The organism is Sinomicrobium oceani, from assembly GCF_900119185.1.
Taxonomy (GTDB): Bacteria; Bacteroidota; Bacteroidia; order Flavobacteriales; family Flavobacteriaceae; genus Sinomicrobium; species Sinomicrobium oceani.
Genome location: NZ_FPJE01000009.1, coordinates 115,343 through 173,013 on the forward strand (window position 1 = coordinate 115,343; position 57,671 = coordinate 173,013).

The window sequence follows — 57,671 nt, forward strand, 5'->3', positions numbered from 1 at the left end:
CCAATAATTCGTACCGGGTTATAGATGAAGAATTTTTCCGCTGGAACCTGGAAGGGTTCGTAACCTATAACGATTCTTTCGATAAGCATAACCTTTCCGCGACCTTGGGATTGAGCCGTGAAAATTACGGAGGAAGGGAAAAAATGGAAGCCCTTGCCTATGACGTTTATGAAGAAAAGAGATTGCGGAGCCTCGGGAGAAGAACTTCCGCCTTTTTTGATAATACGGTAGAGCAGGAGTTCAACCAGTCTACAAACCTACAGTCTTATTTTGCCCGGGTAGAATACGATTTCGATAAAAAATATTTTGTCAGGGCCGTATTGCGACGTGACGGGACCAGTGATTTTATTACCGGAGACAACTACTTTGAGAATTTCCCGGCTGTGAGTTTGGGATGGACTATCTCCAAAGAGAGTTTCCTGGAAAAAGTTTCATTTCTCAACCATTTGAAACTGTTTGCGGGTTGGGGAAAACTGGGGAATGCCAATGTGCCTATCAATATACAGCAGATAAAGACCAATGCGGGCAGCGGAAATCAGAATTATGTGTTCGGGCCTACCCAGAGCCTGATTTTCGGGTCGTCTTTCGGTAGCCCGGTAGTGCCATTGCGGTGGGAAGTTACCGAAGAGTGGGAAGCCGGTTTCGACTTTGAGCTTTTTGACAGAAGGTTAACAGGTACCCTGGACTATTATAACCGTAAGAATACCAATACGATCGTTCTGGTTAAAAATATACTGAACTCCGCTGCGGAGGATGATTTCCGGGCCCATGCCGCGGAAGTTACCAATACCGGTTTTGAAGCATTACTGAGCTGGCGTGATAATATCAGTGATGATTTCAGTTATAACCTGAGTGTAAATTTCTCTACCAATAAAAACAGGGTACAGAACGTGCCTACGGGATATGACGGAGCTACCGGTGGAAGCCTGAGCAACGGGCAGATCACCAAGAGACTGAAGGATGGTGAACCGCTGTTTGCCTGGTGGATGTATGAAGCTGATGGAATATGGCAGAACCAGGAAGAAATCGATAATAATCCTTCCGTAGGCGGAGCTGCACCCGGACACCTGAGATATAAAGATCAGAACGGCGATGGTGTTATCGACGATCGGGACAAGAAGTATTTCGGTTCGTATATACCTACCTTCAACTATGGTGTGAATATCGGGATACAGTACAAAAAATTCGACCTCAGTATTGACGGATTCGGTCTCGGCGGGAATAAAGTTTACAACGGACTGGCCAACACGAGGCTCGGGGGAGAGAATGTTACAGCAGAAACTTTTAAAAACCGGTGGACCGGGGAAGGATCGACCAATTCACATCCGGGAGCTTATCGCGATGCTTTGCCATCTTCGTACTGGCTGGAAGACGGTGACTTTTTCCGGATCAATAACATTACCGTAGGCTATGCTTTCGAAGACCTGTCGTTCTTTAATCGTGTGCGTTTTTATGTCACCGCCCAGAACCCCTTTATGTTTACACGGTATTCCGGGTTTACCCCCGAACTCAACCGCAGTGGCGACAACGAATACGGAAACCCTGTAGGGACTACAGGTATGGAACTCTCAGCGTATCCTACGACGCGAACATTCATCTTCGGCGTTAATTTACAGTTGTAATAAACCAAATAAGAAACACATTATGAATCTGAGATATAAATATTGGTATGGTCTTTACGTTCTGGCTCTGGTAGGTTTGGCCGGTTGTGATGACTTTGTGAAAGAAGTAGAGATCGTAGATCCTACGGCAGAAGAAAGCGGAGAGATATTTGAGCCGGTACAGTTTGTTACCGGGGTTTACGGCAGGCATACGGATTTTGCCTTTGCATTTTCGTACCTGGGAATTACGGAGATTATTTCGGATAATGCCGATAAGGGAAGTTCTCCTACGGATACCGGAACGGACAAACACCTCCTGGACGGCCTGGAGCACAATGCTTCTACGCCTTCTATACGGGCCATGTGGACACAGTGGTACAAAACGATAGGTAGAGCCAGTCTGGCCATAGAATATACCGAAGAATACGAGATGACCAATGAAAGTCTCAGGGCGAGGCTTATCGGAGAGTGCAAATTTTTGAGAGCCCTGAATTATTTCTGGCTGGTCCGTTCTTTCGGTGAGGTTACCTTACAGCATGTAGACCTTGTGGAAAGAGCCCCCGTCTCTGAAGTTTACGCTTTTATAGAGCAGGACCTGAAAGAAGCTATAGAGGTACTGCCTCTGAAAAGCGAATACGCATCTTCCGATTTGGGAAGGGCAACCCAGGGAGCCGCACAGTCCCTGCTGGCCAAAGTATACCTGTACCAGGAAAAATGGCAGGAAGCAGCCGACATGGCACAGGAGGTTATCAATTCCGGTGAATACGGCTTAGAAGAAGATTACGCCACGTTGTGGAGAGCTTCCACGGAAAACGGGAGAGAATCCGTTTTCGAGATCCAGGCCAGGGGAGATATCATCGCTCACGGTGTTCAGCAATACTCTCAGACCCAGGGGGCTTCCGGACCCAATGGCTGGGGTTGGGGCTTTAACACGCCTTCCGAGGATCTGCTCAATGCGTTCAATGAAGAAGGTGATACGATCAGGAGAGACGCTACCATTATATTCCGTGGCGAAACCCTTTGGGATGGCAGACAGGTAGATCCGGCCGTACAGAATGCCATGTACAACGAGAAAGCATATTCCAGTGCCAATGCAGGGAATAACGATACCGACAAAAATATCAGGGTGATCCGGTTTGCCGAAGTACTCCTTATCCGTGCCGAAGCACTCAATGAACTCGGGCGGTCTTCGGAAGCCATTATTCCGCTCAACGATGTTCGAGACCGTGTAAATCTCGGAGCTGTTTCTACGACGGACCAGGGCGAGCTGAGAATGTTGATATGGAAAGAACGAAGGCTGGAACTGGCCATGGAACACGATCGCTGGTTTGACATTATCCGTACCGGACAGGCCGGAGACGTAATGAGAGCCCATGGAAAACCTTTTATAGACGGAAAACACGAGTTGTTTCCCATTCCTAATGACCAGCGTATCCAGACACCGGATATGACCCAGAACCCTCAGTGGTAATTATCGTTTCAAGGAACATTAGGATTATGCGGTTCTGAATCCCGGACTGCTATAGCTGAATTTTTTTAAATCTAAACCATACATAGTATTGATCATGCGAAATTTAATTTTTGTTTTTTCCGTAATGCTTCTCTGGAGCTGTAACCCAAAGAAAACATCATCAGACAAATCGTCTGCTACTTCGGAAGTGGCGGGAAAAGGCAAAGAAGGGCACATTGAAGAAAATGAACTGAAAGATGAGGAAATACTAAACCTGGTACAAAGGCAGACCTTCGATTATTTCTGGGATGGTGCGGAGCCCAATTCAGGGATGGCCCCGGAACGAATTCATATCGATGGGGACTACCCGCAGAACGATGAGGATGTCGTTACCATCGGAGGTTCTGGCTTCGGGCTGATGGCGATCCTTGTCGGTGTGGAAAGAGGGTTCATTACCCGCGAACAGGCTCTGGAACGCTATGAGAAAATCATCGGGTTCCTGGAAAAGGCAGATCGTTTTCACGGGGTATGGCCGCACTGGTTGTACGGTAAAACCGGTAAAGTAAAACCCTTCAGTGCGGAAGATGACGGGGGAGACCTCGTAGAAACCGCCTTTATGGTACAGGGGATGCTCACCGTAGCCGAATATTTCAAAGACGGATCGGAAAGAGAAAAAGAACTGGTTGGCCGCATAGAAAAACTATGGCATGAAGTGGAGTGGGACTGGTACACCAAGGGAGGAGAAGATGTCCTCTATTGGCACTGGTCTCCCGAACACGGCTGGAAAATGAACTTCCCTGTGGGAGGATATAACGAATGTCTGATTATGTATGTCCTTGCGGCAGCATCTCCGACACATCCGATAAAACCGGAAGCTTATCATCATGGATGGGCCAGAGACGGAGCCATCAGCACCGATAAAGCGTATTACGGACTCAAAACTGTTCTCGATCATTATGAGCATGACGACGCGCCTGTGGGACCTTTGTTCTGGGCTCATTATTCGTATCTCGGACTGAATCCCAAAGGGCTGTCCGATAGATACGGTGATTACTGGGAGCTCAATAAAAATCACGCTCTTATCAATTATAAGTATGCTGTGGATAACCCGGAAAACCACAAGGGATATGGTCCGGAAAGCTGGGGACTCACATCGAGTTATTCCATTAACGGTTATGCGGGCCACCGTCCCGGAAATGACCGTGGGGTAATTTCGCCTACCGCTGCCCTTTCTTCGTTTCCCTACACCCCGGATGAGAGTATGCAGATGCTGAGATATCTGTATCAGGATGCGGATAGTCTGGTCGGGAAATACGGTCCCTACGATGCGTATAGCCAGGAAGAAAACTGGTACGTACAGCGTTACCTCGCCATAGACCAGGGACCGATCCCGGTAATGATCGAAAATTATCGCAGTGGCTTGCTCTGGAACTTGTTTATGGAAAATAAGGATGTACGGAAAGGCCTGATAAAATTAGGGTTCAGCGCTCCCGGAATATCGGATAAGAAGTAATGTGGAACATAATTCCTCCCGGATTTGCAGGATACTATTTTCGCGTATCCTGCAGATCCGGTCTGTCCGGATTATTTTGCTAAATTGAAAACAAAAAACATGAGACATCCCCGAATTATTTTAGCGCTGCTGGTTTTTACCTGTACCATGGCTTTTGCACAGACAGGAGAAGAATATCTGGAAAAAGAATTTGTGAGTCAGGGCGATACCCTGAAGTACAGGATCCTCTATCCGGATGATTATACGTCCGATCGGGAATATCCCGTAGTGTTATTTCTGCACGGAGCGGGAGAACGAGGTCATGACAATCGCTCGCAACTCACCCACGGAAGTGCTCTTTTTCTGAAAGACAGTATCCGTGCACAATTTCCGGCTATCGTTATTTTTCCGCAATGTCCCAAAGCGGACTATTGGGCCAATGCCAAAGTAAAAAGAGGAAGAACCCCTTTAAAGATAAAATTCAGGTACGGGCGTAAGCCTACCAGGCCTCTCGGGCTGGTCATGGCTTTAATGGACAGTATGGTACAGACACCTTCCGTAAAACAGGAACAGGTGTATGTAATGGGGCTTTCCATGGGAGGTATGGGAACGTTTGAGCTCCTGTACAGAAAGCCGGATATGTTTGCGGCAGCAATTCCTATTTGCGGCGGCGGGAAAGCAGCATCGGTAAAAAACTATGCAGTAAAACTGCCCCTGTGGATATTTCATGGTGCCAAGGATAATGTGGTAGACCCTTTACTTTCGGTGCATATGGTGGAGAGGTTGTTGAAAGAAGGGGCAAACCCGAAATTTACCTTGTATGAAAATGCCAATCACAACAGTTGGGATCCCGCTTTTGCCGAACCCGACCTCTTGCCCTGGTTGTTTTCGAAGACGAAGAAAAACTAAGAAAAAATGATTGCTATAACCAGAAAAGCCGGTGTGTTGTCTCTTTTGCTACCGGTTTTAATCTCTTGTACCGATACCCCGGTGCGGGAGGAAAAAGAAAAAGATTCTTTTACAGCCCAGGTAGATTCTGTCCTGGGGCTTATGACCCTTGAAGAGAAGATCGGACAAACCGTACTTTTTACCAGCGGATGGGATGTTACCGGGCCTTCCATGGATGATAACTACCGGGAATATATAGAAAATGGCAGCGTCGGGGCAGTGTTTAATGCCTTTACGACAACATATAACCGGGAATTGCAGCAGGTTGCCGTGGAACATACGCGCCTCGGTATTCCGTTGCTTTTTGGTTATGATGTTATTCACGGACACCGGACGATATTTCCTATTCCGCTTGGAGAATCGGCAAGCTGGGATCTCGGGCTCATGGAAAAAACGGCCCGGATAGCCGCAGTAGAGGCTTCGGCAGAGGGGATAAACTGGACTTTTGCACCTATGGTAGACGTTGCCAGAGATGCCCGTTGGGGACGTATTGCAGAAGGAGCCGGGGAAGACACCTACCTCGGCTCGCTGATAGCTAAAGCAAGAGTGAAAGGGTTTCAGGGCGATGACCTTGCGGCAAACAATACCATACTGGCTTGTGCCAAGCACTATGCTGCTTATGGGGCAGCCCTCGCAGGAAGAGATTACAACACCGTGGATATGTCCGAAAACGAATTCCGGACGACATATCTACCTCCTTTCAAAGCCGCTCATGATGTGGGAGTGGCCACGTTTATGAATTCCTTTAACGATCTCAACGGTGTGCCCGCCACCGGAAACTCTTTTTTACTCCGGGATATCCTGAAAGGCGACTGGGATTTTGACGGTTTTGTCGTCACCGATTATACCTCTATAAACGAAATGGTTCCTCACGGTTATGCCCGCGACGAAAAGCATGCCGGAGAAATAGCCATGAATGCCGGGGTGGATATGGATATGCAGGGTGGTATTTATATGAAATACCTGAAACAATCCATACAAGAAGGAAAAGTAAGTGAAAAAGACCTTAACGATGCCGTACGGAGAATACTGGATATGAAATTTCGTCTGGGTCTTTTTGAAGATCCCTATCGTTATATGGATAAAACCCGCGAGAAGGAAGAGGTCCTCAGTGAAGAGCACCTGGAGGTTGCCCGGGATGCCGCACGGAAATCCATGGTACTGCTGAAAAACGACAAGGAGGTACTGCCCCTGAAACAGGGAGCCAGGATAGCGCTTGTCGGCCCCTTGGTTAAGGACGAAAAAAATATTATAGGAAACTGGGCTGCTGCCGGAGATCGTGAAGGTACGGCAGTAAGCGTATTCGAAGCTTTCGAAGAGCGCCTCGGAAAAGATAATGTGCTTTATGCCGAAGGGTGTAAGGTGCTCGGAGAAGATACTTCCGGTTTTAAAGATGCCATTGCCGTAGCCCGAAAAGCCGATGTGGTGGTTATGGTGGTAGGTGAGCTGGAAGGTATGACAGGGGAAGCCGCAAGCAGAACAGATATCAATATTCCGGGGAAGCAGAAAGAACTCATAAAAGCAGTTAAGGAGACCGGGAAGCCTGTTATCCTGGTGCTGATGAACGGAAGACCTCTTACACTGGAATGGGAGAACAAGACCGCCGACGCGATACTGGAGGCCTGGTGGCCCGGGACTATGGGCGGGTATGCCGTTGCCGATGTGCTTTACGGAGATTATAACCCTGCCGGGAAACTCACCGTGAGCTTTCCGAGAGCTGTAGGACAGCTGCCCTTGTACTACAATCACAAAAACACCGGAAGACCGATACAACCGGAGGATCCCGATCAGAAATACGTATCGCGATATCTCTATACGCCTAACACCCCTTTATATCCTTTCGGATACGGACTCAGCTACACTTCGTTTGCCTACGAAGTAAGCACGGACAAACAAACGCTTGTTCCCGGAGAGACACTGACGATTACTGCAAAAGTAACGAACACCGGTGAGCGGGACGGAGAAGAGATCGTGCAGTTGTATGTACATGATAAAGTGGCTTCCGTTACACCGCCGGTCAAGGCGCTGAAAGGATTCGAAAAGATATTTCTGAAGAAGGGAGAAACAAAGTCTGTGAAATTCGAACTCACTGCAGAAGACCTTAAGTTTTTCAATCCTGAGCTGGAATGGATATACGAACCCGGAATGTTCGAACTCTTTGTAGGAGGACATTCCGATATGCCGTTTACGCATACTTTCGAATTGAAAACCGAATAGGAAACACCTGGACATGCGGATACCGAGAGCTTTGAGGTAGCTTCAGGGATATAAAAAAACACCCCGTTCATTCGAACGGGGTGTTTTTATTAACAATTGAAAATATATAACACTTGATTAAGATCTGTTTTTAGACTCTTTTCTTTCGGGTCTTGGTAACAAAGCTTTTCTGGATACCTTCGGTTTTTTTGTCCTTGGGTCCAGACCGATGTATTTTACATCGATAACATCACCTACATTAACCACATCGGTTACATTATTGGTGCGATCCCATGCCAGCTCGGAAATGTGCAGCAGGGACTCTTTACCGGGAACAAATTCGATAACGGCACCGAAATCGAGAACCTTGATAACCTTTACCGTATAGGTGTCTCCCTCTACAGGCTCAAACGTATAAGCATCTACGGCAGCTATAGCCTTGTCTATACCTTCCTGATCCACACCGAGGATCTCTACGATACCGAGGTTTCCTTCTTCCTCGATAACGATAGTGGTCTGTGTGCTTTCCTGTAATGCCTGAATGTTTTTACCACCTGGTCCTATAACCGCACCGATATATTCTTTCGGAATAGTCATTTTAATGATCTTCGGAGCATGAGCTTTTACGCTTTCGGCAGGGGCCGGGATTGTTTCCGTAAGTTTGTTCAGGATATGCAGACGTCCTTCGCGGGCCTGGTCAAGAGCTTTTTCGAGAATCTCATAAGAGAGCCCCTTGATCTTGATGTCCATCTGGCATGCGGTAATACCGTCGGCAGTTCCGGTTACTTTAAAGTCCATATCACCGAGGTGGTCTTCATCGCCGAGAATATCCGAAAGCACGGCGTATTTCTCTCCTTCGGAGATCAGTCCCATGGCGATACCCGAAACCGGTTTTTTTAGTTGTACACCGGCATCCATAAGTGCCATAGTACCCGAACAAACGGTTGCCATAGAAGAAGAACCGTTAGATTCCAGTACTTCAGAGACAACTCTTACAGTGTAAGGACAATCCGAAGGGATCATATTTTTAAGGGCACGTTGTGCCAGGTTTCCGTGTCCTACTTCTCTTCGGGACGTACCGCGTATCGGTCTTGCTTCTCCGGTAGAGAAAGGAGGGAAGTTGTAATGCAGATAGAATTTTTCTTCACCCTGATCGGTAGGGAGGTCTATAACATTGGCCTCTCTTGATGTTCCCAGGGTTACTGTAGCCAGAGCCTGTGTTTCTCCCCTGGTAAATATCGATGATCCGTGTGTGGAAGGCAGGTAATTCACTTCACACCAGATAGGGCGGATGTCTGTGGTTTTTCTGCCATCCAGGCGGATGTTCTCGTCAAGGATGAGGTTTCTTACCGCTTCTTTCTGTGCTTTACCGAAGTATTTCCCGATAAGGGGGGCACTTTCCAGAAGTTCTTCTTCTGTGAAGAGTTCGGCACAACGTTCTTTCAGTTCCGAAAACTGTTGAGTACGTTCTTGTTTTGATGTATTAGCTTTGGCTATGGCATAGCACTGCTCATAGGCAAATTCATGTATTTTGGCTGCGATAGCCTCGTCTTCAGGCTCTCCTGCATATTCGCGAATGGCTTTTTTACCGACTTTTTCAGCCAGTCTGAACTGGGCTTCGCACTGTAATTTAATGGCTTCGTGGGCAACTTTGATCGCTTCTGCCATTTCCTTTTCGGAAACTTCATGCATTTCTCCTTCTACCATCGCAACAGAGTCTACAGAAGCACCTACCATAAGGTCGATGTCAGCAGCAGCCAGTTGGGTTTTGCTCGGGTTGATGATAAATTCACCGTCTATCCGTGCTACCCGTACTTCGGATATCGGATATTCGAAAGGAATATCTGAAATAGCGATACAGGCAGAGGCAGCAAGCCCTGCAAGGGCATCGGGCATAACGTTGTTGTCGTGAGACATCAACTGTATCATGACCTGAGTCTCTGCATGATAATCTTTAGGGAATAACGGACGTAAAACACGGTCTACCAATCGCATGGTAAGGACCTCGCTGTCGCTCGGACGCGCTTCACGTTTAAAGAATCCGCCGGGGAATCTTCCGGCAGCGGCAAACTTTTCGCGGTAATCCACGGTTAAAGGTAAAAAATCCACATCGGGCTTCGCTTCACGTGCAGAAACCACGGTAGCGAGCAGCATTGCATCTCCCATGCGAACAACAACAGACCCGTCGGCTTGTTTAGCCAGCTTTCCTGTTTCTATGGAGATGGTCCTGCCATCGCCCAAATCAATAATCTCTTTTTTTACTTCAGGAATCATAGTTCTTCTTAAAATTAATTTATACAAAGGGTTCCGTCCGGCAGACGGGGTTGTTGTGTTGTTGTAGTTAACCCAATGAAAATTACTTCGCCCTGAGAAAATATTCCGGCCTAAACCGGGTATGAATAAAACAAAAAAGAGGCACTAAGGCCTCTTTCGGAATTATTTTCTAAGTCCTAATTCTTTCACGATAGCACGATATCTCTCGATATCTTTTTTCTTGAGGTAGTCGAGAAGGCTTCTTCTTTTACCTACCAGGCTAACCAGCGCTCTTTCGGTGTTGAAATCTTTACGGTTTCTTTTCAGGTGCTCCGTAAGGTGTGAAATCCTGAATGTAAACAGGGCTATTTGACCTTCGGCAGATCCTGTGTTTTTCCCGGAACCTCCGTGCTTTTTAAAAATGTCTTCTTTGACTTCTTTGTTCAAATACATGCCAATATTGTTTAAATGATTCTTATGTATGGTAATAGCTCGTCTATTACGGGCGCAAATATAGGGGAAATAGTTGTAATAATCTTTTTTTGTAAAAGATATTTTGAGGAGCGTTCCGGAACCTGATAGCTCACCCGTACCGTAGTCGGTGTTTTCAGATGATGTCGTAGTAGTGATCCGCGGCGACCGGTACAGGGTATGCGTTATGATGATGTGATAAGAACTATGTACATTAGAGGGTACGGGAAAGGACAGCGGGGAGTGGGTTAAAGCTGATCTTTGAGTGCCTCTACCAATTTGTCCACGGCTTTCCTGTCTGTGAGGATGATGATTGCCCCGCCGTTGATGTCGAGATCCCTGAATTGAAGATGTGTCGTATTTTCCTGTTTGTCTTCCAGCAGAGCCTGTATTTCCACGTTCAGGATTTTGGCAATGATCAGGAGTTTGGAAAGTTTTATTTCGTGGAGATCACTTTCCCAGTTACAATACGTGCCGTGGGAGACGCCTATAGACTCCTCCATCTCTTTCTGGGTAATGCCCCGAGCCTCCCGTAATGCTTTGATTCTTGCTCCGATCTTCATAGGGTGTTTTTATCAAAAATACGAAAATGTCAGAAAAAATTCAAAAAATGTCAGGTTTTTGTGTGTAGTTTTTAATATAAAATGACAATTTTTGGAAAGAATATTATTGAGATATTGAAAATATACGGGGTACACATGGTACTTTGACAACAAATAACCGGTCCCATTACTGAAATACCAAAACTTAACCTGAAGACTTTTGACAAACCTGTTATACCGAACCGACTTCTGAAATGAAAAAATAAATGCTGTAGTCCCGTTAAAGACGCTTTCTTGATAACGGGGTACAAGACCTGTATTTCTTCAATCCGCGTTCGCGAACAAAAACCCTTTGAAGGGTCTTCCCGGTCATTAATGTAAAGTGTATATCGTAATATCCGAAACGTTGTCTTTTCGGAACTGTTGTGCGGATATATTTATGACAAAATACAAAAATACCATTTTCGCGAAAGGTGGACATATTCCCGGGTGTCCGTAAAAGTCCGGGACGATTTTTAACCCTTAATCTTGTTCAATATGAAAAAGCTAAACAAGTTTGATTTAAAGAAGCTCGATTCTAAAGACCTGAGAAACATTCAGGGAGGATCCGGAGGAGGAAGTTTCTCCGCTTCAGCTTCACTTTCTGCCAGCTTAAGCCTTGGTTATACCGAGGTCGATGTAGAAGTCGAGGCAGAGGGAGAGGCCGAATGGTAGTTTCCGGTATATCAATATCCTCTAATTTGTTTAGAGGATATTGTTTTTAATATCCGGAGCATACGTCCGGAACAGAATCTTACCGGGAAAAGCGGTTAAAAACCAACAAACTACGATCATGATATTACTATTGAGCAGGCAGGATGACGGAAGTACTGCATTTGTTGTGCAATGGCTTCTGTACCTGAACAAAAAATATAAAAGACTGAACGGTGATACCGACCGGGTAAAAATCGTGGGTGTCGATATGCAAAGCGATGCGTTTATCCTGGAAGAGAACGGCAATACATTCAACCTTTTCGATTTTGATTCCGTATGGTACCGTCGAAGGGGGATGTCCATCAAAAACACACAGGCCGATACGGGATTGCTGAATGAGGTACTTTTTACAGATAACGAACATTATCATAAAAGGCATGTCAACGAAGAGCTGAAAGAACTCATTGCCTATGCACACCATATCGTGGAGAAAAAAAGTACCAGGCAACTGGGAGGGCATATGACATCGGCCGTGAATAAATTCAAGGTCCTTGACCTGGCCCGCGATTGCGGACTGAAAATACCCAGGACATTTGTAGTGACCTCCAAAGACGAAATCCTGAAGATCATGGAAAAAGAAGGGAATGTCGTCACCAAGGCCATGAGTCAGGGGATATATTTCTTTACCCGTAAGCGGCATTACTATTCCTATACCGAACGGCTTACCCCCGATGCTGTAAGGCAATTACCCGATGTATTCTTTCCATCCCTGTTACAGGCCGAAATAAAAAAGAAATATGAACTCAGGATATTTTTTCTGAAAGAAGAATACTATGCTATGGCTATTTTTTCTCAGAATGACTCCAAAACCGAAGTGGATTTCAGAAAGAAGACCGAAGACAGCCAGGTGAGAAATGTACCTTATCGCCTTCCGGAGCACATCCGGGAAAAGCTGATAGAAGTTGCGGCAAAACTCCGGCTGGATACCGGGTCTTTTGATATGATCGTGGATACCGACAATAATTATATTTTTCTCGAAGTGAACCCTCTGGGGCAATTCAGTATGACCTCCTTTCCGTGTAACTACTACCTGGAAAAGAAAATTGCAGAAACATTATGAGTATAAAACTACAGAAATTCGAAATAGAAAAGAAAAAGCTGGAGAGTTTGCCACTCTTCTACAATTATATTCTCTACAACGATTTTCCCGAAGCGGATGCCGGGGTTGAGGAATGTGTGAGTTTCAATGAAAAGCTCAACTGTTACCAGGATCACACACCTCCGGAAAAGATCATTTCAAAATTCATAGATTTTTCAAAAGACTGAACATGGAAGGACATATCATCGATACCAACAGGAATAATTTTTTTATGCTCTATGCCGACTGTATCCCCGTGAAGGGATATACGCGGACCATGATTTGCGATACGGCCAATGGAGAACTGTTTTTTGTAGATAACACCTATTACGACCTGATCCTGGAACTGAGGGAACTAACCATAGGAGAGGTTGCAGCGATGCTTGGGGAAGACGACCTCCCCGAATTCGCAACCTTTCTGGAACAAATGACAGCGGGTGATCTGGGGACTTTTGTCGAAGATCCCGGGCTTTTTCCGCCTATCGCCGAAGAATGGGACAGCCCGTTCAGGATCACGGACGCCATTATCGATATCCGGGATAAACAACACGATTATAATGGGCTCTTCGACCAGCTCAATGCATTGTTATGCCCTTACGTGCAAATCCGTTCGTATGCGGAGCAGTCTCCCGAAGCGCTGAACGCTATACTTTCCGCGTATGATAAGCTATCCGAATTCAGACATATAGAGATTGTTCTGAAATATCCGGAAGACTTCGATGAAAATGGTTATCGCAATATCCTATCCGATTACAGGATGGTCTCTCTTACGTTTTACGCTTCTAAAAACGATCGGGAGATCGCACATCACCGGATGTCCTTTATAAAACAGACTTTTAGTTCGTGTGAGCAGTGCGGTATTATCAATAAAAAGAGCATGAGCCTTCCGGGGCTGAGCAGCTTTATGGAGCATAAAAATCACAACAGCTGTCTGAACCGGAAAATTTCAATTGACGAATCCGGGAGGATAAAGAACTGTCCTTCCATGAAAAAGGATTACGGGGATGCAGATAACGTTCCGTTGGCCGAGGTTTTAAAAGACAGGGCCTTCACAGGGTTGTGGGATATCCGTAAAGACCAGATCAAGGTATGTAAAGATTGCGAATTTCGCTATATCTGTTCGGATTGCCGGGCGTATGTGGAAGATCCTTCCGATATCTATTCGAAACCTTTGAAATGCAGTTACGATCCTTATACCGGGCAATGGGAAGAAACAATGCATGAACACCAAAAAGCAATACTATGAAAATGACACCTGTTTTTTTAATCCTCCTGATATTCTGGGGGAATATGTTAACTGCCCAGGAAGATGATGACATGAAGGATTACGGCAAAGTTTCCGGACAGCTCGATTCGATTTACCAGAGCGATCAGAAAGTACGGTTCGAGCTGATGGCTTTGAAGAGCAAACTGGATAAGGCTACCGGACAGGAAAAGGTGGCGTTGCAACAGGAATTTGCAGCTTCTATCCTGACGATGCAAAAGAATGATTCTATGAACCTCAGGGCGGTAAGGGCTATTATTGATGAATACGGCTGGCTCGGCCCCGGAAAAATAGGCGGACAAGCCAGTCAGGCTATGTTCCTGGTGATACAGCATGCGGATATCGATGTTCAGAAAAAATACCTGCCGCTTATCCGGGAGGCTGCTGAAAAGGGAGAAACCAGTAAGAGCAATCTCGCGCTGCTCGAAGACCGTATTGCCATCCGCGAAGGCAGGGAGCAGATTTACGGAAGCCAGGTATGGGTAGACCCCGTAACCAATACACACTATGTAGACCTGTTATCCGACCCGGATCATGTGGATGAGCGGCGGGCCGAAGTGGGATTGCCGCCTATGGAAGTATATCTGAAACAGGCTTTTGGTATGGAATGGGACCCCGAAACGTATAAGAGCGATGTGTTGCCGAAACTGAAAGCTCTTAAGGCTTCCGCGAAGAAGTAATAATCCGCCAAATTATTAAAGTGCATGCACAAGATTATTCTCATAACCTGTTATTTCGGTCGTTTTCCCTGGTATTTCAGGCTCTTCATAAAATCCTGCCGATATAATCCTACCGTAGAATTCCTGATTTTTTCCGATGCTGATCCGGGATATGACCTGCCTCCGAATGTGACATTGGTGCCTTTCGGTATCGATGAATTTAACCGGCTTGCCACCCGTAAACTGGGATTGGATATCCGTATTCGGGAAGCCTACAAGTTATGCGATTTTAAACCGGCTTATGGCGTTATCTTTTCAGACTACATCGAAGGGTATGATTTCTGGGGTATAACGGATATCGATATCGTATTCGGGCGTATACGCGAATTTATGACTACGGCATTACTTCATACGTACGAGGTTGTTTCGGTAAGGGACGATTATCCCACGGGCAGTTTTATGCTCTTCAGAAATACGGATAAGATCAACAGACTTTACACCCTGAGCAGAGATTATCAAAAGGTGTTTGCCTCGGAAAAGCACTACTGTTTCGACGAATGCAACTTCAAGCATTATTATCTGCAGGAAGGAGGGGATATTTTTAAGACACATTGCGATATCGAAAGTATGCATCATGTCCTTAAAAAGGAAGAGCAGAAAGGATTGGCAGTTCATTTTGATTTTCTCATCATCGAAGGACTCCCCGGAGCGCTGAAGTGGGACAGCGGTGTACTGTCTTTTAAAAATGAATATGAAGTCTTAATGCATCACCTGATTTTATATAAAGCCAATCGTTACACCCGAAAAAAGGTATGGAAAGAGATTCCCGATACCTTTTATATCGACAGGTATACGATACGGCGATATTCCACCCGGTCCGTCCGGGGAAAAATCCATAGTTTTATCCGTAATACCTGCCTTCCGGGGCTGAAAAAAGCCGGATTTGCTATCGATTCCTATATGGCACATATATTGGGACGAAAAGTAAAAGGACTTTCCCCGGCCGTATACGAACTCAACGGGATAAAGGTTCGGATATCGAAAAATGATAACGGGGAAAACCAGGTTTCGTTCCAGGGTATCCGCCCGGTTCCCCTGGTGAAATCGTTATGGTATCCGGAGCGTTTTTACAGTCGTTCGGTAAAACAGGTGAGGTGCCGTATAGCGGAGGGTAAACTTACGGAATATCATATTAACGGTGGAAAGCAGACGTTTAAGCTCAGCGGGAGTAATACGGACGCAACAACTACGCCGACAACAGCAGACTATGCCGGAAAAATTCTCCCGGATGCCGGATGAACGGAGGGGGGAGTTTTTTAGTTTGTAGTTTTGTAATCGTTGTGTAAGAATATAAAAAAAGAGGCTGTCTTTTCGGGCAGCCTCTTGATGTGTGTTAGTCTCTGACTTCCTGATTCAGGATCAGGTCGAGGTAGAGGTTTATTTTTTTCTTGAGGTTTTTACGGTGCGATATAAAATCGAGGAAACCGTGTTCCTGTAAGAATTCTGAGGTTTGAAAGCCTGCGGGCAGATCCTGTCCGGTAGCTTCTTTTACAACCCTGGGGCCTGCAAAACCAATAAGTGCTCCGGGTTCTGCAATATTAATGTCACCGAGCATGGCATACGATGCCGTAGTTCCTCCGGTAGTAGGGTCCGTACAAAGCGAAATGTAGGGAATACGTGCTTCGGCCAGTTGTGCCAGTTTGGCTGATGTCTTGGCCAGCTGCATGAGCGAAAGGGCAGCTTCCATCATCCGGGCACCACCGGATTTGGATATCATCAGAAAAGGAATGTTGTTTTTTATGGAGTAGTCGATAGCTCTGGCAATTTTTTCTCCGACAACGCTTCCCATCGACCCCCCGATAAAGGCAAAGTCCATACAGGCAATAACCAGGTCTTTACCCATAGATTTCCCTACTGCGGTACGAACCGCATCTTTGAGGTGGGTCTTTTCCTGGGCTTCTTTCAGGCGGTCCGTATATTTTTTGGTGTCGACAAACTTCAGCGGATCTTTGGAAGTGAGGTCGGGATCGAGTTCTTCATAAGTGTTATCGTCAAACAAGATCGAAAAATATTCCTTGCTTCCTATCCTGACATGATAGTCGTCCTCCGGGCTGACGTAAAAGTTTTTCTCCAGTTCTTCGGCTCCGACAATTTTTCCGGTAGGAGACTTATACCAAAGTCCCTTAGGCGTGTCTTTCTTTTCCTCCGTGGTGGTCTGGATACCTTTTTCTTTTCGTTTGAACCAAGCCATGTTTTTGTTTTTCGTTATAATAAAGTGTTGTTGAGTACCCGTTTACCGGGGTTTTTGGGCGCAATTTAAAAAATATGCACGACATAAACCCCGGTAAGCGATTATACTCTTTAACCTCTCTACAAGGTATTTACATTATTAAGGTCTTCGAAAGCTTTCTTCAGACGTGCGATAAACGTCTTTTCTCCCTCACGAAGCCAAACTCTCGGATCATAGAATTTTTTATTGGGCTGATCTTCTCCGTCCGGATTTCCGATCTGAGCCTGAAGATAATCTTTTTTATCCTGGATATAATCTCGTATTCCTTCGAGGAAAGCGTATTGAAGATCCGTATCGATATTCATTTTGATAACCCCGTAACCGATAGCTTCACGGATTTCTTCGATCGTAGACCCGGATCCTCCGTGGAATACGAAATCGATGCTGTTGGCAGGAACATTGTATTTTTCGGATACGAATTCCTGGGAGTTTTTCAGGATCTTGGGAGTAAGTTTTACATTTCCGGGCTTATAAACCCCGTGTACGTTTCCGAAAGCAGCGGCAATAGTAAACTTAGGGCTTATTTTCATCAGCTCTTCATAAGCGAAAGCTACTTCTTCGGGTTGGGTATAAAGTTTGGAAGAATCTACATCGGTATTATCCACACCGTCTTCTTCACCACCGGTAACACCCAGTTCTATTTCGAGAGTCATACCCATTTTACTCATGCGCTCCAGGTACTTTTTACAGATCTCGATGTTCTCTTCCAGAGGTTCTTCCGAAAGGTCTATCATGTGAGAACTGAAAAGCGGTTTTCCTGTTTCTGCAAAGTGTTTTTCACTGGCATCGAGCAGGCCGTCTATCCAGGGAAGCAGTTTTTTGGCACAGTGGTCCGTATGTAGGATAACAGTAGCTCCGTAAGCTTCCGCGAGTTCGTGTACATGCTTGGCGCCGGCTACGGCTCCGAGGATCGCAGCTTTTTGTCCGTCATTGGAAAGTCCTTTTCCGGCGTTGAACTGAGCTCCTCCGTTTGAAAACTGAAGGATAACCGGAGCGTTCAGTGTTGCTGCAGTTTCCAGCACCCCGTTGATACTGTCCGAACCGATTACGTTTACTGCCGGCAAAGCAAAACCTTTGCTTTTTGCATAGGCAAATATGTCCTGTACTTCATCGCCGGTAGCTACCCCGGGCTTAATGTTATGACTCATAGTTTTTAAGTTTTCCAGAATTTGAAAATTAGTAAAGAGCAAAAATAATAAATTTCAATGGCTAAAACCCAAAATCGCTGTCTAAATTAGCATAGCGGGCCATCTATGACGATCGGAGCGGAGTGAGCCTGTCAGAAAGGATAATTGATACCGATGTTGTACACGGCATTTCCGAAATTATAATCCCGGAACCAGCGCCTGGACATCTGCTCGGCGGGGTTATAGGTTTTAAAGCCGGTATCGAGGCGGATGACGAAGAAACCGAAATCGTAACGAAAACCGAAACCTGTTCCGAGGGCGATATCTTTCAACGAAGAAAAGTCTTTGAAGATAGCTTCTTCATTTGCCACGTCATCCAAAGCGTTCCAGATGTTACCCGCATCGGCAAAAATAGCTCCGTTAAGACTCCCCATGATGTTAAAACGATATTCGAGATTCAGCGCAATTTTCAGGTTAGCTTCGTTAAAATCATTTCGGGCATCTGTTCTTCCCGGGCCGAGAGAGTAGGCCTGCCATGCCCTGTTGTCATTGGTTCCCCCGGCAAAATAACTTCGGGAAAACGGAATATTGGTCGCATTGCCATACGGAATGGCAAAACCAAAAAAGCCCCGGAAAGCAAGAATGCCCTGCCGGGAGATCTGCTGATGCTTTATAAAGTCCAGTTCTGTTTTTACGTACTGGGAGTACTGTACGTCGAATACCAGTTTTTTGCCATTGTCGTTCTTGTTGAATTTGATGAGTTGCGATGCAGCGGAAAGCACGTTTCCGGCAATTTCCAGTTTGGTTTTGAACTGTGAGAACGTATTGTCGCTGGCCCCGCGCCTGGTATTTTTCGTGTAGGTGAAATTAGAAGCAAAGATGAGGTTATTAGCGCTCAGTCGTCTCCTTCGTTCGTCGATACTGGAGATACTCCGGAAATCGTCCGAATTCGGAGTCAGCCCCGTGATGGCACCGGATAATGCATCGCGGGTGAACTGGTCGGTTCCCGAAGGGATGAGAAGATTCCCGTTATCATCGAAATAAGCCGGATCTACCGTATAATTTTCCGCGATATTGTTCAGCCTTTCATAACTGTTCTGGTACACCCTGAAGTAACGGTCCACATTGAGGTTACGTATAAATTCGATATTCACCAGTTCAAAAGTGTGTTTCTTCTGGAAAGAAGGCGTCCAGTTGTACCGCAGTATGGTATTGAAACTCTGTTTGTCCAGCCCTATATTCTTCTGAAAGGAACTACCTACCGAGATACGGGTCTCCGGCAACATGTATTTAGGAATAAACTTCCGGGTATCGAACAGGAAAAATATCCGCGGAAAATTCAGCCGTATATCTCCTCCGAATTCGGAAATATTAAAAAAGCGGTCATTGGGGTTACTGGCTTCCCTGGATGAACCTACGGTTCCCCGTGCCGATACTTCCAGGGTTTCCGCCCCCCGGAAAACATTCCGGCTGATGAGGGAGGTACTGAACGATATACCGATATCCTGGATGTTGGAATGTGATATATCCGTATTGAGTCCCAGCGAAAATTTGGGACGGTGGGTGAGGTATATATTGGTATTCAGGGTGTCGTTTGTCCCGTTCTCATACAGGTATTCGATGTTCGGGTACTTAAAGGTATTGAGGTTGCTGATCTGCCTGTAGGTGCGTGTACGATCGATCTCGCGGTAAAGGTTTCCCGGGGCGATAGCCACCGCATCGGTCAATGCCTTGGGTTTGTACCGCAGTTTGTTCCTGAAATAGATGGTGAATTTATCATAAGATATCGAATCGAGGGAATCACGGTCCATACCAAAAGTGTAATCGGCATAGATGTTCACATTTTTTATACGGTGTATCTTATATGGGATCTCCTTTACCGAATCGCCCACCCTTTCATGCCGGTTGTCTATTTGTATTTCCACCGGCATTTTATAATCTTCGTTAGCCGTCAGGGTATCCCGGAGTACATTGAAACGGATAGACGAATTGGGCTGGAACTGGTAGATCCCGGAGTTGATCAGTATGGAATTTATTCGTTCCCGTTCCGCTTCGAAATGGGCGAGATCGAATTGTTCTCCTTTTTTGATAAGCATCCTCGAATCGTAACGGGAGTAAATAGAATCGACATCCGGAGACTCTATTCTCTTGGAAATACTGTCCAGAAAATAGGGTTTCCCGGTGGTGACACGGTAATTGACTTCGCCGCGTTTCTTTTTATTCGGTACCGAGTCTACGGTATAAGTAACCTTATTGTTAAAATAGCCTTTGCTGTTGTAATATAGGTTCAGGCGTTCTCTCGATTTTCCGGCTTTGATCTCGTTGACGATCACCGGGGCTTCTCCCGTTTCTTTGAGCCAGTTGTTAAACCCTGCTACGGACCGTCCCAGTTCGATGACCTGCTTTTCCGAGAGCAGGTTTATCATGTGTTTCTCCCGCTTCGCTTTACGGTGTAACCATGCGAGGTAAGCGGAGTCCGATTTCGGAGTAGCGAGATTATAAATATGAAGTTTAAGGTGAAAACCGAGCAGCGAACTGTTGGGATGCTGTAAGACCAGGTTTTTCAGGGTCTCGTCTTTTTCCTGTTCACCGTTGACATAAATATTGTTTCTGGTGAGCAGTAACTGATCGTCTTCTACCCTTTTTACAGCATTACACGATACTATAGACAGTATTAAAAAGATTACCGCTATTTTTGTGATCAGAGTTTTCAATAGAAAAGAGACAGGTTTAACAGATTATCGATCCCGGATACTTAAAGTTTACAGCACTGTATAATGCAGAAACAAAGATGAAAAAAAAATGTGTGAATTCCTCCCGTAAAATAGGAGTAAAACCTATTTTTTATAGCATTGTTCCGGGATCGGTACTGAAGCTGTACGGAAAAAATACACGGTAACGGATGATTAGTAAGAACGAAATTAAGCTAATAACGGGTTTACACCAAAAAAAGTACAGGAGCAAACACGGAATGTTTATCGCCGAGGGGATAAAGGTTATCCGGGAACTTCTGGAGGCCGGAGTGCCACTGAAAGCACTGTATACTACATCTACAACGCAGTTCGACCTTGCCACCGGTCTTGTCCGGGAAATTTCGGAACAGGAACTGAAAAAAATAAGCCAGTTGAAAACTCCCAATACAGCACTGGCCCTTTTTGAAATTCCACAATCCGAATCTGTGGTTCCTTCCGGGCTTATCGTAGCGCTTGACGATATCCGGGATCCGGGAAACCTGGGAACCATCATCAGGTTATGCGACTGGTTTGGTATAGAACATCTCGTTTGCAGTCGTGGTACCGTAGATTGCTATAACAGCAAGGTCATACAGGCTACCATGGGATCGCTGGCACGGGTAAATGTCGCTTATACCGAAATAGAAGACCTGATCAGGACAACAGACCTGCCCGTGTTTGTCGCCGATATGGACGGAGAGAATGTCTACGGAGCAACACTTCCGGATAAGGGTATACTGGTTATGGGCAATGAAGCCAACGGGCTCTCCGAAAACATCAGGAAACTGGCAGACCGAACGCTGTCCATTCCCCGTTTCGGGAAGTTGCAAAAGACAGAAAGCCTGAATGTCGCAACGGCGACAGCCATACTTTTAAGCGAATTTAAAAGAGGGGCTTAATAAAGAAAAACATAACCGTTGTACAGCCGAAAAATTAATCCTCTTTCTTGTTGAAAAGAAATCCCAGCGGAAGGATGAGGAACAGGAAGAAAAACCGGCCAGTGATCACCCCGAAAACGGTGATGGCCGCAGCGATGATCATAATGATCTGTGATGTTTTTTTATTGCCAAACATAGCAGGAATTCCTTAAAAGACGGCGGGGATGCCGGTCAGTTTCAAAAGTATGGTTTTTATACCGTTCGCCAAAACAACAGGGAGTCTTTTCGCACAAGACCTGTTTGTTTGTAATTTTTTTATGTTACCGGTAAACCGATAATCCGGCATATCAGGCCATGAGGTAAGCCCGGATTTATGTATGCAATATCCTAAAGTAAGGCAATAGTTCTCACTTTAATAAAAAACGGGGCCACCACTTTGGGTAGCCCCGTTTTTCGTTACCTCTGTCTAACTTCTGCTTCTCGAAGTACTACTGCTTTGCCTGTTGCTGTTCCCGGAGGTACGGCTTGTGGCGGAGCTTTGTCGTACCGGAGTGGTCTGGCGCTGTACTCCTGAAGTACCTCTGGTCACGGAAGTCCGGCTGCTTTGGGAAGCGGAATTGCTCCGGGCTGTTGTGCTATTGTCACTTCGCTCTTGCGAAGTTCTCGCGGATGTGCGGGTTGTAACAGGTGTACTGCTGCTGCGAGTCGTACCGGAAGTATTGGCACTTCGACGGTCTGTTGCTGTAGCGGTTGTACTTTTCCTGCTTTTGTTCTCTGACTGCCGGTCTGTGGCAGAAGAACGTCCGGAAGCGTTGTTCGAAGTTACAGGTGTTGAGGTTCTCCTTGAAGTAGAAGCATTGTTTTTCAGTACCTGGTCTTCTCTTCTGTACGTAATAGCGTTGCTTGCCCTTCGGTCCGTGCTTCTGTTGTACGAACTGTTAACTACGGTTCTGCCGTCCTGGTAATGTGTGCGTGTTCCGGGAAGGTAAAAATCCCTTCTGCTGTTGGCATATGATCTGCTTCCGTTATAATGGGTGCTATGATATGCATAGGTATAACGTACGGGTGTATAATACCTGCGGTAAGGTGTGGTATAAACCACACTGTACGTATAGTAAGGCATCGTGTAATAGGTATGCCAGGGTCTGTAAATATACCGCCTGTTTAAGGTGTTGATATACCCGGTATAGTGCGTGAAATGCCAGTAGTTGTCATAGTGGATAACCATGCCTCCCAATTGTACGAGATACCCGTTATTGTAACGGATGAAAACATTTCCGGCCTGGATGATACGCCCGTAGTCATCATAGAAAACAGGGATATTTTCTATTTGTATCACTGCTCCGTAGTTGTCGTATTGCACGTACGGGTCGTAATTATAGCCCGAATTAAAGCTAAAGGACATTCCGGGAGTATTGATATTGAGCTGTGTTCTGCGGTTGCCGAGGTAACTGAAGTCGAACTGTCCGTCGGGATATACGGAAAATTCAACGTTACCTTCCGTAAATATATAAGAATCTCCGCTATACCTGCTGTAATAGTTGGTAAGCTCCTCCGATGCCTCCATGTCCGTACCCAGGAGCATGGTAGCAAATAGTATAAACAGATTTTTCATAATGTTCTTTTTAAATGTCAGCAATTGTTTTTGTTGTGGCCACAATTACTGATTAGCATATACCAAATGCTGTGCCAAAATGAAAAAAAATATTCTTATGTCTGAAAATCAACTACTTGTTTCCGATGACCAACGGGGAGAACATGGAGACTCTTTTAACGGATGCTTTATTTTTCAGATCAGGGCCGCACACCGGAGATCAGGGAAGGGCTTTCAATGTTCCCGATACCATATCGATGCGAAAATGGGCTGCCGGAGCGCCGTGCAAGAAGTGGTGGAGACATTCGAAAACGAGTTGCAACCGGGAATGTAAGGGGGAGTTATACGGGAGTTTTCTATAGTGTTCCGCGAGATAATTGTACTGGGCTATACGTTTTTCCGGGATATCCGCAAAGGCGAGTTCGTCCGCATTGCGGAGTTTGTAAAAGTCGTACAGGAGATCCCTGCCGTCCCATTTCCGGAAATCGCGATAACGCAGTCCTGATTTGCGCAGTTCTTTCTTGTGTTGCGGATTACTGATCATAGCTATAAAATCGGTTCCCTTCCGGGCGAGGATCGCTTCCCGGAGTTCTTCGGGCCAGTCTTTTAAAAAACGCAGACGTACCAGTTCGCGGAGGTGCCACAGGGTAAAATCCTTATAGGTCTTGCTCCGCAGGATGCTCTTATCCCACAGTGGCTGTTCCCGGTTTTGCAGATATTCGTATTCGGTTTCATATAGCGGGAAAAGCGCCCTGAACTCGGTGACGTCCGATAGGGAAACGGTCTCTACTTCTATGTCTTCATCATGTATGGTGAGTATTTTATACCCGGGCATATAAGCCGCTGGAGAAGGAGATTGAATATTGACGAGCCAGTCGCCGGTATCGTAATTGCGGATACCGGTGTCGTTGATATGCATGTGCCCGCCTACGTGGACGCGTAGTCCGGCCTTTGCAAAGGTCTCTGCTACTGCCTCGGGGGGAACACGGCCCAGTTGCCATTTTTTGCCACCGAACAGTTTTTCGAGCAGGGGGGAGGCATCATCGTTAAAATCGATCATTGGAAAATGACTGAAGGCAATAAGCGTTTTATGGTACTTTCTGGCCAGGGCGGTGATCTCTTTGACCCAGCCGATGAGATGCTGCTTATGAGAAAGTACATTTTTATATCCCGTTCCGGCCCCGCTGTAGTTTCCGGCGTGCTCCGGGGAAACGGTGGGGTCTTCGGGGATATGTACATCGCCGTCCAGGGCAAGGAGCCATAGTCCGGGTACGGGCTCTACGACATAACTTGCATCCGGTACGGGATAACCCGGGAGAACATCGTACATGCGGTTTTGGAGTCTTCCGGCTTCCCGTGCTTTTTCGATGGTATAGGAATCCGGGGTATAGGTGCTGAAAGGCGTAGCCCAATAGAGATTATCAGGGGAAGGGTAGAACCCGAAATGCTCCAGGGTTTTCATAATATCCGCGTATCCCGATTTGGCAATATCCCGGGAAAAAACCGGGGGAAGGGCCGTTGTTGTATTCCGGACCGTGTCTTTTGCGATACTGGTAATAAGCTGGTTTTTGCCACCCGCTCCCAGAAAATCAGATTTTCCGGCTTCCTGCCGGAATGGCCCTACCGGATCGTGATTTCCTGTGGTGATAAAAAATTGCATACCGTACTGCCCGGAATAATGGTCCAGGATATGCCGGAGTCCATTGACATGTATGGGCTGCCCGTCATCGGAGTAGTCACCGGGAAGGGCTACCAGGCGTATGCCCCGTGCTGCAATATCCTGAAGTGCTGTAAGGAAAGCAAAGTAATTCTCGTTAAATATACGGGTAGAGTGCAACTGGGCACCCATAGTGCGCAGCAAGGTATATTTGCCCGTTTCCGGGTTTATAATACCCCGGTATCCGGTATCTGTAAATGTACCGTAAAGGTCCTGCAGATGTACATCGGCGAGAAATGCTATCCTGGTTGCTTCCGGATCAGCCCCTGATTGCGAAAATATACGGGGAACAGGGAAGAGCAGAAGGAAGAAGAGAAAAGACGGAAGGTACGATCTCATAATATCGGTCGGATAGGAACTGTTTTACATGTCCACGATAGATTTTTCCAGAACAGGCAGCATGGATGTCCGCAACTGTAAAAACATTTTACGGACTTTACATGTTTTTTCATCTACGCACTCTTCGCAGGTTTCATAAAAATTTTCCGAAGTACAGGTGGTAAGTGCTATAGGGCCGTCTATGATACGCATTACGGCGGCTACCGTAATTTCTTCCGGCGGCCTGGCAAAGCTGTAACCACCTTTTGGGCCGCGTCGGCTTTTCACGACCCGGCTTTGTTTCAGGGTGTTCATGATCGCTTCCAGGAATTTATACGGAATTTTTTCCGCCTCCGATATTTCCTTGGTGGAAACCGGTACTAATTCCGGATGCTCATGAATATAAACAAGAGCCTTAAGAGCGTATTTGGCTTTTCTGGATAGCATATATACAGGTAAAATATATGCAATAATAAGAAGATAACTTTACGTACTCAAAAAAATGATGAGATGAAGCAGTCCATTCCGTGCATTTATGAAATAGGGAAATAGCCGGCCGTCCCGGGAAACGAGCCTGAAATAGCGTAAAAACAGTTAACTTATAAGAGATACAATGAAGTGAGAATACTCGCCTATCGTTTTGTATATGGTAAGTAATGAAGTGAGTATAACAACCATTCCCACAACGATAAACAGTACTTTTTTATTGATCCGTGAGGCCAGAAAAGCCCCGATCGGAGCAGCAAAAACCCCTCCTATAATAAGCCCGAGAACTACCTGCCAGCTGTCGATACCCACGTAGTACAGAAAAATACCGGTGGCGAAAAAAGTAATAAAAAATTCTGCGGTATTAACGGTGCCTATGGTTTCACGTGGACTTTTTCCCTGGTTGATAATATTGGATGTGACTATGGGGCCCCAGCCTCCGCCGCCTATGGCGTCTAAAAGCCCTCCGATAAAGGCGAGCAGCCCGGCCCGTTTGACTTCTTTTTTCTCTTTGTGTTTGTTGCGGATACCTTTGTAAAGGATCATGCTTCCGAGAATGAGGAGATAGGCAGAAATATAGGGTTTTACCATACCACCGTCCAGAATATCGGAAAGCAGGTACGCTCCGGCAACAGCCCCGATAACACCCGGTATGACCAGGCGGATCAGTAAAGCTTTATCGATATTCTTAAACCGCAGATGGGAAAGCCCCGAAACTCCTGTGGTAAATACTTCCGCAGTGTGAATACTGGCAGAAGCAATCCTCGGTGATACGCCGAAATGAAGGAGCAGGGCATTACTGCTGGCTCCGTAAGCCATTCCCAGTGCTCCATCGATAAGCTGGGCAAAAAAACCGATGGCGACAAAAGTAAAAAATGTGCTGTCAAAAGAAAATACATTGCCTTCACCGGTACTGATAATATAAACAAAATAGATAACAAGCAGGAGTTTGAGTACCAGAATGGCAATTCCTATCTGCTTGAAGCTTATCTTGGAGAGCCGGTCTTTAATCATGTGCAAAGCGGTCATTATATTCTTAGTTTAAAAATTCGGGAACCTTACAAATTATGGTTTCAGGTGCTTGTGGTTCCGGTATGACGACAATGTTCTGTTTTGGAAGAAACAGGAACACGGGGCGAAGGTAAATATAAAATAATTAATTCTATAGATTTAGTAGGAATAAATATTTTATTTAGAATAATTCCTGTTTTGTATTAGGTTTAAAATGTTGATATTTCGTTTTTAACGAATATAGAAGTGGTGTGTTCCCTGATATTATATCCATTAAAATATTAATCCTATTTAATCCATAGGTTTTGTGGTTTTAAATAAAATTGTATACATTTGTCCCATAACAGAGCATTGTGGCGAACAAATGATACCAGTGATGAAGAAAATAATGTGTTGTATGAACGATCGGGGGAGTTAAAAGGAACCGTAAGGATAGCGGTATGCTGTTTCTATAATTGTTTGCCTTTTACTCCCCGTGTTTATCATGGGGATTTTTTTGCTTCTCCGTATGGGCAAACAGAAGATATGTGTTAGAAAAACAGTATGGAGACAAAGTCTTGTTAGAAAAAACAGGCCGGGTGTAAAATGTAAAAAATATGAATATATTGCCTTGTGACCGAGTGGCGAGGTGAAGCCCTGCAAAGGCTTTTACGGCGGTTCGAATCCGCCCTGGGCAACGGATAAATCTTTAACGATGAAATATTGCGATACGAACCGCGTGTTTTCCGGAATATTATTAGTTGTGCTTGCCTCATTTTTTTCCTGCAGGAAAGGGCCGGGACAGGAATCGGTGCCGGAAGATGTTGCCCGGAGGCGTGAGGTCTACCTGGCTGGACTTTAACAGGGCTGTAAACCCGCCTTGTGCTTTTACCCCTTACGCGACCTGTCCGTTGCCACCACAGCAAAATATCCTGCAGGTAGCGGTAACCGCCGGCGAGAAGAAATTCAGATAGATCAAAAGTATAATACGAACATATAAAACCAAAAACTCAGAACAAAAAACAGAATTATGAGCGATCAGAAATTTTCAACGAATGCCCTGCATGCCGGACATGATTTCCGTGCACACGGAGGCACCAGGGCAGTACCGATCTACCAGTCCACATCATATGTCTTCAATAATTCCGATCATGCGGCCAACCTGTTCAGTCTTACGGAGCCGGGTTATATTTATACCCGTCTCAACAACCCGACCAACGATGTACTGGAACAACGTCTTGCGGCGCTCGAAGGTGGTATCGGGGCAGTAGTGACTTCCTCTGGTACGGCAGCCCTGAGTACGGCTTTACTCATTCTGCTTAAAGCCGGCGATCATATCGTGGCATCGAGCAGTCTGTACGGCGGGACATATAACCTGCTTAACGTCACCCTGCCCAGGCTCGGTATCACCACCACATTTGTCGATCCCTCCGATCCGAAGAACTTCCGTGAGGCCACCCGCGATAATACCAGGGTTTATTTTCTGGAATCCCTCGGTAACCCAAAACTGGATGTGGTAGATATAGAAGCGGTTTCCAAAGAGGCCAAAGCATTCCAGATACCACTTATTGTGGATAATACGGTAGCTTCGCCTGCACTTATCAATCCTATCAAATATGGAGCGAACATCGTCATCCATTCGCTCACCAAATATATCAGTGGTAACGGAACATCGCTCGGCGGGGCTATAATCGATGCCGGTACGTTTGACTGGAGCAGTGGAAAATTCCCGGAATTTACAGAACCTTCGCCGGGATATCACGGGCTGGTGTATCACGAAGCACTCGGACCGGCCGCTTTTATAGCCAAGGTACGGGTAGAAGGACTCCGGGATCTCGGGTCGGCCCTGAGCCCTTTCAACGCTTTCCAGATCATTCAGGGGTTAGAGACTCTGGAGATACGGATCAAGAAGCATAGCGAGAATGCTCTGGAGCTCGCGAAATGGTTGGAGTCGAGAGCGGAAGTGGCCTGGGTAAACTACCCCGGACTGGAAAGCAGCCCGTATCACGGCCTCGCACAGAAATACCTCGATAAGGGACAAAGCGGTTTGCTTACCTTCGGTGCAGTAGGAGGTTATGAATCTGCCAAGATCATAGCAGACCATACAAAACTCTTTTCGCTGCTTGCCAACATAGGAGATACCAAATCGCTGATCATTCATCCGGCCAGTACCACCCATCAGCAACTTTCCGAAGCACAACAGGAAACCACGGGAGTAACCGCAGATCTCATCAGGCTCTCCGTAGGTCTCGAAGATATCGGAGACCTCAAAGCAGACCTGCAACAGGCTTTTGCAAAGATCAATACAAAATAGCAGGGTTTTGCACCGCTAACGCAGTGCACCCTCACTACAATAACAGTTTTCCGAAAATCCGGTGGGCGGGATATATCTTCCGTTCACCGAAGGAAAACCTATTTCGTTTCTAAATTTTTTTAACCAAAAAACCTATTAATTATATAGGAATAATGTGAATTTAAACTATGAAAAAGATCGTTACATTTTTTACCGTTTTTTTACTGCTCGGCGGATTTGGTGCAGAAGCCCAGCATCTTATACGAGGGAGGGTCACCGATAATGATGACGGGCAGCCTTTGCCCGGTGCTTCTATACGGGTGAAAGGAACTTCCGTAGGCGTCACAACCGATGATGAGGGGAATTTTCTATTGGAATTTACAGGTGAACTTCCCGTACGTCTGGAGTTCTCTTATCTCGGCTACACGACTAAAGAATTTACTGTTACAGGAGCGGGTTTCCTGAATGTAACACTTTTGCCTTCTTCGGCATTCCTGGCCGAGGTCGTCGTATCGGCAAGAAGGAGAAATGAAAGTGCCCTGGAAGTTCCCATTCCGGTATCGGTGATCGGGGGAGGGAAAATAGAAGAGACCGGGGCATTTAACGTGAACCGGATTAAGGAACTGGTACCTTCGGTGCAGTTGTATTCTTCCAATCCGAGGAATACGACTTTGAATATACGGGGGCTCGGATCTACATTCGGGCTGACGAATGACGGGATCGACCCCGGGGTCGGTTTTTATGTGGACGGGGTGTATTATGCCCGTCCGGCAGTCACTACGCTCGATTTTATCGATATCGACCGTATTGAGGTATTACGGGGACCCCAGGGAACGCTTTTTGGTAAGAACACTACGGCGGGAGCCTTTAATATCACCACGCGTAAAGCTTCTTTTGACCCGTCTTCTGTTTTTGAAACCAGCTTTGGTAAATATGGTTTTGTCCAGGCAAAAAGTTCGGTGACCGGGGGATTGATAGCTAATAGACTGGCCGGAAGGATATCGTTTTCCGGGACACAGCGCAACGGTACGGTGTATAACGTAGCACGGGACGAACACGTCAATACGCTGAATAACATCGGGTTTCGCGGACAGCTATTATTTACACCTCACGAAGATATTGATATTACCCTTATCGGGGATCTGTCCAGCCAGAAACCCAATGGCTATGCCCAGGTTTTTGCAGGGGTAGTGAAGACACAGCGTCCGGAATTCCGGCAATTCGACCGGATTATTGCCGATCTGGGATATGAATTACCGAGCCGTAATCCCTTTGACCGGGTGATAGACCACGATACCCCCTGGCGTTCGCTGAACCAATTGGGGGGACTCTCCCTGAATGCCGATGTTCACTTTGCCGGGGGAACACTGACCTCTACCACGGCCTGGAGGTATTGGAACTGGGGGCCTTCTAACGACCGGGACTTTACAGGCCTCCCGGTACTGAACCTCTCTCAGGCTCCTTCTCGTCACGATCAGTGGTCTCAGGAAATCCGGTATGCAGGAGATTTCACCACCCGTTTAAGTGCTGTGATCGGAGTCTTCGTATTGGCACAAAACCTGAGATCCGATCCCGTACATACCCAGGAATCCGGGGCGGCTCAATGGAGGTTCGTGCAAAATACCCAGGATCCGTTATGGGAAACACCCGGGCTTCTGGAGGCATACGGTATTAAGACCACAAACCGTCTGAAAAGTTTCAGTGGGGCCGTATTTGCCAATGTCGACTGGAAAATCGGTGAAACGTTTCACGTATTACCGGGAATACGGTTCAACTACGACACCAAGGATGTAGACTACACAAGGGAAACCTATGGCGGATTGCCAACAGATGATCCCGAACTGCTCGCATTGAAAAACCGGGTGTATTCCGATCAGCAGTTTACTACTGACGTCAGTAATACCAATTTTTCCGGTCAGTTGACCCTGAAATATCAACCGGTGAAATCTTTTAATACCTATGGTACGTTTTCGACCAGTTATAAACCTATAGGCGTCAATCTGGGAGGGCTTCCTACCGAAAACGGAGAGCCGCTTCTCGACCTTGCCGAAGTAAAACCGGAATATGTGACCCATATCGAAGCGGGGTTCAAATCGAAACCTACTCCCGGTACGGCTTTGAATGTTACGTTTTACAACACGGCTATCAGAGATTTTCAGACCGTCGTACAAACACCCGAACTGGGTGTAAATCGCGGTTACCTGTCCAATGCCGGTAAAGTAAGGGTCAGGGGAGCAGAGCTGGAGGGGCATGTTTATTATGGTGAGCACCTTTCCCTTTTTGGTTCTGTAGCCTATACGGAGGGGAAGTATATAAAATTCGAAAACGCCCCGGTACCTCTGGAAGAGGTTGGAGGAACGCAGGCTTTTAAAGATGTTTCCGGGGGAAGATTACCCGGAATATCCAATTGGGCCGGAACTGTCGGGGGAGAACTGCACTCGGACCGTATAACATTCCGCAAACAGAGCGGTAGTTTTTTCTTCGGCTTTGATTCTTTTTTCCGCTCCGGGTTTTCTTCAAGTCCGTCACCTTCCCGCTATCTCAATATCCCGGGGTACGGTATCCTAAATGCCAGGTTCGGATTTCGGGCGGAGGAGGGACTGACGGTTTTTGTATGGGGGCGCAATATACTCGATAAAGATTATTTTGAGCAGTTACTGCCGGCCAGCGGAAGTGCAGGGCATTATGCGGCCGTACTCGGAGACCCGCTTACTTATGGCGTTACCCTGAAATATGAATTCCGATAACAGGAGGACGAACCCGTTTAAACCATAATCGGAAAAAGCCGGGATAAAGCGCTTTGTTGTTCTGGAGTCGATTAGTGTAGCAGAACCAACTATTTGTATGTTGTGAGTATATGTAGTTGCGGTATGTTTCCGTTTGTTCCGGGGAGCTCATTCAGGTAATAACTCCGGGTATTTTTAAGGAGAACTGTTTTCCCTGACGTTTGCTGAATTTCAGATCGAGGAAATAACGAGAGCTGCAGGAATTTTTTTATCGATTTTTTCTTACATTTCATAGGGTATTATAATACTATTTATGAGCGTTGATCGGTTTTCGGGAGACCGTATAATAATACTTTTTTTATCCCTGAAAACTGGTATTTATACATATTTTCTTGCGTAAAAGGTTATATTTTAATATCTTGCCTACTGTATTTATTCAATATTTGATTTGGTATTTTTATTTATTTAACCTTAATTTTTAGTATTATGTCATTTAAAGCAACATTAAATGTTGGCGGCAAGAAAGTAAATGTCTTGAACGTCAATTACGATCTGGCACAGGAAGTAGATGCCACAGGACGCCCTTCTTCCGTTACACGCGGAGGGCGCATTTATTTTACAGTTGAATCTACAGGAGATTCTTTTTTCTTCGAGTGGATGACAAACAACTTCGAACGAAAGAACGGAACGATCACTTATCTTAAACGTGATACGGATGCCAAACTCAAGGAAGTTAATTTTACCGAAGGTTATCTGGTAAAGTACAAAGAGAACTTTGATGCATCCGGAGACAATCCCCTTACGGAAACCTTTACGGTGTCCTGCAGAATGCTCGACTGCGGTGGAGGTAATCATACCAATGAGTGGGTATAAGTACCTGCCCCTTTATTAGTATTCATTAACGTAAACGAGCAAATCAAATATTGCCACAGGGGATGGCACATATCATCCCCTGTATTTATTTGATCCCGATATTCTTTTCCCGCAGTAAACCTGTGTCTGCCGGTTTCGTGATCCGGTTATCAGCGGTTTCCGGAATAAATGCCTTGAAATATTTTTCCTGACGGCATGATTTACGGTTGGCATATCCGGATTTAAAATCTGGTATCCCGTGAGGATATAGTACCGGGCATATCGAGTGATCATTGTGATCGACGATAAATTATTTCCGACATTCCGAAGTCGATACCATGAACAAAAAACCGGAAGAAGTAACCAGTGCTACAACCAGATTTTTTAGGTTATAGCATCTTTATTAAATATATTGACCATGAAAAACATACTGCTGATCTTCCTGGTTCTGCTCTTCATACAATGTAAAAAAAACGAAAACGGAAAAAGTGACAGTCCCGTATCTTTTTCGGGGGATTTTAGTATTAATGCCGGTCCCTGTCTCGCCGAGGCCGATTCGGTACAGATTAAAGACATCGTGCATAAAATGCAGGCAGCTTATCAGGAGGATGATACGACATCCTTAAAAACTTTTGTAACCGGGGAAGTCATTAAACACTATTCGTATACGCAGCTCAAATCTGCACTCAGAGAATCTATGCACAGTAAGGACATCCGGTATGAATTTCGTCCCGATGATAAGAACGGACAATGTGGTGATTTTAATGTATTGTTTGTAAGAGCCGAAATGGTGGAAGAGGAGGGAGAACAATATTTTTCGGAAACCACCATAGCCTTTCTGTTCCGTATGAAGGAAGGTAAACCTCAAGTCGTCAACCTGATTTTTGGAGGTTGAAACAAATTGGACATAATTCGGCATCCGGACGCTGTTTGTTCCGTGTCTTAAAGAAGACTGTCTACTAAGGTTTCGTGCTTCTTGAAAATTATTGCAGTAAGAACACCCGGGTGTTAGTATGCTTTATCGGGCCAGAAATCTTTTGGTGAGCATTTGAGAATACGTGCGATATCATTGAGGTGCTTGATATTGTATTTTGCCGTTTTCGAAGGAGCTTCTATATGTGCTATAAAAGAGCTTCCCTTGCCGAGTTCCAGCGAAAGGTCTTCCTGGGTAACGCCACGTTCTTCACGTATCTCTTTTACCTTTTGGATAATATACTTTTCTATTTCTGTCAGCGAATCATGCATCTATACAAATAGCCGCATAAAAATTATAGTCTTCAATGGACTATAATCCATATTTAAAAGAATTTTGTATATTAGCCGCATCATCGAAATAATCTTAATCATTCCTTATATAAACGACCGGACACCCATTTTTAAGATTAACCGTGATAAAAATCCTGAAAGGCAGTCTGTATGTTCAGGTTATATCATCACTTTTTGATCCCGGAGCAGAAAAAATAAAAAAATAAAAACCTCTCCTAAAGTTTTTACGTAAGTATGGCAATAAGTCATGCTAAGCCGATTTTATGTATGGTGAGTTTATACATAAAGTCCCGGAAAACAGGGGAATAGTGTATTGGGGTATAAGAGGGGATTTTCCTCGTTTTCCGGGGTCGGCAACATGATATAGGGAATAAAATTTCCGGTCAGGTATGGTGTATGGTAAAATTTTTATTTTTTTTCGTAAAATTTTGGTAATTTGTAGTCATATTACAATTACGGCTTGATCCAAACATCCCCTTTGGTTTTTTAAAATTGTACGAACAGTAAACGAGTTATCAGAACACAGTCCACCCTTATCCCTTTTGATATTTGAGGTTACAAGAGGGAATTCCTGACACGGTTTCGGATTGGAAAACTACGCCAGATCCGGTACCATTCCCTAAAATTTTTGTGCACCTGGTTTATAATACCAGTGGATACGATTATACCTTATACAAGGCGGTTTTTTTGTTGTCCTGTATACGTTATATCCGTAAAATGCATGACATACGGTGTTCTTAATGGCCCTTATCTTTTTCAATGACTATTCCTTTTCGTTATGAAAACAGGTATGGGAGTGAACACCCGAAAATTAACTAAGACAGGGCTTTAATGGGTAAATATGGAAGATACGGATTTTTTTATCAGGGAAATAAGAAAGAAGAATCAACTGGCCTTCCGGAGACTTTTCGATCTCCTTTATAAAAGGTTGGTACTATACGCAGACAGCTACCTATGCGACAGAGATCAAAGTGAAGATGTTGTACAGGAGGCCTTTGTTATCTTATGGGAAAACATACATTATCTCGAGATCCGGGTATCGTTGAAATCCTACATGTTCAAGATGGTCAGGAACCATAGTCTCCAGGCATTGAAAAAGAAGAATGTTACGGATGAAAAGGAATTTTTACAGCTCTATGCAACGCTGCATAGCGAATATGAAAGTACCCCTGAAGAAGAGGAATATGACAAAGTACTCTACAGCCGTGTACTGGATATCGTAGATACTTTTCCGGCACAAATGCAGCAGATCTTTAAAATGCGTTTTTTTGAGAACTACAAATACCGGGAAATTGCCGAGGCATTGAATATATCCATAGGTTCGGTTAAAAAACAAATCAGCAGGGCCAGGGCAGATATTCATAAAGCGATCTCCATCTTTGTGCTCCTGGGATCCTTTTTTCGTTAAAGTTTACCATAATCATAACGGCAGGAATTTTTTCTGCTTAACCCCCCGGCCCCGGTGATAAGCGTACAGCATTCACCGGGGCTATTTTTTGTGATCGTAAGCACCGTGATAAAATGCGATTCATGTCTGTTTTTGAAAAGGTTGAATATGGTAGGTATAGGCTATATCTGCCCGGTATTTAAGAGATCCGGAAGAGACCGAAGGCTTCGGGAGAATTGAAAAAATCAGTTTTATCAGGTTGTTTTTTATAAACTCCTGTGTATATAAAATGTTGTGCATAAATGTCTTTTATGTTTTGTGTCCGACTGATAAGGACAAAGAGATGCGGCTGTGATCGTTTGGAAGACTATGTTTTGTCAACAATTTCCACCTAAATTTATCTTAGGATTAAATGATTGTTACCACAAGGATATTCACTTTTTGTGCAGCTTTCTTTAAGGCAATACCCGCTTTTTTCCCGGACAGGGATGCGTAGTTGAAAAGTGGAAATAGCTGTGGAAAACTGTGAACAAAAAGGTTATATCCGGGAAGGGCATCGGAGGTTTTCGGTTGCTCATGGTAGTTAGGGTTATTTGAGTTAGGATTGGGTGGGGCGTAGGTCGCAATGTCTCTGCGCCTCATTTCGCAAACGCAGGAGGGGATCTTTTAAATTACAGAAAAGCGATAGTATGCGGCGTATATTTTGAGAAGAAGAACGCTTTCGGAGAAAAGAACATGGAGCACAGGAAAGTATAAACAACCTCAAATATAATATGCTATGGAATTTTTAGTGTTACTTAAACAACTTGACGGTAAACTCACCGTCAATGAAGAAAAGATCTTTGACCAATGGTATAACAGTAGCGAATTTAACCGAAGCTATTATCAAAGGTTTCGGGATAATTATCTGGGCAGTGATAATATGTAAAAACTGTGACGACATACGAATAGGGGGACAGATCGGGACGATGTAACCAGTACGGAAAAAGAACAAGAGTGTACCCGGCAGGAGTAGAGTATATACATGATAAACCAATAGTAAATGGAGTTTATACTCATTTTAAAAAAGCTGGAAGGTGACCTGACTATCGAAGAGGAAGTCATCTTCAATCACTGGTATGAAGAATCCCCGGAACATGTCGCTTATTTCGAAAAGATAAAGGGGTATTATTTGCGAATGAATGATTTCCCGTTGAATTGAACACTTAAAGCAGGATTAACCCTTAAAAAGGGTAGAGAGAGATGGAATTTGTACTAATTATTAAGAAACTCGAGGGAACGCTTAATCCTGAGGAGAAAGAGGTTTTTGACGAATGGTACGGGCAGTCCCGTAGCAACAGGGAATATTTCGAAAGGCAGCGAAAGCGCTTTTTACGTACCGGTAATCTTCCGCATAGCGATATAGATACTGTGAAAGCATGGGGTAAAATTTCCAGACGATTACACCTTGCGGCTCCGGGCTATCGCAAAAGACGTAAGAAGGTGTCCTTTGCTCCTTATATGGTAGCAGCCGGAATGGCTTTGCTCATTTCGTTGAGCGTGTATTTCTACAAGGACATGCAGACACAGCAGGATATGCCTCAGGCTGTTATAGAGATGGGAAGCAGTAAGGCTGTTTTAACGCTTGGCGATGGTACAGAGGTAGCGCTCAGAGCAGGGGAGGAGTACTCTTCTGCTACTGCAAGCAGTGACGGGATATCCGTAACCTACACGGGGAAAAACGCACCTGAATCCAGCGTGTCCTTCAACGAACTTACCGTTCCGCGGGGCGGAGAGTTTATGCTTCAGCTTGGCGATGGTACAAGGGTATGGCTCAATTCCGATTCCAGGATCCGTTATCCGGAATCCTTTGCGGATGGGCAGCCCAGAATAGTAGATCTGGTATACGGAGAGGCCTTTTTTGAGGTTTCTCCGGCAGAAGCTCATGGGGGAAGTGCGTTTCGCGTAACCACGCGAAACCAGGAAATAGAAGTACTTGGCACACAGTTTAATGTTTCGGCATATCGTGAAGATACGGCCGTCACCAGTACACTCATAGAAGGTAAAGTAGCCATAAACAACGGAGAACGGCACAAGCAGCTCGTTCCCGGGCAACAGTCCGTAGTGACCGAACGCGATCCCGATATCGTTATTAGTAAAGTAGATGTATATAATGCCATGGCGTGGAAAGAAGGGCTTTTCGGATTCGAGAATAAAACCCTGAACGAAGTGATGGACGTGCTGGGCCGCTGGTATGATGTACAGGTAGAATTTAAAAATAAAAGTCTGATGTCACGCCGTTTGGGTGGGATGTTAAGCCGTAAACAGAGTTTACAGCATATTCTCAATGCCCTGTCCGCAATCAATGAAGACCTGAATTTCCGGGTCGAAGGTAAAACAGTTATCGTAGAATAAGGCAGGAACGCACCGGTCTTTATGCCTTTCTTAACAATGGCAGATTATTCCCGGGGTCTTGTTGTCGCACTATTCCCGGATTTTACATTTAACATTTACGGTACCCATTCGGCAAAGGCGGTCAACAGAGGGGATTGGCCTGACCGGGCCGGGCCCGAACATTTTTACCATCGAAAATTATTGCTGATGCGTTAAAATTTTAGTCCTTGGGATGATCTTAGTTATAACAGCTTTTATAAGCTCCCTTCTTCAGATGAAGAGGGGTGGGCCACCTTCGGTGGGTCGGGAAGTTTGACCAGGCCCAAGCCTTGGGATTTAATCCTAAACTTTTATGTTTTACCAGTGCTCCGGGCTTTCTAACCCTCCGTCCAAACTAAAGTTTGACCACCTCCCTTTATCATCCCGACTATCGGGAGGGAGGGGCCTTATCAGGTTTTATAAAATCAAATGTAAAATCCAAAACAGTATTCAATATTTTTGTATTCAATGTGTTATACTTAAATTTTTAAAATTAATGCATCACCAATAATCGAAAATCTTGCGTAAAGAGGGGGTAATAAAACAAATAACTTCTATACCTACATTTCTGTACCTTGTAAAAAACCGGGTATAATTAAAACAGTATTTTTCATCTTTTGGGGCAGATTTATATTGTTTTGGGTGGAGTTACGGTACCTAACACCAAACCAATTTAGCCTGTACACCATAACTCCGATCACCAAAACTTTATATAGATAGAATGGTTAGTTATGGTCTGGCCGTTGGGTCGCGGGCGAGCTGGGCAGATACTTTGAGGATCGTATCTTCGTAGGTTTTGTTCCGGTCCAAGGAGCAAACATTGACGTAACCATCTCATTTTGATAATATAAAATTCAGGAAAGAAAAATTAAAATATATCCTAATTTTACATTATTTCGATTTCCATCCTAAAAAAGCACACTCAAATACAGGAGAAAATTCTTATAGATGTAATGAAACAAAGGGCTGAGACCACTTTGTTAAAAATGTATTGTAAGTAAGGAAAAGTAAAAAAACGAGGAGATTATCTCAAAAACACAGCCTTTTTGCGGTTATAAGGACTATTATGGGAGCCTGAAAGCAGCTTAAAAATAGCCACAAATACACGATGGGTATATGGGGCAGTACGGGGTATCTCGTGTATTCGTGGCTGGTGAGGCCTTTCGGCCTAATGAAGCAGATCTCCACTGTTTTCCGGGTTGTTTGGAAGAAAAGAGGTCAGAGATCCGAATCGAGTTTCAAGCGTTTTTTAAGTTTTTGCCATGCGGCTTCCGTATTAATACAGGGTTTGTGAAGTTCAAATCTATCATTCCTTTTCCCGAATGAACTTCCGGGAGGTGCAATATACCATTCGTAGTGAATGTTCCGTTTTCCGTCGGTATCGGAAGCACGGATTGCCCGAAAGAAAATAAAGTACTTCATCGTTTTGTTTTAAGGGGTAGATATTACGTTGGTTTTTATGGTACAAGGTAATCGGATAAAAGATTTCTTAAAAAAGGAAATCCGTAAAAACGGATCTAAATTAACAGCTTGTTTTAACAAATGCTTATCTGAGAGGGATTATTTCTTATCTATAAGGGATTTTTTTGTAGATACTAAAGGGAATAGGTATTTTGAAGCCTTAAAAGACATGAAAAATCTTAATAAATATTAAGAATCATTCATGGACCCGAAGCGGGTAGGGCAGGCAAATAAAGTTTTCGTTTGCGCTTTTCGGGTCAAACAGGAGTATGCTCTTCCGGAGCATTAAATGATGTTCAACAGGGTCAGAATTGTTTCTGAGCGGAGTATTCCATAGCATCTCCTTTACCAAAGCCAAAACTAAGACCGAATGTGACAAACCGCCCGTTGCGTTCTTCTTTGAGCAGGGTATAACTATCCGTAATGGTAACCGGGCTAAATCTTTTGGAAGCAAAGACATCACGAACACTCAGGTTCATTACCAGGCGACCTTTAAAGATCTTTTTTCGGAGTCCTGCATCCATATAACACTTTTCACGCATCCGGTATTGAACATTCCGGAAACCGGATTCGTAATTACCGGTAAGTTCCAGGTCCAGCCCGCCCGGAATCCGGAATTTGGATAGCAGGCGTGTCTGCCACTGGGTGGTATTAAAGTCAAAAGACCTGTCCTGAAACGATCCGTTGCGCTCCAGATAGTTATAGTTGAGGTCCCAATGCAGGGAAGCCCGGTCGGACAGGTTGTATTTGGCATTGGCCTCTATACCTGTCGTAGCACTGGAACCGATATTATCCGGGGTGACCACGGTAACATTTTCTTCGAAATGCATAACGGTTTCCATGACGTCGGTCGTATAGCGATAATAGGCACCAAGGTTAAAGGAAACTCCCTGCCATTTACTGATCGCTGTAATCTCGAAAGCATCGGTGTATTCGGGGTCAAGATCGGGGTTTCCTACATAAACGTCATAATCGTTACGGATGGCATAAAAGGGATTGAGTTCCCATAGGTCCGGGCGTTTGATGCGTCTGGAATATCCGGCCTGCAGTGAAAGCTGCTCCGAGATGGATAACGATGTATGGACGGTGGGGAAAAAGTTATGATACTTCCTGTCGTTTTTGCGTTGATCGTTCTTAAGCAAGGTATTCAGGTCCGTGGCTTCCATACGAAGTCCGAGTTTGACTCCCCATCGGTCTTTTTCATAAGCCACCGTACTGTAGAGGGCCAGTACATGCTGCCGGTATTCGAAAATATTGGTGTAATCGGGGTCGGGAACCCAGGTGTCGTTGCGGGTTTCGAGCACTTCATAGTCGTTGGTGACGGAGGTGAGTACATATTGGGAGCCTGCTTCCAGGATGGCATTTGTAGCCAGGGCAAGCGTATAATCGGCCTTAAAAGTGTATTCGGCCATCTCGTAGTCGGTTTGCATTTGCTGTAGCGTGTTCTCATAATTGCCGGCTACCCGGGTATTTCGGTATAAAGATTCCTGGTCTTTACGGAAGTAAGACCCGAGTGCACTGAGCAGCAGGGTATGATCTCCCGTCTTATCGAAATCTTTTTTGTACTGGAGTTCATATTCAAACTTTGGGTTATCGGCCTCTGTATCTTCATCGCGCTTCCAGCTACTGAGCGCATCGGTGTTCTCTTCGTAGAGCGTGTATAAAAAATCGGACCCGCCGCTTTCTTTTTCCAGGGCATACCGGCCGGAAAGGGTAATGACCGAGGTTTTATCCGGATGAAAATCGGCTCCCAGATTCAGCTGGTAGAATTTCTCATTGTGGGTTTCCGCTCCGTTCATATACAGTTCCGTACGGTTGACGAGGTCGTGGCTTCGGATATCCGATTCCTGGGGAAAAGAGCGCCGCCCGATTCCGAGTTGCCCGAAGATATTCCATTTTTCCGTTCTTCGGTTCATGCTGAGCCCTATACTGTGATTATCCGGTATCCCGGTATTGAGGGTCACTGCACCGTGCATACCCTGCTTTTCATCTTTTTTGAGGATGATATTGATAATACCCGATGTACCCTCGGCATCGTATTTTGCAGACGGATTGGTAATAACTTCGATGCGGTCTATCCGGTCGGACGTGATGGTCCCCAAAGCATTACTGTCGCCACTGGTAAGCACGGAAGGCTTACCGTTGATCAGAATCTGTACGCCCTGGCTTCCGCGGAGGCTTATACGTCCTTCCATATTAACGGTGACCGAAGGAATGGTATTGAGTACCTGTAATGCTCCGACACCGGTATTGCTGATATCTTTTCCGATGTTAAACACTCTTTTGTCGAGTCGGAATTCGGTACTGCTACGCTCCGCGCTAACTACGATCTCTTCGAGTTGTTCCCTGTTTTCGTCGAGGATTATCGTACCGAGGTTTACGGTCGTGGTTTCGGGAGCAAAATCTCTCAGCACCCGGTTTTCAAAACCTATAACACTTATGTTGAGGTAAAAATCCTTTTCCGTTATGCGTACGGAGAATGTACCGTCTTCCGAAGAAGTAGTCCCTGTAACGGGACTGTTGTCCGTGTTACGCAGGGCTACGATGTTGGCATAAGCCAGCGGGAGACCGGAACGGTCGGTTACGGTGCCGCTTATCTCAATGGTAAGAGGAGCCTGAGCATATATGTTGACGGTAAAAATAGTCAGAAGGATAAACCAAAACAGTGATTGTACGGAAAGATGTGCCATAACTCGATCAATTTGTTTAAACTGATTCTAAATAATAAATCGAACGGCAAAAATATACAATCCGGGAGGTGGGGGGTTACGCCAAAGGGAGTAATTAGTACGTAAAGCGGAGTGGAGTGGAGTGTGTTATTCTGAGAAACCGGAGGCTCGGGTACGGGACCGGGATAAATAGGAGAAGCCGCCTTATAACACGGCGGCTTCTCCCGATAGCTTATATTTTGGGTTCCCAGCCCGGGGCATAGGTACGGCCCCATAGCTGCATAGCTTCGCGATCGTATATACGGCCGGTATTTTCATCGATAGAAAACCCTTTGCCTGTACGGTAGGCGATATTCGTATAATGAACCATGGCCATACTGATACTCGCATCGTCTATAGGGGCGGTTAGTTTGGCTTTTCCCCGGATGGTGTCAAAGAAGTTGATCATATGTGCTGTGGTAAGGCTGCCTCCGCCACCGAGTGCGGTACCGGCTTCATTGTTATTGCTGTCGAAACTGTCCACAAGTTTTCCGGCACGGTCGTACCGGCGGTATTGTCCGCGGTCCATAAATACGGAACCTTCGCTGCCATAAACGATAGTTCCTCTTCCGGCTCCGTAAGTATCGTAACCGTTACGACTTTTTCCGTCCCATTGTATGATCTTGTTATCTTTGAATTTAAATGTGGCCAGCATGGTGTCGTACATCTCCCATCCGTCTTTTTCGAAATGCCTTTTTGCTCCTTCGGTTTCTGCATAATGCGGATAGTCGACGCCCAGTGCCCATCGTGCCACGTCCAGTTCGTGAGTGGCATTGTTACCGGCTTCGGCAGTACCGTAATTCCAGCCATACCAATGCCAGTTATAATCCCAGGTATTGTCGGTGTAGGCCCGTCGTACGGCTGGTCCCTGCCACAGTTCCCAGTCCAGTCCATCCGGTACGGGAGCTGATTTTTGTACGGGAACTTCACCACGTGAGTTGGTATAGAAAGCGACAGCTTTATACGGTGTTCCGATAGCCCCGTTATGAATTTCCGTAATAATTTTGGTCGTATGCTGTGACGACCGTTGCTGGTTGCCCATCTGCACGACTTTATCGTATTTTCCGGCAGCCTGTACAAGGAGCTCATTCTCATTCATGTTATGACTACACGGTTTTTCCACGTACACGTGTTTACCGGCCTGCATGGCCATAACCGATCCGGGGGTGTGCCAGTGATCGGGTGTGGCATTGATCAGGATATCTACTTTTTTATCGTCGAGTACCTTACGAATATCATTCTCTGTTTTAGGGGTGTAATCCAAGTGCTCCGATACATTTTTCAGGGCTCTTTCCCGCTGACTTTTCATAACATCACAAAGGTAGAGCAAGCGGGCATTGGCCTCTTTTTTGGCAATGGGCGGGTAAAAAGCCCCGACCCTTCGGCCCAGCCCGGCTATAGCTACGTTCAACCTGTCGTTAGCGCCTATAATCCTGCGATAGCTTTCGGCAGACATACCCATCAGCGGATTGCTCATGGTTACGGCAGCGGTACCCAGTAATGTTTTGGATATGAAATTTCTTCTCGATGTCATGGGTTTATTTATTTAAAGGTTTGATTTTAATATTCCTGAAATATACTTCATTTCCGTGATCCTGTAAAAGGATCTTTCCGGTTTCGAGTTCGCCGAAGCCTGGCCATTTCTTGTATTTGCTCTCCGAAACGAGTTTGCGGAACGCTTCACTGCCACGCTCGTATTCCAACACTTTGACTCCGTTGAGCCAGTGCTCGACATGATTGTTTTTAGAGACGATACGTGCCGTATTCCATTCGCCTACGGGGTGAATAGGCTTTTTCGGGTCTGCCTGAATCAGGTCGTAAAGCGAAGCTACCGTCCGGCTGCCTTCGTGGTTACCAAGTTTGGCATCGGGATGATTGTCATCGTCGAGTACCTGGTATTCCAGTCCTATGGCAGAGCCTTTTCCCTGGTTGAGATCGGCGTCTACGTAATACTTGATACCGCTGTTGGCTCCTTTGGTGATTTTAAAATCTGCTTTAAGGTCAAAATCCCCGTAGTTGTCGAGGGTGACGATATCACCTCCGGCAGCAGATTCCTTACCGTCCGATGCCAGGACAATGAGGGTACCGTCTTCTATTTTCCAACCGCTTTCGGGAAACTTTTCTATTTTGGCACCACGCCATCCCTTTGTCGTTTTCCCATCCCAGAGCAGTTTCCATCCGTCTTTTTTCTCGGCTTCGGTAAGTTGGTTTCTGGTATTGAATACCGGGGCATCACTTTTTTGGTTGTACTTGTGCAGGTTGTCCGTAAGAATCCTCACGTTTTTCCACATGATCTGTTTTCCGGCTTCATCATCTTTTCCGATGCCATGTACCTGCAGTGCGATAAAGCCTTCACGGGTTTTATCATCGACGAGGTTGGCGGCAGCTACCCCGTTTACCCAGGTTTGTATGGTATCTCCTATGGCCTCGACCCTGTAGTGGTTCCACTCGTTCTGCTTAAAAGCGCTTTTTGCGGCGGTATTTACCGAGAGGGGATATAACCATCCGCGACGGGCTTCGTCATAAATGCCACCGCTCCAGGCACGGTCGGAAGGGTCTATTTCTACCTGGTACCCGTGAACGCGGCCATTCATATAACCGGAATCGCTGTTGCTCCTGATCTGTATCCCGGAATTCATACTCGGATCTACCTTAAAATCGAGTTCCAGAATAAAATCTCCGTAATTTTTGGCTGTGGTGAGAAAGGAATTCGGTGTATCGTGTTTTGTGGTTCCTATGATCATTCCGTCCCTGACTTCGTATTTGGCTTCCCCGTTTTTCTGGTCCCAGCCACTCAGGCTTTTCCCGTCAAAAAGATCCTGCCAGGGCGTATCGTCTTTTTCACGGTCTGCACAGCCTGTTATGGTAAGTGAAGCAAAGCATAATGCGATAATTGAAGTGTTTTTACTTAAAATTTTCATTTTGTTTTAATTTAGATATAATCCTGTATTTCCTTTTTCGAGTATTTTATCAAATTTTAATAGCAGCTCCGGAACGTCAGATGCGATATTGTGATTTTCTTCCGGGTCATTATGATGATCGTAAAGTTCAACCACAGGTTTTTCGTTCCGGTAGTACCGGGTATAACGATAACCGGGGACCCTTACAGTAATACCGTTGTTATAATAACCGTAAGCGGCTTCCTCCCATTCCGGATCTTCACCCCGGAGGAGTCCGACCATACTTTTACCCGAAGTTTTATGTGGCATCTCGGCCTGGCAGAGTTCTATAAGTGTCGGATAGATATCCACACTACTCACAATCTCATCGATATTCCGTCTTTGCCGGGTTATAGAAGGTACACTGATAATAAGCGGACTTTTCAGTGCTTTTTCGAATAGCGTGTGTTTTCCCCATATCCGATGGTCACCCAGTTGCCAACCGTGATCTCCCCACAACACAATAATGGTGTTTTTATCCAGCCCTTTGCTTTGAAGTTTGTCCAATAATTTCCCGATCAGTGCATCGGTATAGCTTACCGCAGCATAATAAGCATGCCTTATTTTCCGGGAGTATTCTCGGGAGGCAGGGGTATCGGGGGTGGGTTTTTCCTCTCCAAGCAGATAGCGGTTGAATTCCTTGTTATTGTGAAGGCTGGCGCTGTTCACCTTTTCCGGAACCATGGGAGACGGGGTGAGCGGGATAGCATTCCTGCGATACAAGTCCCAGTATTTTTTAGGAGCATTAAACGGCAGGTGCGGTTTAAAGAATCCGACGGCAAGAAAAAACGGCTTTTCCCCTTTACTGAGATTGTCTATTTGCTTTATGGCGAGTTTGGCCGAAAGCCCGTCCGGATATCCTTCGTCGGAAACTTCAGCCATTTCGTATGGCCTGACCTGTCTTTTCCTTGTTATTCTGCTGGAACCGTCTGCATACGCAAAAAAGGCATCCCAACCGTCTTTCCATTGGCCCGGATCAAAGAGAAACCTATCCCAACTGTAAGGAAGTTCCGGAGGAGTACCTTCGGAACTTTCCGTGTAATCGTATAGTCCGTCTATGTAATGGCTTATCTTACCGATACCCACGGTAGTGTAACCGTTGCGCTTTAAGTGATGTATAAAGGTTTCCGGAGCTTCTTTTTCACTTTTTCCGGAAATATGGTTACGGATGGCCTCATTACTCAGGTGATCCCTGGTTTTGGGTGCCATCCCCGTAAGCATGGAGCAACGTGAAGCTCCGCAAGTGGGAACCTGTACATAATGGTGCCTGAAGACACCGGCCCCGGATGCCAGTTTATCGATATTCGGTGTTTTGATCACAGTATTGCCGTAACATCCGAGGTCGGTACGCAAATCATCTACAAAAATAAATAACACATTAGGGAGCCTGTTTTTACCCGTCTGAAAGGCAAAAGCCTTTGTCGCGAGCAAAAACATCAGAATCCCGATGGTGATTGGAATGCTATGAATATTCCTATAATTCATTTTTATAGTTAATTTTTCGGAAAGTTATTGATTATATCCGGGATTTTGTTCCAATTCCGCATCAATATTTCGTTCTATCTCTTCGGCAGGTATGGGCCACAGGTTATATGCCGGCTGAATTTCATCCGCATAATACGGGTTGTGTGCTTTAACCCGGTCATATAATAGTCCCAGCCGCATCAGGGTGAGTCTTCTTTTTTCTTCCACGCCGAGCTCACGCATTCTTTCATCGAGGATATAGTCGATATCCACATTGGCGGCAGCTACCGGATTGGCATGGGCCCTGGATCTTATTTCATTGATGTCTTCGGCGGCTTTGGAAGTATTGCCGAGACCGAGATATGCTTCGGCACGCAACAAATAGGTTTCGGCAAGCCTGAACATGTATTGATCGGTATAGGTAGCTCCGGCGGAGTTGTTTAGCAGGTAATTGTCTTTGTCCGCGTACAATCCGTCAGGGTGGTTGAACGGTGTTGTGGCCTTGGATTGGTAGGCATAAAAAGGACGGCTCGGGACGACGAGCCCTGCCGGAGGGTTCTGGGTAGATATGGTATCGCCATATAGGGGAGAAGCCGGATTGGTAACCAGGAACTCCCGGATAAAATTGTATTCGGAATTACGCATATCGTTGTCGAAATCGCTTTCCCAGATTTCATCGCTGAAATATTTGGTAGAGATCCCCCAGCCAATACCTCTTCCTCCGGTAAGGCCACTGACGGGCCACACGAAAAGGTTAATACCGTTAACTTTGGTGTCGCGTAAAAACGGTACGTGGTGCCTTTCGAGAGCAAAGGAACCGTCTTTGCCGCTGGATACGGAACCTCCTCCGATGACATCGGTTTCAAATTGTATAACCCATATACCTTCGGTATTTCCGGAAGCCCTGTTCTGGTTGTTTTTGCGAAACAGGTCCCAGTACACATCACCGGGTTCTCCGGAGCGTGATCCGAAACGGCTTTGCATCAATCCTGTTGCCGGATCATCAATGACAATGGTTGCGGCATCTACCGCATCCTGCGGACGCCCTGCGGCGAGATATACTTCCGCGAGCAGGTGCTGCGCCGCGAGATTGCTCAGTTTCCCGTCTTTAACCTGATTAATGGCCGGAAGATGCTTCGCCGCATAGTTCAGGTCTTCGATAATCTGATTGAGCACTTCCGCTTTCGAAGCCCTGACAAAATCGGTACGAGGCGTGGATACTTCTTCCAGAACCAGGGGAACCCCGCCAAACAGGTAGACCAGGGTACGGTAGGCAAAAGCCCGGAAAAAATGTGCTTGTGCCACGACGTCGGTATATTCTTCTTCGGTAAGATCCGCCTCGGGAGCACGACTGATAACGAGATTGGATTCTACGACCATAGTATAGAGGTTGTCCCAGTGCGTAGCCGGAATCCCGGAAGTAGGGTCATAGGCAGCGATCATGTTCGAATGACGGTTGGTACTCTGTTCTCCGTCGTAAATGATGTCGGTGCCATACAGGAAGTCAAAAGGTCTGGATTCGTCCCGGTTAAAAAATACCCGTCGTGTAAACCAGTACAGGTTGTTTATGGTAGCATTCAGCCCATCGTAATTCTGATAGGCATTGGTGGAGCTCAGAAAATCGAGTGGTTTTTCGTCCAGAAAATCTTTTTGACACGAGCTGAAAGCCAAAAGTACGATGAGGGTATATAAGGTTATTTTTTTCATGTCTCTTGAATTTAAAATGTGATGTTAAGTCCGAGGGAATAACTTTTGAGTACGGGTCTTCCTTCTATACTCAGTCTGCGATCTCTTGGCTCGTTGGGCTCAGGGTCCCAGCCTTTCCATTTGGTCCAGGTAGCCAGGTTTTTACCGCTGACGAATATTTGCAGTTCGTCCATCCCCAGTTTCTCTATGATATTTTTGTCGAACTGGTAGCTGAGGCTCACATCCTGAAGTCTTACGAAACTACGGGATCTGTACACTTCGGGGTTGATGACAGGAGAACTCCTGAAGACCGGACTGTCTCCTCCCGGATTGGCCGGAGACCAATAGTCGATATCGTTAAGCCAGTTATACCTCACGGCATTGTCATTGACAAAGATCGAATTGGTACTGGAATCCATATACCCGTTTTTACCACCCTGAATAGCGTTGATGAAAACCCGTAGACTCAAGCCTTTATACTTAAAGGTGTTCAGGACGCTAAACCTGTAAGCCGGTTCTGTTCTTCCGAGGATTACACGGTCATCTGCAGGGGTAATTGTGCCATCGCCGTTCTGATCTATGATACGACGGGTTCCCGGAAAATAGCCATCGGGTATATCATCGCCTATCTGGTATAGTCCGTCGGTTTGATAACCGTAAATGGCCCCGATGGATTTACCGATAAAGAGGTTACTTGAAATAAGATCATCCTCGATACCGTCACCGTCGGCATCACGCCCGATGAGCTCTTTGATCTTGTTGGAGTTGGTAGAAAAGTTAAACGTAGAATGCCAGTTAAAGCCCTCACTCCTGATATTGTGTGTGGACAGGGTGAGTTCGAATCCCTGATTCTCGATCTTTCCGATGTTGGTACTGATGGTCTCGAAACCGGTGATGTCGGGAATAGCAACATCAAACAACAGGTCGTTGGTGTTGGAATGATAGAATTCTGCCGTTCCCTGTATCCTGTTTTTCAGTATGGCGAAATCTATACCGATATTGATACCTGCCGTTTTTTCCCATCTCAGGTTGTTGTTTGCCAGAGAGTTGAGCTGTTGTCCGAATTCGGTAGATCCCCCATCGCCAAATACATAGGCAGGGCGTAACAGCACCCTGGCCAGCGATTTGTACCTGTCGGTCTGGTTTCCACTGATCCCGTAACCTGCTCTGAGCTTCAGGTTATCTACCCAGTCTTCGTTAAAGAAAGATTCGTTATCGATGTTCCAGGCTACAGCCACGGAAGGGAAATAACTGAATTTGTTGTCTTCGGAAAAGCCCGAGAATCCGTCACGGCGTATGGTTCCCGTAATCAGGTAGCGCTCATCGAATTTATAGTTAACCCTGGCCATCTGGTAGTTCAGGGCTTCGCTCCATGCCTCGGAATTGGTAAACTGGTTTGCACCCTGATCCAGGCCGTTAAACCCAAGATCCATACGGGAAAATCCTGTGGCACGGGCTGTTGTTTTTTCGAATTTACGTTCGATAGCACCATAGACAAACGTAGCATCAATGCTGTGTTTTCCGAAGGTCTTTTTGTAGTTAATGATATTATCCAGGGTATAATCATAGTAAAAATCCTGGTTTTTATAGGCTTCACCGATGAATCCCGCAGCATATTCACTTGCCCTGTAATACCTGTTGATCCGGTAATTGTTACCGAAATTCACACGGTAGGAAAGCCCTTCGAGAAAAGGAAACTGAATTTCGGAAAAGAAATTGGCGAAGAAGTAATCGTGTCTCTCCATATCGTCGATATCCGAAGCGAGAAAGGGGTTCAGATCGAGCGAGTTGAAAGGACTGGGGATGAGATTTCCCTCGTCATCATAAGGAGATAACATCGGAGACGAGCGTACAAGGTCACTCATTTTGGGTTCTGCTCCGTCTTTTTTAACAAAGGAAGCAAAAGATTGTACCCCTACTTTCCACCAGTCGGTGGCTTGTGTATTCAGGTTGACCCGGGCTCCCTTACGCTGGAATTTATCACCGACAATAAAACCTTCCTGGTCGGTATGTTCGAGAGAGATGAGATAACTGGTCTTTTCCGATCCGCCGGTGACACTGACTTTCTGTTCATTGATAAAACCGGTATTGGTCCCGGCATCCCACCAATCGAAATCGGTATTTACCAGCTTTTGTTCACTATCGAGCATGGTAGGGTCGATATAATCGGCATAGTCGAAAGCGGGATTGGGTTGTGTATAATCGGGTCCCAGATAAGCATCTTCATAGTACAGGGTTTTCAGCCGGTCCAGGTAAGCCTGTCGTTTCAGTGGCCGGAGATTGGTCGTCGGTTCCATAGCGGTGTAGGAAGCCGAAATTGTAATTTTCGGGTTACGGTTTCTGCCTCCGTCTTTGGTAGTGATGAGGATAACACCGTTGGCAGCCTGTGCTCCGTAAACTGCCGTTGAACTGGCATCTTTAAGCACATCTATCGATGCGATGTCGTTGGGGTTGATCGATTCCAGCGAGCCGTTGTACTGTATCCCGTCGAGAACGATCAATACGTCATTTTTACCGTTAATCGTCGATCTTCCCCGTATGGATATCGAAGGGGTCGATCCTGCACTGTTGACCTGGCCTACGTTGAGCCCGGGAACATTTCCCTGCAAAAGTTGTCCCATATTGGTTACGGGGGCTTCCCTGAAATCTTCCAGGTTAGCCCTCGAAACCGCACCGGTAAGGTCTTTTTTCTTCTGTGTTCCGTATCCGATGACAACGACTTCGTCGAGTTTTCCCATGTCTTCTTCCATGGTCACGGACAAGGGCTGATTGTCTGTTACAGTTTGCTCTACCGTAGCAAAACCTACGTAACTGAATACGAGTATAGTAGGTGTTTGCTTTACGGTGAGACTAAAATTTCCGTCAAAATCGGTTGAGGTACCGTTCCGGGCATCTTTTTCCAGGACATTCACCCCGATAAGCGGAACCCCGTCCTTGTCCAGAACTGTCCCGGTTACAGTTATTTCCTGCGGATACGTACCGTACACGGCACTTACGTTGTCACCGGGATCCTTTCCGAACATTTGGTTTGCAATAAGACATAATAGTGTTACCAGGATACCTTGTTTGGGAAATCCTGTGTGCCATCGCAAAAAATCACCATCTTTTTCTTTTTTCATGTCATTTTTACGTTTTAATAATTAATTGGTTCTATTTACTACGGTGGTCAGGTTGGTTATTTAGGCTTTGACTTCTATGTTACGGAGCCATCCGGAAGGTCCCCACTTCTGCGAGTCCGGGTTGTGGCTGGCTGTCATAACCTACTGTGGGAACGATCTTGAAATAGCGGAACTGTTCCTGCTGGGGCAGATCGACATACTGGTCCATAAGTCCGATATCGTTGAGCTTGAAGTCTCCGAGGCTTTCCCAGTTCTGGTTGTCATCACTTACCAGGATTTCCAGTTCTTTTACTTTACGGTCCCCGTTTTTCTGGGCGATGATAAAACCGTCAACGGTAGATACTTCTCCCATATCCACGGTGATCCAGTGATCGGGATAGCTGGTAGGGTTGGAGGAGTAACGGGTAATCCAGTAGGTAGAAGCTTCATCGTCGATCAGGCGGATAGCCAGTCGGCTGTTGTTTACTTCTTCCGAACTGAACCCGGCGATAGTCCAGTTGTCTTTTTGATGCCTGTATCGTATGACATCCCCGGAAGGTCTCGTTAATGGTGTATTTATAGGCACGGGATCTCCGAAGTAAGGAGAACCGTCGGTGTTCCAGGTAAAACGCTGGATACGGGGATTTCTTCCACCGCCACCTACCTGGCTTCTCGCGTGATAGATAATCCAGTCTTCGGTACCGTCGGGAGACTTGAAGAAACCGTTATGACCCGGCCCGTATGCATTACTCTCGGCTTTCATAGATAAAACGGGTTCCGGTTTTTTGGTCCAGTCTGCCGGGTTCATCGGATCACCGTTTTCGCTGAGGGTCAACAGGCCAAGACAATAGGTGTCTACCCAATAACCGCTACCGGAATACACTACGAAGACCTGTCCGTCGGGATTGATAAGCACTTGCGGACCTTCGTTGATGGGATTGCCGTTTTGCTCCCAGTTATAGGTAGGAGAGGAGATCACCACTTTCGGTCCTGAAATCGTCCAGGGATCACTCATTTCGGCGATATAGATCTCCTGCGGGGGTGCTCCTGCATTGCCTCCGGACCACAGCATGTAGAGCTGGCCATTGTGTTCCAGGATCGTGCCGTCTATCGCCCACTTATCGGTAGTATCAGCAACTTTGCCTTTAAACACCCAGTTTCCTTCTACGGGGCTGGCGGAGGTATTTTCCAGGACATACATCCGGTGATTGGCATTTTGCCCGTTATCGGCAGCGAAGTAGAAATACCATTTGCCGTCTATTTGATGGAGTTCCGGTGCCCAGAGGTTTTTGGAATAAGGCATTCCGGAAGGCGGGGTCCAGACTTCATGTCGGGTGGCGGAAGCCAGTTCCGACATATAGTCGGCTTCCAGGATAACCAGCTTACTGCCCTGGGTGTAGGTATAGTAATATTTGTCGTTTTTCTGGACTACCCAGGGGTCCGGTCCTCCCGGGAGCACAGGATTGGTAAACGTACTGTCTGCTTCCAGTCCGGCAAGGGTTTCGGCCGGGGTTTCGGGGTCTTCGGACCATCCCGGTAATTTGTCGCACGCATGGAGCAGCAGTGTACAACCTGCGACGCATGCATAAAAGATTGATCGTTTCATATGATATTGATTTAAGGTTAAATTATTTTTCCATCAGGGCGTTAATACACCACAGGTAAGGGGCCTGACCGTGATAATCACCGGTTCGGCGCGGACGGTCGTAGTAATACTGCTTATCGTTCTTTTTGTTGGTACCCACACATACTTCCGATACGGCTCCTTGTGCATTGACGTAAGGAACCAGTGCCATCCATGCCTTACGGGCCGCAGGGGCATAGGTTCCGGCATCCAGCCATCCTTGTTTCACCCCTGTAATAAAGGCGTATGCGAACATGGCCGATCCTGAAGTCTCAGCCCAGTAATCGGGTTCGTCGATAAGCTGGTTCCACATACCCTCGGGAGTCTGGAAATCTTTCAGGCTTTTCATCATTTTCAGATAGCCTTTCATGATCCTCGGACGGTCTTTATGATTTTCCGGAAGGTAGCGGAGCAGTTCCGTAACTCCGGCAGCCATCCAGCCATTGCCCCGGGCCCAGTAGTAGGGCACGTCGGGAGCGTGATAGAAAAGGCCGTTGGGACGCTGAAGTTCATCGAGGTACATCACCATTTCCCTCGCAGCACGATCGATATACTTCTTGTCGCCCGTTACTTTATAGGCATTGGTCTGTACTATGGTAATCATATACATATCGTCGATCCAAAGACGTGTCTGCCAGGTATATCCTTTTTCGGTCCAGGCTTTTTCTTCCGGTCTGGCGTTTTCCGGAACTTCCCATTGCGTGTCGGCATAAGGGATTCCGAGTTCCTTGTAGCGCTGGTCTTTGGTTATGCTGTAAAGCGTTAATGGCAGGCTGCCAAACATGTTCAGGTCCACGTGATTTTTAATGGGCAGCAATGCCTTTTCCGTAGTGAACAAGGGCTCGAACCTGTTTTTCATGGCCTTGAGAAGAAATGCATCATCTGTCAGTTCGGCAAAACGCAGGGTACCGTTCCAATAGAATGTTTCCGGGTAACCGATCCATTTTCCGGCATGCAGGGCATGTTTGGCATACACAAACCTGTAGGCGATGAGTTTTCCTATCTCTTCGGGATGATATCCTTCCGGAAAGTCTTTCAGCATACTTTGTTGCGCCGTTGCAAATTGCAGGGAAAGAAATACCAGTATTAATGTTTTTCTATACATACATTGTTTTTTAAGAAGTTATTTCAAGAGTTAATAATAATAAGTTCCCGCTTCGGCGAGTCCGGGCTGCTGCTGCGAATCGTGGCCGGCCGTGGGGACGATCTTAAAGTAGCGGAAGGTCTTTCGGGCATCCAGGTCCAGGTATTGATATTCCCTGTTGATATCTGCCAGTCCGAACAGCCCGAGGTTTTCCCACGATTCGTTATCGTCGCTGATATGGATCTCCATTTCCCGGATCTTCCTGTCCCCGTTTTTCTGTGCGAAGAAGAAACCGTCAACGTTCCGGACTTCCCCCATGTCTACGGTCAGCCAATGATCGGGATATGTGGGTATGGGACCGCTGTCTCCGGACCAGTTGGCGATCCAGAAGGTACCGACGTCACCGTCCAGCACCTTAACAGCCAGGCGGTCTCCCCTGGTTTCCTCCGCACTCACCCCGGCTATGGACCAGTTTTCCCTGTCGTAAAGCGTGCGTTCGGGAGTGATGTAATCTGCCGGGTCGATGATACGGGAAGCTGCATAAAATGTATCGATAGCCATACTTCCGGGCTTATAGAGCGTATTGTAATTAAAAGTTGTTCCTGTTTTATATTTCGGAAGCACGGTAGAATCTGTGGCCGCGGCAGCAAATATCTCTTGTTGCCCCCCGGTTTCGGTCTCGTAGGAAACCACAGTACCCAGCAGGGTCGTATCGGAAGTCGATTCGGCAAACCAGTTGACTACGATACTGTCGCTCTTTTTTGTAATACTTTCTATGATCCTGTTGTTGAGGTCTGCGGTATAGGTTTCGCCATAGACCCTGCCGAATATTTCGGAGCGCATGGACTGGTTACCGTCTTTGTCCAGCGTACGTACGTCAAAGGTGTAGACCCCTTCCTCGATTTCGGGAATAATAACGTCTTTATAACCCGCTATATCTTCCGGAAGGATATCGGTTTCGAAACTACCGTCCTGGCCCCAGGTAATCCTCATGCGTTTTACACGGGCATCGGTACTGATCAGTGAGCGGATACCGCCCCGGTTATTTCCGGGCAGGAAAACCAGGGAATCCACCCGTCCCGGATAAGCCTTTTCGGCATTGTCCAGGTAGTCGCTGTAATGATGGTCTATGGGGGTACACCGGGTAAGCAATGCTACAGCAAGAACCCAGAATATCCGTATAATATGGTTTGTATTGAATTTCATTTCACATGGTTTTGATGATCGTATTAAAACATTTCTTCAGGGTGAGGAGTTAATCGGCTACCGTGCCGAAAAATGTGAGCTCACCCAGGGCTACGTCCGAATTTCCTCCCCAGGTATCCAATGTCCGCCACCGCCAGTAGCGATAGGGTTCTTCCTGGTTTTCCACATTAAATTCTTCCCCGGCACGGGCATAGGCGATATCGTCTGCGGTGTATTCTGTTCCCGGTGAACCGGAAGGTTTTATCGAAGTAAAGGTGCCGACCAGTGTCCAGGCGCCCCAGCTGCCATCGGGATCGGGAGCGTTAGACCCCCACAGTTCGAACACTTTGGGATGGTTCCACCGGTATTCGTGGTTAAGCCTGGAATACATCAGAAAACGACTTAGTGTAGCAGCAACACCCATATCAAAAGTGAAATGCTGTGGGATGCCGGTTCCGGGTTTGGTATGAAGGATGGTGGAGGAAACCCAGTCTGCTCCGTCCCAGAGTACTTTCGGGGTTTTGAATCCGCTGTGTGCTTCCCAGGTATCCGTGGGCAGATTGTATTCCTGGAAAAGGGATTTGTCCATCTGTTCCTCAAAGATCGGCAGGAATACGTTAGACAGGGTGTCCGAACGGTTGTTCCAGCGGTCTGTGATATACACACCGAATTCCCGTTCTTCCGAAGGAAAGCCCCTTACATTGAATGTTCCGGAAGAAAGCTGGGTGTAAAAATCGCGTTCGGCATTCCATTGTCCGACACTGTCTTTAGCCACCACATGAAGGACCAGGGGGGCTTCTGTTTCATTTTCAAAACGCAATTGTACTCCGCCGAAAGTAGCTTTCATATTACCTTCTTTTGCGATAGATTCGAGCGTTTTAAGATACGGAGGGGTCAGCGTGGTAATTTCGAGGGGAGTGGGATCGGAATTAACTTCCCCGACACTCACCGCAATCAGGTCTACCTCATATTCTCCTGCTTCGGCAAAACCGTCGACCAATATGGAATTGTGATACACGGATGCCTTGTTTTCGCGAAGGCTTCCGTCTGATAATCTGTACGCGGCTTTTACGTAGCGAAGATCACTGTTGTCGGGGAGTTCGTATGTGATTACGGCTCCGCCCGCAATGCTCTTTACCGTATAGGAAGTAATAGGGTCGGGTTTGTTGCCCTGTCGGGAGGGAGAAGGTTCGAGATCGTCGGAGCAACTCAAGGGCAGGACACATACAGCACACCATGCTGCAGTGTATATCAGTTTTTGTATGTAATTTGTGATCATCTTTTCTGTTTTAAGTTTTACCAAAGAGGCGATTGCAGAAGACCGTCATTCCTTCGTATTTCGTTATTGCTGATCGGCCAGAAATATTCACGAAGCGTAAAAGATCTGGAAAAGAGCACTCTTCTTCTGTAATAGGTTTGCGGATCGCCCTGGAGGATATCCCATCCGTAAATCGGCGTATTCAGCTCCACCTGGGCCGTTTTCCACCGTCTGAGATCCCAGAAACGCTGCGCCTCAAAAGCGAGTTCGATGGTTCGCTCGCGGCGTATGATTTCCCGGAGTCCGTCCTGCGAATTCGGCTTGTTCGGTTGTACGGAGTAGTCCAGCCAGGATTCTCTTACGCCCCGGAGTCCGCTGCGTTCGCGAATTGCATCGAGATAGCGGAATACTTCTTCGGACGGACCATTAACCTCATTAAGTGCTTCGGCATACAACAGGTAAAGGTTGGCAAGACGCATCATGGTATAGGGATATTCATAGGCGGTATAATTGTTGTCATTACCGATAACGGAACGGTAACTCACCAGTTTTTTCGGCGTGTAGCCTGTACCGCTGTATCGGGTAGGGGAGTTGGTTGCCGCACAGTTTCCACCGGGTCGGTAATTGGTAGACCAGGCATCTTTATCACTTCCGTGGTTACTCATAAAATAGCGTCCCCCGTCAAAAGAAACAGAACCGTAAAATCGGTCTTCGCGATCGAAATGAAGATTTATGGTCGTATAGCCAGGAGTGAGATCGTACTGGTAAGGAGAATCGCCGAGGGGAACTTCCCGGAGCTCGTACCGGTTGGCATAGTCGTAGGTGTAATCTTCTTCTATAGGTACCCCGTTTTTGGAATAGAATTTTTCAACGATATTCAGTGTAGGTGCCATATATCCTCCTGTGGACGTATTGGCTATCTTTTCGGGATCGGGGCTTCTTACCATAAAAGCATGGCCCTGCTCGGAGGCTCCGGCCATACTACTGTTGTTTACCCATATCGCTTCGTGATTGAGGTCCTGGCGTGCCGTAACAGCCCCGCGTATGCTCATCTGGTAAATAGTACTTTGCTGAGGTACCTGGGCCATATTGGTAGGTGGAACCCATTTGTAGAGGGATATACCGGACCCCTCGGCAAGTGTTATAGCTTCGCGGCACGCCTCTGCGGCAATACTCCACTTTTCCGGATCGTATGAAGCGTTGAACAATGGTTCGCCGGCTGCATCGATATAACCGGGATAATCGCTGTTCCCGTTAAATAAAGGACTGGCTGCCGTAACCAGGATCTCTGCTTTCATAGCTTTGGCGACCACCTGGGTAACACGGCCGTTTTCTTCGGCCGGTTGCATTACATTTTCCATGAGTGCAGGGATAGCTTCGTCTATGGTA

Annotated in this window: 45 protein-coding genes and 1 tRNA gene (2 of these 46 running past the window's edge); 22 read left to right on the forward strand and 24 right to left on the reverse strand. The window is 46.1% G+C overall.

What is annotated here, in order from left to right; genetic code table 11:
• The 5 genes from BT112_RS09790 to BT112_RS09810 all read left to right on the forward strand — a co-directional run.
• A protein-coding gene (locus tag BT112_RS09790; RefSeq protein WP_072317191.1) for a SusC/RagA family TonB-linked outer membrane protein crosses the window boundary here: on the forward strand, window positions 1–1,622 show its 3' portion. It extends 1,498 nt beyond the left edge of the window; only the last 1,622 of its 3,120 coding nucleotides appear in the window; the start codon falls outside the window, past its left edge; its stop codon occupies window positions 1,620–1,622.
• Between the two features lie 22 nt (window positions 1,623–1,644).
• Window positions 1,645–3,072: a RagB/SusD family nutrient uptake outer membrane protein gene (locus tag BT112_RS09795; RefSeq protein ID WP_072317192.1), complete on the forward strand. Its 1,428-nt coding sequence runs from the start codon at window positions 1,645–1,647 to the stop codon at window positions 3,070–3,072.
• A 94-nt stretch (window positions 3,073–3,166) separates the two neighbouring features.
• Entirely contained in the window at window positions 3,167–4,564 is a 1,398-nt protein-coding gene (locus tag BT112_RS09800) for a glucoamylase family protein (protein WP_072317193.1), read from the forward strand.
• A 99-nt stretch (window positions 4,565–4,663) separates the two neighbouring features.
• Window positions 4,664–5,452, forward strand: a complete 789-nt coding sequence (locus BT112_RS09805) for a carboxylesterase family protein (RefSeq protein WP_072317194.1) — start codon at window positions 4,664–4,666, stop codon at window positions 5,450–5,452.
• A gap of 6 nt (window positions 5,453–5,458) precedes the next feature.
• Entirely contained in the window at window positions 5,459–7,708 is a 2,250-nt protein-coding gene (locus tag BT112_RS09810; protein ID WP_072317195.1) for a glycoside hydrolase family 3 N-terminal domain-containing protein, read from the forward strand.
• 117 nt (window positions 7,709–7,825) lie between these two features.
• Here the strand turns inward: BT112_RS09810 and BT112_RS09815 are convergent, their stop codons facing one another.
• The 3 genes from BT112_RS09815 to BT112_RS09825 all read right to left on the reverse strand — a co-directional run bounded on the left by BT112_RS09815 (window position 7,826) and on the right by BT112_RS09825 (window position 10,974).
• Window positions 7,826–9,961 carry a polyribonucleotide nucleotidyltransferase gene (locus tag BT112_RS09815; protein ID WP_072317196.1) on the reverse strand — a complete coding sequence of 712 codons (2,136 nt, stop codon included), beginning with the start codon at window positions 9,959–9,961 and terminating at the stop codon, window positions 7,826–7,828.
• A 162-nt stretch (window positions 9,962–10,123) separates the two neighbouring features.
• A complete protein-coding gene (gene rpsO, locus BT112_RS09820) occupies window positions 10,124–10,393 on the reverse strand; it encodes a 30S ribosomal protein S15 (protein WP_072317197.1) in 270 nt (89 codons plus the stop codon).
• A gap of 266 nt (window positions 10,394–10,659) precedes the next feature.
• Entirely contained in the window at window positions 10,660–10,974 is a 315-nt protein-coding gene (locus BT112_RS09825) for a helix-turn-helix domain-containing protein (RefSeq protein ID WP_072317198.1), read from the reverse strand.
• A 516-nt stretch (window positions 10,975–11,490) separates the two neighbouring features.
• Between BT112_RS09825 and BT112_RS21810 the strand changes: the two genes are divergently transcribed.
• The 6 genes from BT112_RS21810 to BT112_RS09855 all read left to right on the forward strand — a co-directional run bounded on the left by BT112_RS21810 (window position 11,491) and on the right by BT112_RS09855 (window position 16,006).
• Window positions 11,491–11,667 carry a hypothetical protein gene (locus BT112_RS21810; RefSeq protein ID WP_175545771.1) on the forward strand — a complete coding sequence of 59 codons (177 nt, stop codon included), beginning with the start codon at window positions 11,491–11,493 and terminating at the stop codon, window positions 11,665–11,667.
• A gap of 118 nt (window positions 11,668–11,785) precedes the next feature.
• The gene (gene gwsG, locus BT112_RS09835) at window positions 11,786–12,766 is read left to right on the forward strand and encodes a grasp-with-spasm system ATP-grasp peptide maturase (protein WP_072317200.1); all 981 of its coding nucleotides are present in this window, start codon (window positions 11,786–11,788) and stop codon (window positions 12,764–12,766) included.
• A complete protein-coding gene (locus BT112_RS09840; RefSeq protein WP_072317201.1) occupies window positions 12,763–12,972 on the forward strand; it encodes a hypothetical protein in 210 nt (69 codons plus the stop codon). The genes gwsG and BT112_RS09840 overlap by 4 nt, the downstream gene beginning before the upstream one ends.
• A 2-nt stretch (window positions 12,973–12,974) precedes the next feature.
• A complete protein-coding gene (gene gwsS, locus BT112_RS09845) occupies window positions 12,975–14,030 on the forward strand; it encodes a grasp-with-spasm system SPASM domain peptide maturase (RefSeq protein ID WP_072317202.1) in 1,056 nt (351 codons plus the stop codon).
• Window positions 14,027–14,728 (forward strand): DUF6624 domain-containing protein, encoded by a 702-nt coding sequence (locus tag BT112_RS09850; protein WP_072317203.1) that lies wholly within the window; start codon window positions 14,027–14,029, stop codon window positions 14,726–14,728. The genes gwsS and BT112_RS09850 overlap by 4 nt, the downstream gene beginning before the upstream one ends.
• Window positions 14,729–14,752: 24 nt before the next feature.
• Window positions 14,753–16,006, forward strand: a complete 1,254-nt coding sequence (locus tag BT112_RS09855; RefSeq protein WP_072317204.1) for a DUF6625 family protein — start codon at window positions 14,753–14,755, stop codon at window positions 16,004–16,006.
• A 94-nt stretch (window positions 16,007–16,100) separates the two neighbouring features.
• On the opposite strand, the gene accD is transcribed toward BT112_RS09855, so the two are convergent.
• From accD to tamL, 3 genes are all read right to left on the reverse strand, one after another.
• A complete protein-coding gene (gene accD, locus BT112_RS09860; RefSeq protein WP_072317205.1) occupies window positions 16,101–16,958 on the reverse strand; it encodes an acetyl-CoA carboxylase, carboxyltransferase subunit beta in 858 nt (285 codons plus the stop codon).
• A 119-nt stretch (window positions 16,959–17,077) separates the two neighbouring features.
• Window positions 17,078–18,145, reverse strand: a complete 1,068-nt coding sequence (gene fbaA, locus BT112_RS09865; RefSeq protein WP_072317206.1) for a class II fructose-bisphosphate aldolase — start codon at window positions 18,143–18,145, stop codon at window positions 17,078–17,080.
• A gap of 131 nt (window positions 18,146–18,276) precedes the next feature.
• Window positions 18,277–20,838 (reverse strand): translocation and assembly module lipoprotein TamL, encoded by a 2,562-nt coding sequence (gene tamL, locus BT112_RS09870; RefSeq protein WP_072317207.1) that lies wholly within the window; start codon window positions 20,836–20,838, stop codon window positions 18,277–18,279.
• A gap of 188 nt (window positions 20,839–21,026) precedes the next feature.
• Between tamL and BT112_RS09875 the strand changes: the two genes are divergently transcribed.
• On the forward strand, window positions 21,027–21,755 hold the full coding sequence (locus tag BT112_RS09875; protein WP_072317208.1) for a TrmH family RNA methyltransferase: 729 nt from the start codon (window positions 21,027–21,029) through the stop codon (window positions 21,753–21,755).
• A gap of 34 nt (window positions 21,756–21,789) precedes the next feature.
• Here BT112_RS09875 and BT112_RS21815 read toward each other — a convergent pair whose 3' ends face one another.
• The 5 genes from BT112_RS21815 to BT112_RS09895 form a co-directional block, all read right to left on the reverse strand.
• Window positions 21,790–21,930 carry a hypothetical protein gene (locus BT112_RS21815; protein WP_175545772.1) on the reverse strand — a complete coding sequence of 47 codons (141 nt, stop codon included), beginning with the start codon at window positions 21,928–21,930 and terminating at the stop codon, window positions 21,790–21,792.
• Between the two features lie 270 nt (window positions 21,931–22,200).
• The gene (locus BT112_RS09880) at window positions 22,201–23,349 is read right to left on the reverse strand and encodes a hypothetical protein (protein WP_072317209.1); all 1,149 of its coding nucleotides are present in this window, start codon (window positions 23,347–23,349) and stop codon (window positions 22,201–22,203) included.
• Window positions 23,350–23,548: 199 nt separating this feature from the next.
• Window positions 23,549–25,384, reverse strand: coding sequence for a metallophosphoesterase family protein (locus BT112_RS09885; RefSeq protein WP_072317210.1), 1,836 nt, complete (start codon window positions 25,382–25,384; stop codon window positions 23,549–23,551).
• A gap of 24 nt (window positions 25,385–25,408) precedes the next feature.
• Window positions 25,409–25,810, reverse strand: a complete 402-nt coding sequence (locus BT112_RS09890; protein WP_072317211.1) for an RrF2 family transcriptional regulator — start codon at window positions 25,808–25,810, stop codon at window positions 25,409–25,411.
• 147 nt (window positions 25,811–25,957) lie between these two features.
• Window positions 25,958–26,878, reverse strand: coding sequence for a sulfite exporter TauE/SafE family protein (locus BT112_RS09895; RefSeq protein ID WP_139276096.1), 921 nt, complete (start codon window positions 26,876–26,878; stop codon window positions 25,958–25,960).
• A 588-nt stretch (window positions 26,879–27,466) separates the two neighbouring features.
• Here BT112_RS09895 and BT112_RS09900 point away from each other — a divergent pair.
• The 6 genes from BT112_RS09900 (at window position 27,467) to BT112_RS09930 (ending at window position 33,605) form a co-directional block, all read left to right on the forward strand.
• Window positions 27,467–27,537 (forward strand) — tRNA-Cys (locus tag BT112_RS09900).
• Between the two features lie 123 nt (window positions 27,538–27,660).
• On the forward strand, window positions 27,661–27,813 hold the full coding sequence (locus BT112_RS22210; RefSeq protein ID WP_217652361.1) for a DUF1684 domain-containing protein: 153 nt from the start codon (window positions 27,661–27,663) through the stop codon (window positions 27,811–27,813).
• A 56-nt stretch (window positions 27,814–27,869) separates the two neighbouring features.
• A complete protein-coding gene (locus BT112_RS09910) occupies window positions 27,870–29,153 on the forward strand; it encodes an O-acetylhomoserine aminocarboxypropyltransferase/cysteine synthase family protein (protein ID WP_072317212.1) in 1,284 nt (427 codons plus the stop codon).
• 167 nt (window positions 29,154–29,320) lie between these two features.
• The gene (locus tag BT112_RS09915; protein WP_072317213.1) at window positions 29,321–31,879 is read left to right on the forward strand and encodes a TonB-dependent receptor; all 2,559 of its coding nucleotides are present in this window, start codon (window positions 29,321–29,323) and stop codon (window positions 31,877–31,879) included.
• Window positions 31,880–32,344: 465 nt separating this feature from the next.
• Window positions 32,345–32,731 carry a type VI secretion system tube protein TssD gene (gene tssD, locus BT112_RS09925; protein ID WP_072317215.1) on the forward strand — a complete coding sequence of 129 codons (387 nt, stop codon included), beginning with the start codon at window positions 32,345–32,347 and terminating at the stop codon, window positions 32,729–32,731.
• Between the two features lie 397 nt (window positions 32,732–33,128).
• Window positions 33,129–33,605 (forward strand): hypothetical protein, encoded by a 477-nt coding sequence (locus BT112_RS09930; protein ID WP_072317216.1) that lies wholly within the window; start codon window positions 33,129–33,131, stop codon window positions 33,603–33,605.
• A 113-nt stretch (window positions 33,606–33,718) separates the two neighbouring features.
• Here the strand turns inward: BT112_RS09930 and BT112_RS09935 are convergent, their stop codons facing one another.
• Window positions 33,719–33,955, reverse strand: coding sequence for a helix-turn-helix domain-containing protein (locus tag BT112_RS09935; protein ID WP_139276097.1), 237 nt, complete (start codon window positions 33,953–33,955; stop codon window positions 33,719–33,721).
• 862 nt (window positions 33,956–34,817) lie between these two features.
• Between BT112_RS09935 and BT112_RS09940 the strand changes: the two genes are divergently transcribed.
• The 4 genes from BT112_RS09940 (at window position 34,818) to BT112_RS09950 (ending at window position 37,757) form a co-directional block, all read left to right on the forward strand.
• On the forward strand, window positions 34,818–35,384 hold the full coding sequence (locus tag BT112_RS09940; protein ID WP_072317217.1) for an RNA polymerase sigma factor: 567 nt from the start codon (window positions 34,818–34,820) through the stop codon (window positions 35,382–35,384).
• Between the two features lie 757 nt (window positions 35,385–36,141).
• Entirely contained in the window at window positions 36,142–36,291 is a 150-nt protein-coding gene (locus tag BT112_RS21820) for a hypothetical protein (RefSeq protein WP_175545773.1), read from the forward strand.
• Window positions 36,292–36,405: 114 nt separating this feature from the next.
• On the forward strand, window positions 36,406–36,564 hold the full coding sequence (locus BT112_RS21825) for a hypothetical protein (RefSeq protein WP_175545774.1): 159 nt from the start codon (window positions 36,406–36,408) through the stop codon (window positions 36,562–36,564).
• A gap of 41 nt (window positions 36,565–36,605) precedes the next feature.
• A complete protein-coding gene (locus tag BT112_RS09950; RefSeq protein ID WP_072317219.1) occupies window positions 36,606–37,757 on the forward strand; it encodes a FecR family protein in 1,152 nt (383 codons plus the stop codon).
• Between the two features lie 1,236 nt (window positions 37,758–38,993).
• Here BT112_RS09950 and BT112_RS09955 read toward each other — a convergent pair.
• From BT112_RS09955 to BT112_RS10010, 12 genes are all read right to left on the reverse strand, one after another.
• Window positions 38,994–39,197 (reverse strand): hypothetical protein, encoded by a 204-nt coding sequence (locus tag BT112_RS09955; protein WP_072317220.1) that lies wholly within the window; start codon window positions 39,195–39,197, stop codon window positions 38,994–38,996.
• Between the two features lie 344 nt (window positions 39,198–39,541).
• Window positions 39,542–41,926: a TonB-dependent receptor gene (locus tag BT112_RS09960; RefSeq protein WP_072317221.1), complete on the reverse strand. Its 2,385-nt coding sequence runs from the start codon at window positions 41,924–41,926 to the stop codon at window positions 39,542–39,544.
• A gap of 211 nt (window positions 41,927–42,137) precedes the next feature.
• Complete coding sequence (locus BT112_RS09965) at window positions 42,138–43,478, reverse strand: Gfo/Idh/MocA family protein (protein WP_072317222.1); 1,341 nt, start codon at window positions 43,476–43,478, stop codon at window positions 42,138–42,140.
• Between the two features lie 4 nt (window positions 43,479–43,482).
• Window positions 43,483–44,865: a 3-keto-disaccharide hydrolase gene (locus BT112_RS09970; RefSeq protein ID WP_072317223.1), complete on the reverse strand. Its 1,383-nt coding sequence runs from the start codon at window positions 44,863–44,865 to the stop codon at window positions 43,483–43,485.
• Window positions 44,866–44,871: 6 nt separating this feature from the next.
• Window positions 44,872–46,368, reverse strand: a complete 1,497-nt coding sequence (locus BT112_RS09975) for a sulfatase (RefSeq protein WP_072317224.1) — start codon at window positions 46,366–46,368, stop codon at window positions 44,872–44,874.
• Between the two features lie 24 nt (window positions 46,369–46,392).
• Window positions 46,393–48,054, reverse strand: a complete 1,662-nt coding sequence (locus BT112_RS09980) for a RagB/SusD family nutrient uptake outer membrane protein (RefSeq protein WP_072317225.1) — start codon at window positions 48,052–48,054, stop codon at window positions 46,393–46,395.
• Window positions 48,055–48,065: 11 nt separating this feature from the next.
• Window positions 48,066–51,152: a SusC/RagA family TonB-linked outer membrane protein gene (locus BT112_RS09985; RefSeq protein WP_245777017.1), complete on the reverse strand. Its 3,087-nt coding sequence runs from the start codon at window positions 51,150–51,152 to the stop codon at window positions 48,066–48,068.
• Window positions 51,153–51,231: 79 nt separating this feature from the next.
• Window positions 51,232–52,737, reverse strand: a complete 1,506-nt coding sequence (locus tag BT112_RS09990; RefSeq protein WP_072317226.1) for a family 43 glycosylhydrolase — start codon at window positions 52,735–52,737, stop codon at window positions 51,232–51,234.
• Window positions 52,738–52,759: 22 nt separating this feature from the next.
• Window positions 52,760–53,860: a glycoside hydrolase family 88/105 protein gene (locus tag BT112_RS09995; RefSeq protein WP_072317227.1), complete on the reverse strand. Its 1,101-nt coding sequence runs from the start codon at window positions 53,858–53,860 to the stop codon at window positions 52,760–52,762.
• Window positions 53,861–53,890: 30 nt separating this feature from the next.
• Window positions 53,891–55,045, reverse strand: a complete 1,155-nt coding sequence (locus BT112_RS21830; RefSeq protein WP_072317228.1) for a DUF4998 domain-containing protein — start codon at window positions 55,043–55,045, stop codon at window positions 53,891–53,893.
• A gap of 49 nt (window positions 55,046–55,094) precedes the next feature.
• Complete coding sequence (locus BT112_RS10005) at window positions 55,095–56,303, reverse strand: DUF5000 domain-containing lipoprotein (protein ID WP_072317229.1); 1,209 nt, start codon at window positions 56,301–56,303, stop codon at window positions 55,095–55,097.
• Between the two features lie 17 nt (window positions 56,304–56,320).
• On the reverse strand, window positions 56,321–57,671 hold the 3' portion of the coding sequence (locus tag BT112_RS10010; protein WP_072317230.1) for a RagB/SusD family nutrient uptake outer membrane protein. Its footprint extends 590 nt past the window's final position; 1,351 of the gene's 1,941 nt are visible here — the last part of the coding sequence; its start codon lies beyond the right edge, outside the window; its stop codon occupies window positions 56,321–56,323.

Coding starts and splice junctions, on each gene's coding strand:
- BT112_RS09795 (WP_072317192.1), top strand. CDS start 1,645: ATGAATCTGAGATATAAATATTGGTATGGTCTTTACGTTCTGGCTCTG.
- BT112_RS09800 (WP_072317193.1), top strand. CDS start 3,167: ATGCGAAATTTAATTTTTGTTTTTTCCGTAATGCTTCTCTGGAGCTGT.
- BT112_RS09805 (WP_072317194.1), top strand. CDS start 4,664: ATGAGACATCCCCGAATTATTTTAGCGCTGCTGGTTTTTACCTGTACC.
- BT112_RS09810 (WP_072317195.1), top strand. CDS start 5,459: ATGATTGCTATAACCAGAAAAGCCGGTGTGTTGTCTCTTTTGCTACCG.
- BT112_RS09815 (WP_072317196.1), bottom strand. CDS start 9,961: ATGATTCCTGAAGTAAAAAAAGAGATTATTGATTTGGGCGATGGCAGG.
- rpsO (WP_072317197.1), bottom strand. CDS start 10,393: ATGTATTTGAACAAAGAAGTCAAAGAAGACATTTTTAAAAAGCACGGA.
- BT112_RS09825 (WP_072317198.1), bottom strand. CDS start 10,974: ATGAAGATCGGAGCAAGAATCAAAGCATTACGGGAGGCTCGGGGCATT.
- BT112_RS21810 (WP_175545771.1), top strand. CDS start 11,491: ATGAAAAAGCTAAACAAGTTTGATTTAAAGAAGCTCGATTCTAAAGAC.
- gwsG (WP_072317200.1), top strand. CDS start 11,786: ATGATATTACTATTGAGCAGGCAGGATGACGGAAGTACTGCATTTGTT.
- BT112_RS09840 (WP_072317201.1), top strand. CDS start 12,763: ATGAGTATAAAACTACAGAAATTCGAAATAGAAAAGAAAAAGCTGGAG.
- gwsS (WP_072317202.1), top strand. CDS start 12,975: ATGGAAGGACATATCATCGATACCAACAGGAATAATTTTTTTATGCTC.
- BT112_RS09850 (WP_072317203.1), top strand. CDS start 14,027: ATGAAAATGACACCTGTTTTTTTAATCCTCCTGATATTCTGGGGGAAT.
- BT112_RS09855 (WP_072317204.1), top strand. CDS start 14,753: ATGCACAAGATTATTCTCATAACCTGTTATTTCGGTCGTTTTCCCTGG.
- accD (WP_072317205.1), bottom strand. CDS start 16,958: ATGGCTTGGTTCAAACGAAAAGAAAAAGGTATCCAGACCACCACGGAG.
- fbaA (WP_072317206.1), bottom strand. CDS start 18,145: ATGAGTCATAACATTAAGCCCGGGGTAGCTACCGGCGATGAAGTACAG.
- BT112_RS09875 (WP_072317208.1), top strand. CDS start 21,027: ATGATTAGTAAGAACGAAATTAAGCTAATAACGGGTTTACACCAAAAA.
- BT112_RS21815 (WP_175545772.1), bottom strand. CDS start 21,930: ATGTTTGGCAATAAAAAAACATCACAGATCATTATGATCATCGCTGCG.
- BT112_RS09880 (WP_072317209.1), bottom strand. CDS start 23,349: ATGAAAAATCTGTTTATACTATTTGCTACCATGCTCCTGGGTACGGAC.
- BT112_RS09885 (WP_072317210.1), bottom strand. CDS start 25,384: ATGAGATCGTACCTTCCGTCTTTTCTCTTCTTCCTTCTGCTCTTCCCT.
- BT112_RS09890 (WP_072317211.1), bottom strand. CDS start 25,810: ATGCTATCCAGAAAAGCCAAATACGCTCTTAAGGCTCTTGTTTATATT.
- BT112_RS09895 (WP_139276096.1), bottom strand. CDS start 26,878: ATGACCGCTTTGCACATGATTAAAGACCGGCTCTCCAAGATAAGCTTC.
- BT112_RS22210 (WP_217652361.1), top strand. CDS start 27,661: ATGTTGCCCGGAGGCGTGAGGTCTACCTGGCTGGACTTTAACAGGGCT.
- BT112_RS09910 (WP_072317212.1), top strand. CDS start 27,870: ATGAGCGATCAGAAATTTTCAACGAATGCCCTGCATGCCGGACATGAT.
- BT112_RS09915 (WP_072317213.1), top strand. CDS start 29,321: ATGAAAAAGATCGTTACATTTTTTACCGTTTTTTTACTGCTCGGCGGA.
- tssD (WP_072317215.1), top strand. CDS start 32,345: ATGTCATTTAAAGCAACATTAAATGTTGGCGGCAAGAAAGTAAATGTC.
- BT112_RS09930 (WP_072317216.1), top strand. CDS start 33,129: ATGAAAAACATACTGCTGATCTTCCTGGTTCTGCTCTTCATACAATGT.
- BT112_RS09935 (WP_139276097.1), bottom strand. CDS start 33,955: ATGCATGATTCGCTGACAGAAATAGAAAAGTATATTATCCAAAAGGTA.
- BT112_RS09940 (WP_072317217.1), top strand. CDS start 34,818: ATGGAAGATACGGATTTTTTTATCAGGGAAATAAGAAAGAAGAATCAA.
- BT112_RS21820 (WP_175545773.1), top strand. CDS start 36,142: ATGGAATTTTTAGTGTTACTTAAACAACTTGACGGTAAACTCACCGTC.
- BT112_RS21825 (WP_175545774.1), top strand. CDS start 36,406: ATGGAGTTTATACTCATTTTAAAAAAGCTGGAAGGTGACCTGACTATC.
- BT112_RS09950 (WP_072317219.1), top strand. CDS start 36,606: ATGGAATTTGTACTAATTATTAAGAAACTCGAGGGAACGCTTAATCCT.
- BT112_RS09955 (WP_072317220.1), bottom strand. CDS start 39,197: ATGAAGTACTTTATTTTCTTTCGGGCAATCCGTGCTTCCGATACCGAC.
- BT112_RS09960 (WP_072317221.1), bottom strand. CDS start 41,926: ATGGCACATCTTTCCGTACAATCACTGTTTTGGTTTATCCTTCTGACT.
- BT112_RS09965 (WP_072317222.1), bottom strand. CDS start 43,478: ATGACATCGAGAAGAAATTTCATATCCAAAACATTACTGGGTACCGCT.
- BT112_RS09970 (WP_072317223.1), bottom strand. CDS start 44,865: ATGAAAATTTTAAGTAAAAACACTTCAATTATCGCATTATGCTTTGCT.
- BT112_RS09975 (WP_072317224.1), bottom strand. CDS start 46,368: ATGAATTATAGGAATATTCATAGCATTCCAATCACCATCGGGATTCTG.
- BT112_RS09980 (WP_072317225.1), bottom strand. CDS start 48,054: ATGAAAAAAATAACCTTATATACCCTCATCGTACTTTTGGCTTTCAGC.
- BT112_RS09985 (WP_245777017.1), bottom strand. CDS start 51,152: ATGAAAAAAGAAAAAGATGGTGATTTTTTGCGATGGCACACAGGATTT.
- BT112_RS09990 (WP_072317226.1), bottom strand. CDS start 52,737: ATGAAACGATCAATCTTTTATGCATGCGTCGCAGGTTGTACACTGCTG.
- BT112_RS09995 (WP_072317227.1), bottom strand. CDS start 53,860: ATGTATAGAAAAACATTAATACTGGTATTTCTTTCCCTGCAATTTGCA.
- BT112_RS21830 (WP_072317228.1), bottom strand. CDS start 55,045: ATGAAATTCAATACAAACCATATTATACGGATATTCTGGGTTCTTGCT.
- BT112_RS10005 (WP_072317229.1), bottom strand. CDS start 56,303: ATGATCACAAATTACATACAAAAACTGATATACACTGCAGCATGGTGT.